General features: G+C 68.5%; 55 protein-coding genes and 1 tRNA gene (1 of these 56 cut by a window edge). 28 read left to right on the forward strand and 28 right to left on the reverse strand.

Going from position 1 to position 53,332, the window contains the following annotated elements; translation table 11 throughout:
- Positions 1-27 precede the first annotated feature (27 nt).
- The 4 genes from dnaA to pyk all read left to right on the forward strand — a co-directional run bounded on the left by dnaA (position 28) and on the right by pyk (position 5,481).
- Positions 28-1,341 (forward strand): chromosomal replication initiator protein DnaA, encoded by a 1,314-nt coding sequence (dnaA, locus tag ACY5J6_RS00005; RefSeq protein ID WP_462846538.1) that lies wholly within the window; start codon positions 28-30, stop codon positions 1,339-1,341.
- A 298-nt stretch (positions 1,342-1,639) separates the two neighbouring features.
- Positions 1,640-2,758, forward strand: a complete 1,119-nt coding sequence (dnaN, locus tag ACY5J6_RS00010) for a DNA polymerase III subunit beta (protein WP_462845409.1) — start codon at positions 1,640-1,642, stop codon at positions 2,756-2,758.
- Positions 2,759-2,801: 43 nt separating this feature from the next.
- Positions 2,802-4,070, forward strand: coding sequence for a phosphopyruvate hydratase (gene eno, locus ACY5J6_RS00015; RefSeq protein ID WP_462845410.1), 1,269 nt, complete (start codon positions 2,802-2,804; stop codon positions 4,068-4,070).
- Complete coding sequence (gene pyk / locus ACY5J6_RS00020; RefSeq protein ID WP_462845411.1) at positions 4,057-5,481, forward strand: pyruvate kinase; 1,425 nt, start codon at positions 4,057-4,059, stop codon at positions 5,479-5,481. Before eno ends, pyk begins: the two co-directional genes overlap by 14 nt.
- A 48-nt stretch (positions 5,482-5,529) precedes the next feature.
- On the opposite strand, the gene ACY5J6_RS00025 is transcribed toward pyk, so the two are convergent.
- Both ACY5J6_RS00025 and ACY5J6_RS00030 read right to left on the reverse strand, forming a co-directional pair.
- Positions 5,530-6,990, reverse strand: a complete 1,461-nt coding sequence (locus ACY5J6_RS00025) for a phosphodiester glycosidase family protein (protein ID WP_462845412.1) — start codon at positions 6,988-6,990, stop codon at positions 5,530-5,532.
- Positions 6,991-7,031: 41 nt separating this feature from the next.
- Positions 7,032-9,908, reverse strand: coding sequence for an RtcB family protein (locus ACY5J6_RS00030; protein WP_462845413.1), 2,877 nt, complete (start codon positions 9,906-9,908; stop codon positions 7,032-7,034).
- Positions 9,909-10,029: 121 nt separating this feature from the next.
- On the opposite strand from ACY5J6_RS00030, the gene ACY5J6_RS00035 reads away from it, so the two are divergent.
- Positions 10,030-10,377 (forward strand): phage holin family protein, encoded by a 348-nt coding sequence (locus tag ACY5J6_RS00035; protein WP_462845414.1) that lies wholly within the window; start codon positions 10,030-10,032, stop codon positions 10,375-10,377.
- Here the strand turns inward: ACY5J6_RS00035 and ACY5J6_RS00040 are convergent.
- The 4 genes from ACY5J6_RS00040 to ACY5J6_RS00055 form a co-directional block, all read right to left on the reverse strand.
- Positions 10,374-10,805 carry a CBS domain-containing protein gene (locus ACY5J6_RS00040; RefSeq protein ID WP_462845415.1) on the reverse strand — a complete coding sequence of 144 codons (432 nt, stop codon included), beginning with the start codon at positions 10,803-10,805 and terminating at the stop codon, positions 10,374-10,376. The genes ACY5J6_RS00035 and ACY5J6_RS00040 overlap by 4 nt on opposite strands.
- Positions 10,806-10,853: 48 nt before the next feature.
- On the reverse strand, positions 10,854-11,660 hold the full coding sequence (locus ACY5J6_RS00045; protein WP_462845416.1) for a universal stress protein: 807 nt from the start codon (positions 11,658-11,660) through the stop codon (positions 10,854-10,856).
- 110 nt (positions 11,661-11,770) lie between these two features.
- Positions 11,771-12,904, reverse strand: a complete 1,134-nt coding sequence (locus ACY5J6_RS00050; RefSeq protein ID WP_462845417.1) for an MFS transporter — start codon at positions 12,902-12,904, stop codon at positions 11,771-11,773.
- A 92-nt stretch (positions 12,905-12,996) separates the two neighbouring features.
- Positions 12,997-13,073, reverse strand: a tRNA-Arg gene (locus ACY5J6_RS00055).
- A gap of 44 nt (positions 13,074-13,117) precedes the next feature.
- On the opposite strand from ACY5J6_RS00055, the gene ACY5J6_RS00060 reads away from it, so the two are divergent.
- The 4 genes from ACY5J6_RS00060 (at position 13,118) to ACY5J6_RS00075 (ending at position 18,766) form a co-directional block, all read left to right on the forward strand.
- Positions 13,118-14,923, forward strand: a complete 1,806-nt coding sequence (locus tag ACY5J6_RS00060) for a peptidylprolyl isomerase (protein WP_462845418.1) — start codon at positions 13,118-13,120, stop codon at positions 14,921-14,923.
- Positions 14,924-14,983: 60 nt separating this feature from the next.
- Positions 14,984-16,567: a phosphohexomutase domain-containing protein gene (locus ACY5J6_RS00065; RefSeq protein WP_462845419.1), complete on the forward strand. Its 1,584-nt coding sequence runs from the start codon at positions 14,984-14,986 to the stop codon at positions 16,565-16,567.
- 169 nt (positions 16,568-16,736) lie between these two features.
- Complete coding sequence (locus ACY5J6_RS00070; protein ID WP_462845420.1) at positions 16,737-17,276, forward strand: TRAP transporter small permease subunit; 540 nt, start codon at positions 16,737-16,739, stop codon at positions 17,274-17,276.
- A complete protein-coding gene (locus ACY5J6_RS00075; protein ID WP_462845421.1) occupies positions 17,273-18,766 on the forward strand; it encodes a TRAP transporter large permease in 1,494 nt (497 codons plus the stop codon). The genes ACY5J6_RS00070 and ACY5J6_RS00075 overlap by 4 nt, the downstream gene beginning before the upstream one ends.
- Before the next feature lie 188 nt (positions 18,767-18,954).
- On the opposite strand, the gene ACY5J6_RS00080 is transcribed toward ACY5J6_RS00075, so the two are convergent.
- The 3 genes from ACY5J6_RS00080 to ACY5J6_RS00090 form a co-directional block, all read right to left on the reverse strand.
- Positions 18,955-20,034: a TRAP transporter substrate-binding protein gene (locus tag ACY5J6_RS00080; RefSeq protein ID WP_462845422.1), complete on the reverse strand. Its 1,080-nt coding sequence runs from the start codon at positions 20,032-20,034 to the stop codon at positions 18,955-18,957.
- Between the two features lie 66 nt (positions 20,035-20,100).
- Positions 20,101-20,571 (reverse strand): DUF4384 domain-containing protein, encoded by a 471-nt coding sequence (locus ACY5J6_RS00085; RefSeq protein ID WP_462845423.1) that lies wholly within the window; start codon positions 20,569-20,571, stop codon positions 20,101-20,103.
- A gap of 14 nt (positions 20,572-20,585) precedes the next feature.
- On the reverse strand, positions 20,586-21,221 hold the full coding sequence (locus ACY5J6_RS00090; protein ID WP_462845424.1) for a ribonuclease HII: 636 nt from the start codon (positions 21,219-21,221) through the stop codon (positions 20,586-20,588).
- Positions 21,222-21,258: 37 nt separating this feature from the next.
- On the opposite strand from ACY5J6_RS00090, the gene ACY5J6_RS00095 reads away from it, so the two are divergent.
- The 5 genes from ACY5J6_RS00095 to ACY5J6_RS00115 are packed head-to-tail and all read left to right on the forward strand — an operon-like array spanning position 21,259 to position 27,801.
- Positions 21,259-22,800 carry a polyhydroxybutyrate depolymerase gene (locus tag ACY5J6_RS00095; RefSeq protein ID WP_462845425.1) on the forward strand — a complete coding sequence of 514 codons (1,542 nt, stop codon included), beginning with the start codon at positions 21,259-21,261 and terminating at the stop codon, positions 22,798-22,800.
- A gap of 4 nt (positions 22,801-22,804) precedes the next feature.
- Entirely contained in the window at positions 22,805-24,817 is a 2,013-nt protein-coding gene (locus ACY5J6_RS00100; protein WP_462845426.1) for a molybdopterin oxidoreductase family protein, read from the forward strand.
- 57 nt (positions 24,818-24,874) lie between these two features.
- Positions 24,875-25,288, forward strand: coding sequence for an NUDIX hydrolase (locus tag ACY5J6_RS00105; RefSeq protein ID WP_462846539.1), 414 nt, complete (start codon positions 24,875-24,877; stop codon positions 25,286-25,288).
- A gap of 1 nt (position 25,289) precedes the next feature.
- Entirely contained in the window at positions 25,290-26,510 is a 1,221-nt protein-coding gene (thiI, locus tag ACY5J6_RS00110) for a tRNA uracil 4-sulfurtransferase ThiI (protein WP_462845427.1), read from the forward strand.
- Positions 26,497-27,801, forward strand: coding sequence for an amidase (locus ACY5J6_RS00115; protein WP_462845428.1), 1,305 nt, complete (start codon positions 26,497-26,499; stop codon positions 27,799-27,801). Before thiI ends, ACY5J6_RS00115 begins: the two co-directional genes overlap by 14 nt.
- Here the strand turns inward: ACY5J6_RS00115 and ACY5J6_RS00120 are convergent.
- Both ACY5J6_RS00120 and ACY5J6_RS00125 read right to left on the reverse strand, forming a co-directional pair.
- Positions 27,794-28,984, reverse strand: a complete 1,191-nt coding sequence (locus ACY5J6_RS00120; RefSeq protein WP_462845429.1) for an SLC13 family permease — start codon at positions 28,982-28,984, stop codon at positions 27,794-27,796. The genes ACY5J6_RS00115 and ACY5J6_RS00120 overlap by 8 nt on opposite strands.
- Positions 28,962-29,552: a GNAT family N-acetyltransferase gene (locus ACY5J6_RS00125; protein ID WP_462845430.1), complete on the reverse strand. Its 591-nt coding sequence runs from the start codon at positions 29,550-29,552 to the stop codon at positions 28,962-28,964. The genes ACY5J6_RS00120 and ACY5J6_RS00125 overlap by 23 nt, the downstream gene beginning before the upstream one ends.
- Before the next feature lie 342 nt (positions 29,553-29,894).
- Between ACY5J6_RS00125 and ACY5J6_RS00130 the strand changes: the two genes are divergently transcribed.
- Complete coding sequence (locus ACY5J6_RS00130; RefSeq protein WP_054638008.1) at positions 29,895-30,389, forward strand: molybdenum cofactor synthesis domain-containing protein; 495 nt, start codon at positions 29,895-29,897, stop codon at positions 30,387-30,389.
- On the forward strand, positions 30,382-31,524 hold the full coding sequence (locus ACY5J6_RS00135; protein WP_462845431.1) for an aminotransferase class I/II-fold pyridoxal phosphate-dependent enzyme: 1,143 nt from the start codon (positions 30,382-30,384) through the stop codon (positions 31,522-31,524). The genes ACY5J6_RS00130 and ACY5J6_RS00135 overlap by 8 nt, the downstream gene beginning before the upstream one ends.
- Here the strand turns inward: ACY5J6_RS00135 and ACY5J6_RS00140 are convergent.
- Both ACY5J6_RS00140 and ACY5J6_RS00145 read right to left on the reverse strand, forming a co-directional pair.
- Positions 31,521-31,841: an FUN14 domain-containing protein gene (locus ACY5J6_RS00140; protein ID WP_462845432.1), complete on the reverse strand. Its 321-nt coding sequence runs from the start codon at positions 31,839-31,841 to the stop codon at positions 31,521-31,523. The two genes, ACY5J6_RS00135 and ACY5J6_RS00140, sit on opposite strands and share 4 nt — an antisense overlap.
- Positions 31,842-31,899: 58 nt before the next feature.
- A complete protein-coding gene (locus ACY5J6_RS00145) occupies positions 31,900-32,457 on the reverse strand; it encodes an HD domain-containing protein (protein ID WP_462845433.1) in 558 nt (185 codons plus the stop codon).
- A 16-nt stretch (positions 32,458-32,473) separates the two neighbouring features.
- On the opposite strand from ACY5J6_RS00145, the gene ispF reads away from it, so the two are divergent.
- Positions 32,474-32,932, forward strand: coding sequence for a 2-C-methyl-D-erythritol 2,4-cyclodiphosphate synthase (ispF, locus tag ACY5J6_RS00150; protein ID WP_462845434.1), 459 nt, complete (start codon positions 32,474-32,476; stop codon positions 32,930-32,932).
- On the forward strand, positions 32,925-33,521 hold the full coding sequence (locus tag ACY5J6_RS00155; RefSeq protein WP_462845435.1) for a trimeric intracellular cation channel family protein: 597 nt from the start codon (positions 32,925-32,927) through the stop codon (positions 33,519-33,521). Before ispF ends, ACY5J6_RS00155 begins: the two co-directional genes overlap by 8 nt.
- Positions 33,522-33,524: 3 nt before the next feature.
- Here the strand turns inward: ACY5J6_RS00155 and ACY5J6_RS00160 are convergent, their stop codons facing one another.
- Positions 33,525-34,223 carry a hypothetical protein gene (locus ACY5J6_RS00160; RefSeq protein ID WP_462846541.1) on the reverse strand — a complete coding sequence of 233 codons (699 nt, stop codon included), beginning with the start codon at positions 34,221-34,223 and terminating at the stop codon, positions 33,525-33,527.
- Between the two features lie 68 nt (positions 34,224-34,291).
- Between ACY5J6_RS00160 and ACY5J6_RS00165 the strand changes: the two genes are divergently transcribed.
- Positions 34,292-35,740 carry a tetratricopeptide repeat protein gene (locus tag ACY5J6_RS00165; protein WP_462845436.1) on the forward strand — a complete coding sequence of 483 codons (1,449 nt, stop codon included), beginning with the start codon at positions 34,292-34,294 and terminating at the stop codon, positions 35,738-35,740.
- Complete coding sequence (locus ACY5J6_RS00170; RefSeq protein ID WP_462845437.1) at positions 35,741-36,517, forward strand: SAM hydrolase/SAM-dependent halogenase family protein; 777 nt, start codon at positions 35,741-35,743, stop codon at positions 36,515-36,517.
- Here the strand turns inward: ACY5J6_RS00170 and surE are convergent.
- Both surE and ACY5J6_RS00180 read right to left on the reverse strand, forming a co-directional pair.
- On the reverse strand, positions 36,514-37,260 hold the full coding sequence (gene surE / locus ACY5J6_RS00175) for a 5'/3'-nucleotidase SurE (RefSeq protein WP_462845438.1): 747 nt from the start codon (positions 37,258-37,260) through the stop codon (positions 36,514-36,516). The two genes, ACY5J6_RS00170 and surE, sit on opposite strands and share 4 nt — an antisense overlap.
- A 56-nt stretch (positions 37,261-37,316) precedes the next feature.
- Positions 37,317-37,523, reverse strand: coding sequence for a cold-shock protein (locus ACY5J6_RS00180; RefSeq protein WP_053768577.1), 207 nt, complete (start codon positions 37,521-37,523; stop codon positions 37,317-37,319).
- A gap of 117 nt (positions 37,524-37,640) precedes the next feature.
- On the opposite strand from ACY5J6_RS00180, the gene ACY5J6_RS00185 reads away from it, so the two are divergent.
- Positions 37,641-38,564 carry a protein phosphatase 2C domain-containing protein gene (locus ACY5J6_RS00185; RefSeq protein WP_054638414.1) on the forward strand — a complete coding sequence of 308 codons (924 nt, stop codon included), beginning with the start codon at positions 37,641-37,643 and terminating at the stop codon, positions 38,562-38,564.
- A 21-nt stretch (positions 38,565-38,585) separates the two neighbouring features.
- Complete coding sequence (gene ndk, locus ACY5J6_RS00190; protein WP_054638415.1) at positions 38,586-38,999, forward strand: nucleoside-diphosphate kinase; 414 nt, start codon at positions 38,586-38,588, stop codon at positions 38,997-38,999.
- 234 nt (positions 39,000-39,233) lie between these two features.
- Here ndk and ACY5J6_RS00195 read toward each other — a convergent pair whose 3' ends face one another.
- The 3 genes from ACY5J6_RS00195 to folP all read right to left on the reverse strand — a co-directional run bounded on the left by ACY5J6_RS00195 (position 39,234) and on the right by folP (position 41,156).
- Positions 39,234-39,776, reverse strand: coding sequence for an NYN domain-containing protein (locus ACY5J6_RS00195; RefSeq protein ID WP_054647335.1), 543 nt, complete (start codon positions 39,774-39,776; stop codon positions 39,234-39,236).
- 177 nt (positions 39,777-39,953) lie between these two features.
- The gene (gene folB, locus ACY5J6_RS00200; RefSeq protein ID WP_462845439.1) at positions 39,954-40,310 is read right to left on the reverse strand and encodes a dihydroneopterin aldolase; all 357 of its coding nucleotides are present in this window, start codon (positions 40,308-40,310) and stop codon (positions 39,954-39,956) included.
- A gap of 9 nt (positions 40,311-40,319) precedes the next feature.
- Complete coding sequence (folP, locus tag ACY5J6_RS00205; protein ID WP_462845440.1) at positions 40,320-41,156, reverse strand: dihydropteroate synthase; 837 nt, start codon at positions 41,154-41,156, stop codon at positions 40,320-40,322.
- Between the two features lie 33 nt (positions 41,157-41,189).
- Here folP and ACY5J6_RS00210 point away from each other — a divergent pair, with 33 nt between their 5' ends.
- The 4 genes from ACY5J6_RS00210 to ACY5J6_RS00225 all read left to right on the forward strand — a co-directional run bounded on the left by ACY5J6_RS00210 (position 41,190) and on the right by ACY5J6_RS00225 (position 44,249).
- A complete protein-coding gene (locus tag ACY5J6_RS00210; protein WP_462845441.1) occupies positions 41,190-42,023 on the forward strand; it encodes a universal stress protein in 834 nt (277 codons plus the stop codon).
- A 10-nt stretch (positions 42,024-42,033) separates the two neighbouring features.
- A complete protein-coding gene (locus ACY5J6_RS00215) occupies positions 42,034-43,242 on the forward strand; it encodes an MFS transporter (protein ID WP_462845442.1) in 1,209 nt (402 codons plus the stop codon).
- A 66-nt stretch (positions 43,243-43,308) separates the two neighbouring features.
- Entirely contained in the window at positions 43,309-43,782 is a 474-nt protein-coding gene (moaC, locus tag ACY5J6_RS00220) for a cyclic pyranopterin monophosphate synthase MoaC (RefSeq protein WP_054638486.1), read from the forward strand.
- A gap of 134 nt (positions 43,783-43,916) precedes the next feature.
- Complete coding sequence (locus ACY5J6_RS00225; RefSeq protein WP_462845443.1) at positions 43,917-44,249, forward strand: NifB/NifX family molybdenum-iron cluster-binding protein; 333 nt, start codon at positions 43,917-43,919, stop codon at positions 44,247-44,249.
- Here the strand turns inward: ACY5J6_RS00225 and ACY5J6_RS00230 are convergent.
- From ACY5J6_RS00230 to ACY5J6_RS00270, 9 genes are all read right to left on the reverse strand, one after another.
- Positions 44,224-45,063 (reverse strand): hypothetical protein, encoded by an 840-nt coding sequence (locus ACY5J6_RS00230; RefSeq protein WP_462845444.1) that lies wholly within the window; start codon positions 45,061-45,063, stop codon positions 44,224-44,226. The genes ACY5J6_RS00225 and ACY5J6_RS00230 overlap by 26 nt on opposite strands.
- 77 nt (positions 45,064-45,140) lie before the next feature.
- Entirely contained in the window at positions 45,141-45,569 is a 429-nt protein-coding gene (locus ACY5J6_RS00235; protein WP_462845445.1) for a c-type cytochrome, read from the reverse strand.
- Positions 45,570-45,596: 27 nt separating this feature from the next.
- Complete coding sequence (locus tag ACY5J6_RS00240) at positions 45,597-46,661, reverse strand: TIGR04053 family radical SAM/SPASM domain-containing protein (RefSeq protein WP_462845446.1); 1,065 nt, start codon at positions 46,659-46,661, stop codon at positions 45,597-45,599.
- Positions 46,662-46,700: 39 nt separating this feature from the next.
- Positions 46,701-47,681, reverse strand: coding sequence for a hypothetical protein (locus ACY5J6_RS00245; protein ID WP_462845447.1), 981 nt, complete (start codon positions 47,679-47,681; stop codon positions 46,701-46,703).
- Positions 47,678-48,292 carry an MBL fold metallo-hydrolase gene (locus tag ACY5J6_RS00250; RefSeq protein ID WP_462845448.1) on the reverse strand — a complete coding sequence of 205 codons (615 nt, stop codon included), beginning with the start codon at positions 48,290-48,292 and terminating at the stop codon, positions 47,678-47,680. Before ACY5J6_RS00250 ends, ACY5J6_RS00245 begins: the two co-directional genes overlap by 4 nt.
- Complete coding sequence (dxs, locus tag ACY5J6_RS00255; protein ID WP_462845449.1) at positions 48,279-50,126, reverse strand: 1-deoxy-D-xylulose-5-phosphate synthase; 1,848 nt, start codon at positions 50,124-50,126, stop codon at positions 48,279-48,281. The genes ACY5J6_RS00250 and dxs overlap by 14 nt, the downstream gene beginning before the upstream one ends.
- 9 nt (positions 50,127-50,135) lie before the next feature.
- Positions 50,136-50,780 carry a hypothetical protein gene (locus tag ACY5J6_RS00260; RefSeq protein ID WP_462845450.1) on the reverse strand — a complete coding sequence of 215 codons (645 nt, stop codon included), beginning with the start codon at positions 50,778-50,780 and terminating at the stop codon, positions 50,136-50,138.
- Between the two features lie 10 nt (positions 50,781-50,790).
- Positions 50,791-51,189: a hypothetical protein gene (locus tag ACY5J6_RS00265; RefSeq protein WP_462845451.1), complete on the reverse strand. Its 399-nt coding sequence runs from the start codon at positions 51,187-51,189 to the stop codon at positions 50,791-50,793.
- Positions 51,190-51,195: 6 nt separating this feature from the next.
- The gene (locus tag ACY5J6_RS00270; RefSeq protein ID WP_462845452.1) at positions 51,196-51,858 is read right to left on the reverse strand and encodes a PspA/IM30 family protein; all 663 of its coding nucleotides are present in this window, start codon (positions 51,856-51,858) and stop codon (positions 51,196-51,198) included.
- A gap of 77 nt (positions 51,859-51,935) precedes the next feature.
- On the opposite strand from ACY5J6_RS00270, the gene ACY5J6_RS00275 reads away from it, so the two are divergent.
- Positions 51,936-52,511, forward strand: coding sequence for a TetR/AcrR family transcriptional regulator (locus ACY5J6_RS00275; RefSeq protein WP_462845453.1), 576 nt, complete (start codon positions 51,936-51,938; stop codon positions 52,509-52,511).
- A protein-coding gene (ccmA, locus tag ACY5J6_RS00280; RefSeq protein ID WP_462845454.1) for a heme ABC exporter ATP-binding protein CcmA crosses the window boundary here: on the forward strand, positions 52,498-53,332 show its 5' portion. It continues 26 nt past the right edge of the window; 835 of the gene's 861 nt are visible here — the first part of the coding sequence; it begins with the start codon at positions 52,498-52,500; the stop codon falls past the right edge of the window. Before ACY5J6_RS00275 ends, ccmA begins: the two co-directional genes overlap by 14 nt.

Here is a 53,332-nt window from a genome sequence, read left to right on the forward strand (position 1 = left end):
ATGTTCCTCCGGACAACGGGGGTGGCCTTGACCCACGAGGCGGTTTGGCAACACGTCCTGGAGCACATCCGGCGCAACATCACCGAGGTGGAGTTCCACACCTGGTTTGAAAGGATCCGTCCCCTAGGCCTTCGGGACGGGGTGTTGGAGCTCGCCGTGCCCACCTCCTTCGCCCTAGACTGGGTGCGGCGGCACTACGCCGAGCTCATCCAGGAGGCCCTGAGCCTCCTCGGGGCCCAGGCCCCCCGCTTCGAGCTCAAGGTGGTCCCCGGGGCCGTGGTCCAAGAGGACATCTTCCACGCCTCCCCCAAGCCCGAGAGCGAAAAGCCCAAGCTCAACCCCAAGTACACCTTTGAGAACTTCGTGGTGGGCCCCAACAACTCCATGGCCCACGCCGCAGCCGTGGCCGTGGCCGAGTCCCCCGGCCGGGCCTACAACCCCCTTTTCATCTACGGGGGGGTGGGCTTGGGGAAGACCCACCTGATGCACGCCGTGGGCCACTCCGTGGCCAAGCGCTTCCCCCACCTGAAGATCGAGTACGTTTCCACGGAGACCTTCACCAACGAGCTCATCAACGCCATTCGGGAAGACCGCATGGCCGAGTTTCGCGAGCGCTACCGCTCCGTGGACCTCCTCCTGGTGGACGACATCCAGTTCATCGCCGGCAAGGAGCGCACCCAGGAGGAGTTTTTCCACACCTTCAACGCCCTTTACGAGGCCCACAAGCAGATCATCCTCTCCTCCGACCGCCCCCCCAAGGACATCCTGACCCTCGAGGCCCGCCTCCGAAGCCGCTTCGAATGGGGGCTTATCACCGACATCCAGCCCCCCGACCTGGAAACCCGCATCGCCATCCTCAAGATGAACGCCGAGCAGCGGGGCCTGCGCATCGGCGAGGAGGTGCTGGAGTACATCGCCCGCCAGGTTACCTCCAACATCCGCGAGCTGGAGGGTGCCCTCATGCGGGCCATCGCCTACGCTTCCCTGAACGGCGTGGAGCTCACCCGCAGCGTGGCCGCCAGAGCCCTCTCCGAAATCTTCGCTCCGCGGGAAGTGGAGGTGGATCCCCAGGAGATCGTGCGCAAGGTGGCCGAGCACTTCTCCCTCCGCCCTGAAGACCTCCTGGGGGGCGGCCGGAGGAAAGAGGTGGTGCTTCCTCGCCAGATCGCCATGTACCTGGTGCGCGAGCTCACCCGGGCCTCCTTGCCCGAGATCGGCCAGCTCTTCGGCGGCCGCGACCACACCACGGTCCTCTACGCCATCCAGAAGATCCAGGAGCTGGCCGAGAGCGACCGGGAGGTCCAGGGGCTTCTGAGGTCCCTTCGGGAGGTGTTGGCGTGACCCCTGTGGATAACCTGTGGATAACCCTGTGGATAAGTGGGCTTTCCCTGTGGATAACCCTGTGGATAACCTGTGGAAAACTTCCCTGGGGCAGGACCCTGTGGATAACCCGCCGGTTATCCACACCTTATCCACAGGCGCAAGCGGGTTTTCCACAGGGATTATCCACAGCCTCTTTGCCGTCCCGAAGGGCGTTTCCACCCCCTTATCCACATATCCACAGCCCCTACTACTACGACTACGGATCTTTTAAATCTTTTAAAAGACTTAGCAGTAACAGTAAGAGGAGGAGCGGAAAATGAAGGTAACCCTTCCTAAAAACCTTTTGGCCGAGCAGATTGCTCTCCTGGAGCGGGTGATCCCTTCCAGGAGTTCCAACCCTCTGCTCACCTACGCGGGTCTGGCCGCCGGTCCGGAAAGCTTGGTCCTCTTCGGCTCCAACGGGGAAGTGGACCTGGAGATCCGCCTTCCCGCCCGGGTCCAGGGGGAGGGCGCCTACCTGGTTCCTTCCCAGCCCTTCTTCCAGCTGGTGCGGAGCCTCCCCGGAGACGAGGCGGTCCTTTCCGTGGAGAAGGAGCTTTTGCTTTCCTCGGGTCGCTTCACCACCCGGCTATCCCTGGCCCCGGTGGAGGGCTACCCCGAGCTCCTCTTCCCCGAACCCGGGGGTCCGAGCGAAGCCTTCCCCTTGCAGGCCAAGGTTTCCGCGGGCGACCTTCTCCGCCTCCTCACCCAGGTGCGCTACGCCGCCAGCAACGAGGAGTACCGGGCCATCTTCCGGGGGGTGCAACTGGAGTTTTCCGAGGGGGGCTTGAGGGCCGTGGCCTCCGACGGCTACCGTCTGGCCCTTTCCCAGCTTCCCAAGCCCCAGCCCTTCGTCAAGAAGGCGGTGGTTCCCGCCCGGAGCGCCGACGAGGTGGTCCGGGCCCTGAAAGCCCTGGGGGAGGGGGAGGTGGCCTTGGCCCTGGGCCCCGGGACCTTGGGTTTGGCCATGCGGGGGGAGAGCGCGGAGGTGCGCATGGCCGTGCGCCTCATGGAGGGGGAGTTCCCCGACTACGAGAAGGTGATCCCCAAGGACTTCCCCTTGAGGGTGCGCCTCGAGGTGGACCCCTTCCGGGAGGCCCTGCGGCGGGTGAGCGTGCTTTCCGACAGGCAGAACCACCGGGTGGACCTCCTCTTTCAGGAGGGCCGGGCGCTCCTCTCCGCCGAAGGGGACTACGGCAAGGGCCAGGAGGAGGTGGCGGTGGCCATGGAGGGCACCCCCATGGGCCTGGCCTACAACGCCCGCTACCTCCTGGAGGCCCTGGCTCCCCTGGAGGGAGAGGCCTTCCTGGAGATGAGCGGCCCCACCAGCCCCACCCTGGTGCGCCCCGCCGGGGAAGGGGGGTACCGGGCGGTGGTGGTGCCCCTGAGGGTGTAGGCTGGGGAAAGAGGGGCGTGAAGCGCTTCCACAGGAGGTACCCATGACCACGATCGTCAGCGTGAAGGCGCGGGAGGTGTTGGATTCCCGAGGTTTCCCCACGGTGGAGGCCGAGGTGGAGCTGGAAGGGGGGGTGCGGGGCTGGGCCCTGGTGCCCTCGGGGGCTTCCACGGGCGCCCACGAGGCCCTGGAGCTGAGGGACGGGGGTAGGCGCTACCTGGGCAAGGGGGTGCGCCGGGCGGTGGAGAACGTCAACGAGCGCATCGCTCCCGAGCTCATCGGCCGGGACGCCCTGGACCAGGAGGGGGTGGACCGGGCCATGCTGGAGCTGGACGGCACCCCCAACAAGGCGAACCTGGGGGCCAACGCCATCCTGGCCGTGTCCCTGGCCACGGCCCGGGCCGCGGCGGAGGCCTTAGGCCTCCCCCTCTACCGCTACCTGGGCGGGGTCCAGGGGGTGGTCCTGCCCGTTCCCCTGATGAACGTCATCAACGGCGGCAAGCACGCCGACAACCGGGTGGACTTCCAGGAGTTCATGCTGGTGCCCGCCGGGGCGGAAAGCTTTGCCGAGGCGGTGCGCATCGGGGCCGAGGTCTTCCACACCCTCAAGGGCGTGCTAAAGGAAAGGGGTTACACCACCAACGTGGGGGACGAGGGTGGCTTCGCCCCCGACCTTAAGAGCAACGAGGAGGCGGTGGAGCTACTTCTCTTGGCCATCGAGCGGGCGGGCTACACCCCAGGTAAGGAGGTTTCCTTGGCCCTGGACCCCGCCGCAAGCGAGCTCTACCGGGACGGGAGGTACCACCTGGAAGGGGAAGGGAAGGTGTTTTCCTCGGAGGAGATGGTGGCCTTTTGGGAGGCTTGGGTGGAGAAGTATCCCATCCGTTCCATAGAGGACGGTCTCGCCGAGGACGACTGGGAGGGGTGGCGGCTCCTCACCGAGCGCCTAGGGGGGAAGGTCCAGCTGGTGGGGGATGACCTCTTCGTCACAAATCCGGAAAGGCTCCGGATGGGGATAGAGCGGGGCGTGGCCAACGCCATTCTGGTCAAGGTGAACCAGATCGGAACCCTCTCGGAGACCCTCGAGGCCATCCGCCTGGCCCAGCGGGCGGGCTACCGGGCGGTGATCAGCCACCGCTCCGGGGAGACCGAGGACAGCTTCATCGCCGACCTGGCGGTGGCGGTGAACGCCGGCCAGATCAAGACCGGCTCCCTCTCCCGCTCCGACCGCTTGGCCAAGTACAACCAGCTCTTGCGCATTGAGGAGGAGCTGGGCCAGGCGGCCCGCTTCCTGGGCTATGGGGCCTTTTAAGCGCACCAAGATCGTGGCCACCCTGGGCCCGGCCACGGACACCAAGGAAACCATCCGGGCCCTGGCCGAGGCGGGGGCGGACGTCTTCCGCTTGAACTTCAGCCACGGCCTCCCCGAGGACCACAAGAGGCGGGCCGCCTGGGTGCGGGAGGTGTCCCAAGAGCTGGGTAAGACCCTGGCCCTTCTTCAGGACCTGCAGGGCCCCAAGATCCGCATCGGCCGCTTCCAGAAGGGCCGGGTGGAGCTCAAGCCGGACCAGCCCTTCGTGCTCACCCGCCTCCCCGTGGAAGGGGACGAGACTCGGGTTTCCCTCACCTACAAGGGCCTCCCCGAGGACGTGCGCCCCGGGCAGGTGCTCCTTTTGGACGACGGCCGGATCCGCCTCCGGGTGGAAAGGGTGGTGGGGGACGAGATCCACACCCTGGTGGAGGTGGGCGGGACCCTCTCGGACAACAAAGGCATCAATGTGCCCGGGGCCGACCTCTCCATCCCCGCCCTTTCGGAAAAGGACATCCAGGACCTGGCCCTGGGGGCGGAGATCGGCGTGGACTGGGTGGCGGTTTCCTTCGTGCGCACCCGGGACGACCTCCTCCTCGCCCGCCACTACCTTTCCCGCTACGGCTCCCGGGCCAGGCTCATGGCCAAGATAGAAAAGCCCTCGGCCGTGGCCCGCTTTGAGGAGATCCTGGAGGAGGCGGACGGCATCATGGTGGCCCGGGGGGACCTGGGGGTGGAGATGCCCTTAGAGGAGGTGCCCATCGTGCAAAAGCGCCTCATCCTCCGGGCCATCGCCGCGGGCAAACCCGTGATCACCGCCACCCAGATGCTGGAGTCCATGGTGCAGAACCCGAGCCCCACCCGGGCCGAGGCCTCGGACGTGGCCAACGCCATCTTCGACGGCACGGACGCGGTGATGCTCTCGGCGGAGACCGCCGCCGGGGCCTACCCCGTGGAGGCGGTGGCCATGATGGCCAGAATCGCCCAGGCGGTGGAGGCCTCCCCGGAGTTTTTGCAGAAGCTTAACGTCCTAAGGCCCGCCCCCACCCCCACCACCCAGGACGCCATCGCCCAGGCCGCCGACGACATCGTGGAGGCCGTGGGGGCCCGGGCCATCGTGGTCTTCACCGCCACCGGGGGCTCGGCCCGCAGGATCGCCCGCACCCGGCCCCAGGTGCCCATCCTGGCCCTCACCCCCAGCCCCGAGGTGGAGCGGCAGCTGGCCCTGGTCTGGGGGGTGGTGCCCCACCTGGCTCCCGACCCCCAGGACACCGACGACATGGTGCGCATCGCCCTCAAAGAGGTGAAGGCCCTGGGCCTGGCCCAGGTGGGGGAGAGGGTGGTCATCGCCGCCGGGGTGCCCTTTGGGGTTCGGGGGACCACCAACCTCCTCCGGGTGGAGCGGGTAGCCTAAGTGCCCCAAAAGGAGGTAGGTAAGAGCCTCCCTGGTGCAGACGAGCACTTAGGGGAAAAGGGCCAGGGCGCTGACCACGGGCCTAGGGGTGCCCTGGTAGGGGCTTCGCAAGACCCCCTTCACCCAAAGTTGGGCCGAGCCGCCCCCGTCCATGCGGAGGGCGTTCCAGGCGCCTAGGGAGAGGAGGGCCCGGGCCAGGGCCCCAGGGGTGGTGGGCTCGGAGACGAGGAGCCAGAGCTTTCCCTTCCTCGTCCAGGCCACCGCCGCCTGGGGGGCCACCGCCTGCAGGGGCCTCGGGTCCTTGAAGTTTTCCTTGGCGGGGTCGTAGGCGTACCGGCCTTCCCGCATGAGGAGGGGCCCCCCTTCCAAGGCGTAGCGGAAGGGCGGGTCCAGCCTGCCGTAGAGGCTTAAGCGATCCCTCACGGCGAGGGGAAAGGGGGGGCTTCCCCGGGGAAAGCTAAGGGCCCAAAGGCCAGGGGAAAGCTCGGCGGGAGCGGTAAGGATGGCCTTCACCTGATCCCCCTCCACCAAGGCCACCTCCTCCCCCTCACGGCCCACCAGGCCCGGCACGGTGTGGGCGGTGTAGCGGGCGCGGGAGGCGTTCACCCCCACCCGGACCCTTTCCCCCCCAGGCCCCACCGCCTCGGCCAGGAACCGGGGTAGGTCTAGGAAGAAGGAGAACCCGTCCCAAAGCAGGGCCACCCGGCCGTAGGGGTAGGAGAGGGTCACCCCGTCCTGGACCCAAAGGCCGATGGGGGCCCCGCTCTTGGGGTCAAAGTAACCCCCGTTCAGGACGGCGAGGGCCCCTGGGGCCAGGTCCCTGGGAAGGGCCCTTTTCCCGGGGGTGCCCACGGGGAGGAGCCTTCCCCGTTCCGCCTCCACCAGGTAAAGCCTCAGGGGCTCGGGGGTGAAGCCGTAGACCTCCCGGTAGCGCACCCCGGGGGCCAGCACCTCCTCTACCTCAGGGGCGAGGAGGTAGAGGTCCAGGACCAGGCGGGGGGGGTCCTCGAGGGGGAAGAGGCGGTAGTAGAGGTGGCCCTGTTCCGCCCTCAGGGCGAGCTCGGTGGCCTCGGGGAGAAGGCGGACCCTGGCCTTTAGGCCCTCCGGCCAGGGAGCCTTGAGGAGGTCCGGGGCGAGGTAGGGCAGGTGGAGGGTGGCCCCGGCCTTACCCCGCTCTTCCCGGGGCTCGGCCGGGTGGGGGGCGGGGAGGTCCAGGACCACCCGTAGCCCCTGGGGCTTCCCCCCGAAGCGGACCCCCGCCTCGGGCACCCGGAAGTAGCCCAGGGCCAAAAGGGCCTCCAGGGGGAAGCGGTCCCCTTCCGGGGGCGGCAGGTCCGTCCCCGAGGGCTCGGCCCAGCCCACCCCGGGGACGTAGACGAAGCGCTTTCCGCTCCCCTGGTACACCCAGGCCCCCCCTTCCTCCCGGAAGGTGAGGCCAAGCTGTTCCACGGGAAGGAGGGTCTGGCCCAGGGCGAGGCCGAAAAAGAGGAGGAGGGCGAACCGCCTCATCCTCCCAGGAAACCAAACCTTTCTGAGAAGCGGATGGACCCCTATCCCTTGACCACGATGAGGGGCCTGAGGCGGGCCACCTTCTTTCCGATCCCTGCCCCCTCCACCGCCTCCACCACGGAGGAGACGTCCTTGTAGGCCTCGGGCATCTCCTCGTCCACCGTGGCCCGGGTGGCGGCCCTCACCAGGATGCCCTTTTCCGCGAGCTCCTTCACCAGGTTCCGCTCCCGGGCCACCTTTTTGGCCTGGTGTCGGCTCATCTTGCGCCCGGCCCCGTGGCAGCTGCTTCCGAAGGAGACCGCCATGGCCTTTTCCGTCCCCGCGAGGACGTAGGAGTAGCGGCCCATGTCCCCGGGCACCAGGACCGGCTGCCCCACCCGGCGGTACGCCTCGGGGACCTCCGGGTGGCCGGGGCCGAAGGCCCGGGTGGCCCCCTTGCGGTGGACCAGGACCCGCCTCCCCCCGTGCTCTTCAAACTTGGCGTTGTTGTGGGCGAGGTCGTAGAGGACCCTGAGCCCGTGGTCCCTGGGTCTAAAGCCCACCTTCTCAAAGGCCTCCCGCACGAAGTGGGCGATGAGCTGGCGGTTGGCGAAGGCGAAGTTGGCGGCGGCGGCCATGGCCTGGAGGTAGTCCTGGCCCTCGAGGCTCCTTATGGGGGCGGCGGCGAGCTGCTTGTCCACGAGCTCAATGCCGTACCGGGGGGCGGCTTTGAGGAAGCGCTCCACGTAGTCCTGGCAGACCTGGTGGCCGAGGCCCCGGCTTCCCGTGTGGATGAGGACGGTGACCTGGCCCTTGAAGAGGCCGAAAGCCAGGGCGGCCTCCTCGTCGTAGACCTCGTCCACGTACTGCACCTCCAGGAAGTGGTTCCCGCTCCCCAGGGTGCCGATCTGGGGGGCTCCCCGCTCAAAGGCCCTCTCCGAGACCTTGTCGGGGTTGGCCCAGGGAAGGCGGCCTTGGGACTCGATGAAGTCCACGTCCTCGGGGTAGCCGTACCCCCGCTTCACGAGCCAGCCCGCCCCCTCTTTGAGGATCTCCTTGAGCTCCTTCTTGCTGAAGCGCACGTCCCGCCTTTCGCTCCCCACCCCCGAGGGGACGAGGCGGTAGAGGGCGTCGGCGAGCTCCCGCTGGCGGGGAAGGAGGTCTTCCCGGGTGAGGTGGGAGGCGAGGAGGCGGACCCCGCAGTTGGAGACCACGAACCCCTCGGCCACGAAGTTGTGGTCCGGGTGGGCCATGGAAAGGTCGTAAACCCTGCCCCCATAGGGCACCCGCTCCACGGCCACCACCCGGTCAAAGAGCATCCCCGGGTTGGCGGCCACGAACTCGGGGAAGGTGGGAAAGCCCTGGGGCCGGAAAGCGCCTCGCTTCTCGTAAAGCGTCCGCTCCGCGAAGCGGCGGGAGACCCCAAGCCGGTGGGCGATGGCCGCCACCTTCTCGCCGGCCTCCCGCAGGGCCAAAACCTCCGCGGCCATAGCCTCCCTCCGAGCCAGGTGGGCCTGCTTCAGGCGGAGGTAAAGGGCAGCGAGAAGGGCGAGGCGCGCCTTCTTAGGAGCGTAGGCGTAGCCCACCTCCTCGTACAGCCGGGCGAGGTTCTCCAGGGTGGAGCGGAGGATGAGCTTGAAGCGGTGAGAAGGGTCCTCGGGTTCCTCCCAGTCGGCTTCCTCGCGAAGGTCCTGGACCTCGAGGCCCAAGGAGGCCACCAGGCGGGCCAGGTCCTCCATGAAGGCCCGCCCTTCCTCCAGGAAACTTCGGCGCTTGGACTGGGAAAGCACCGGAGGGACCAGGTTGTACCCGTGGCCGCTTACGGCCTTGGGCGCGGAAAGCTCTGCCCCGAAAAGGCCTGCGAGGAAGTTCGCCTTAAGCCAGGGGGGAAGGGCAAAGAGCCAAGCGGGCAGCCTGAAGCCCTGTTTGGCCTTGGCCCCCTCGGGGAGGCCGAGGGCGCGGAAGAGGAGGAAGAGGGCACGAGAAGACACCTTCAGACCCGCCTCCACCGCGTCAAAGGTTCGCCCCCGGAAGGCGTGGTTGCGGCGGCGCAAGTAGGGTCCCCCTGCCCGGAACCCCAGACGCTCCAGGTCGGCTTTGGCCTCCCGCAACCCCTCCTCCTCCCCGTAGAGGACCAGGTAGGCCCGCCCCCCGGAGCGGTAGAGGGTGCCGTCCCCCAGGGCGTAGCCCAGGAGGCGGAGGATGGCCGGAAGGTGGGGATGGTCTGCCCGAAGGGGGAGAAGGCCCCGCGCCCGGAGCTCCCGGGGCGCCTGGGGAAAGCCGAGGGTTCGGGCCCAGGCCTCCGCTTCCTCCTCCTCGAGGAGGGATAGGGGTGGAGGGGGCTCGTAGGGAAGGCCCCGGAAGGGGTGGACCGCCACCCGGTCCCCCGGCCGCAGGGTGCCCGCAGGCCGCATCCCCTCAGGGGTGTAAAGGGGGTGGTCCGGGGTCGCCTCCAGGACAAACCCGCCCTCGGTGCGGAGCTTAAGGAGTTCCTCCGCCTCCCGTGAAAGGAGAAGCGCCGCCTGGGCCGCTTCCGGGCGCTCCCCAAGCCGCCACACCACCAGGTTGGGGGCTCTTTCCTCCGCTAGCTCTTCTATAGGTCGGGTGTACCTGTCGCAGAAGAGAACCCGGGTTCCCGGAGGCAGGCAGTTGATGTCAAACCCCACGCCTCCCGGGCTCACCACCCCGCCCTCCTCCGGGTCAAAGGCCGCCACCCCCCCGATGGGGAAGCCGTAGCCCCAGTGGATGTCGGGCATGGCTAGGGCGGGCTCCACGATGCCGGGGAGGGTGGCCACGTTCATGAGCTGCTGCAAGGAGGCGTAGTTTTCCGCCTCGAGGTCCTTTAGGATCTCCTCCGAGGCGAAGAACACGGCGTCCACCCGCATCTTCCCCTGCCGGGGGATGCGGTAGGTGAAGGGGGCGATCTTTTCCCAGCGCATGGCGCCCTCCAAAACAAAACCGCCGGGCTTTATAGGCCCGGGCTTACCTTTAAGCTACCCCGTTATGCGGTATGCGTCAAGGATATACGCCCCAAGGGCCTCTGGGGTGTAGGCTTAAGCCATGCGCGGCCTTCTGGCGAGGCTTCTTCTTAACACCCTGGCCCTTTGGCTGGTGAGCCTCCTCTACCCCGGGGTAGCCTTCGCTCCCGGGGCGGGGCTTTTGGACTACCTGGTGGCCGGGGCCATCTGGGGCCTGGCCAACGCCCTTCTCCGCCCCCTTTTCCTCTTCCTCACCCTCCCCCTCAACCTCCTCACCCTGGGGCTTTTCACCTGGGTGGTGAACGGCGCCCTCCTTTACCTGGTGGCCCAGGCCACGGCCCTGGAGGTCAAGGGCTTCCTCGAGGCCCTCCTGGGGGCCTTCCTCCTTTCCCTGGTGAGCCTCTTCCTCAACTGGCTCTTCCGGGACTAGCGGTTTTCCATCACGTAGCGGGAAAGCTCCTCTATCAGCACCTCCTGTTCGCCGATGATGGCCTTCACCGCATCCCCGATGGAGACCACCCCCACCACCCTGCCCCCCTCCACCACGGGCAGGTGCCGCACCCGGTGCTCGGTCATGAGGCGCATGGCCTCCGAGAGCTCCGTCTCGGGGGCCACGGTGATCACTTCCCGGCTCATGACCTCCTCCACCCGGGTGTCCTTGGAGAAGCGGCCCAGGAGCACCAGCTTGCGGGCGTAGTCCCGCTCGGAAAAGACGCCGAGAAGCCTCTCCCCCTCCATGACCAAAAGGGCACCGATATCGTGCCGGGCCAGGACCTCCAGGGCTTCCAGCACCGTGGCCTGGGGATGGATGGCGTAGACCGCACCCCCCTTGCGGAGCAAAACCTGGCGGACCGTCATGAACCCCCCTTTCCTTTAGGGGACCATTATACCAAACCCCAGGGGTCCTTATCGGGCGGTGAGGACCGGTCCCACGGCGTGGCGGACCACGTGTTCCGCCGTGCTTCCCAGGAGGAACCTCCGCACCGGGGCCCCCAGGGCCAGGAGGTCCGTGGGGTTCTGCAGGGCCAGAAGGTGCTCGGCGGGGTCCCCGGAAAGGGCCAGGGCCTCCACCTCAAGGCCCTGGTCCCTCAGGTAATCCTCCGCCTCTAAGGCCCAGGAGCCCGCTTGCACGGGATCCTCGTGGACGCTCACCACCCGCACCCTAAGCCCCAGGGGTTTGGCCAGGGCCGCCAGGACGTGCATGGCCCGCACGGCGCTCTCCGAGGCGTTGTACCCTAGCAGGGCCCCTTCCAAGGCCACGTGGTCCATGGGGGCCACCACCACGGGGATGGGGGAGGTCCGGAGCACCCGGTCCACGGTGCTCCCCAGGCCCAAGAACCTCCCCCCATGGGCTTCTCCGCTCCGGCCCAGGACCAGGAGGTCCGCCCCCCGGGCATAGCGCAGGATGACCTCGTGGGGGAGGCCGGTTTCCAAGGCGGCCTCGGCCTCTATACCCGCTTCCTGGGCGCTCTTCCGCAACCGTTCCAGTATGCTCTCCCCCTTGAGGGTTAGAACCTTTTCCAGCTCTTGGCGGTAGACGGGGACGGGGATGGTGAGGGCCCCCAGGTCCAAAGGCTCGAGGCCCCGCAAAAGGCGGACGTCCCGCACGTATAGGAGAAGGAGCTTGGCCGAGAGCTTATAGGCCAGCCACTCCGCCAGCACCTCCGCCCCCTTGGCCTGGGGCGAGCCGTCCGTGGCGAGGAGGATCCGCATGCCCCCATCTTAACCGTACCCTCCGCTGCCCTTGCCTTACTGGCCTAGGGAGGCCCACAGGGACCTTTTGCCGGGGCCCCCATGATGGCCCAAGCCAGCATGGGGTGGCCTTACGCCGCCCTGGGCTCGGGCTCCCTCACCCCCCTGGCCAGGGCCCAGGCGGGCAGGATCAGGCTTCCCAGGGCCAGAAGGACGGGCATCACCCCCAGGGTTTCTATGAAATGGCCTATAGGGGCGTAGAAAAGCCCGGCGAATCCCCAGGTGAAGCCCATGAGGAGCCCGGACACCGTGGCCGTCTGGCCCGGCTCCAGCTCCTGGGCCAGGGCCACGGCCACGGGGATCCCGGCGTTCATCAAGGCCCCCGTGGCGGCGAGGAGGAGGAGGTACAGGGGGTTTTCCGGGGGGAGGAAGAGGAGGCCCAAGTAAAGGGGAAGGCCAAAGGATAGGGTGCCCGAAAGCACCGCCTTCCGCCCCAGGCGGTCCGAGAGGGTGCCTCCGAGGAAGGTGCCCAAGGTGGCGGAAAAGCTGTAGACGGAAAGGCTTAAGGCGGTGTAGGCGTCGGAGAGGCCCCTTTGGGTGAACCAGTAGGGCAAGGTGGTGGAAAAGCTCATGAAGACCAGGCTCCTTAAGGTGGCCATCCCCCAAAGCCGGGCCACGTCCCCCCGGAAGACCCGGAGGAAGTCCTTCACCCCGGCGGGTTTTCCCTGGCGCCGTACCGGGGGAAGGCGAAGGAGGGCCAGGGCGGGGAGAAGGGCCAGGGGGGTGAGCCAAAGGAGCCCCTTAAGCCCAAAAGCCCCCACGGCGAAAAGGGCCACCAGGGGGCCCAGGGAGAGCCCCAGGTAGCCTGCGGAGCCAAAGAAGGAAAGCCAAAACCCCTTGCGCTCCCTCGGGGCGAACTCCCCTACCAGGCTCGCCCCCGAGGCGTGAAAGAGGGCCGAGCCCAGGCCCGCCAGGCCCAGGGCCAAAAGGAGGAGCTCAAAGCGAGGCCAAAAGCCCACAGACCCCATCCCCAGGGCCACCAGGACCGGCCCCAAGGCTGCCAGGAGCCTCCGGTCCATCCGGTCGGCCACGAGGCCAGCCAAGGGCTGGAGGAGGCTTCCCGTGAGGGAATACACCGAGACCAAGAGCCCCACCGTTCCCAGGCCCACGCCGAAGTGGGCCATGAGCTTGGGGAGGAGGGGGGTGAGGAAGTTCCCGAAGAGGTCGTTGACCGTGTGAAGCCAGGCGAGGAGAAGGGGCAGCACCCCTCCATGCTAAACCCGCTTCTCAGGAAGGGTGTGTTAGAATCCCCACGTGCTTGGGGCTTTCCGGAAATCCAGGAAGGGCCAAAAGAAAATGGCGCGCCCGAGAGGACTCGAACCTCTGACCTTCGGCTCCGGAGGCCGACGCTCTGTCCAGCTGAGCTACGGGCGCACTCAAGCGGGAGTACTATAGCACGGGAAGAAGGAGGCGGTCAAGTGTTTGGCATCAACAAGAGGCTCGTCACCATCCTGTTCGGGTTGCTGGCCCTGGCCTTCGCCGTGGGGGCCATCCTGCTCTTCACCCCCAAGGCGGGGCAGACGGCCAGGGGCAAGCCCGTCCTTTGGGTCAACGGCAAGGCGGTCTACGAGCTGGACCTCCTCAGGCTCCAGGGCAATGACCCCCTATACGCCGCCAACCCCCAGGGGCTTCTCAAGACCCTGGTGGACACCCACTTCCTGGAGCAGGTGATCCTCACCGAGGCCCTAAGGCAGGACGCCGCCCGCATCCGGGTGGGGAGCGCCGAGGTGCGCAAGGAGGTGGACCGCATCCGGGAGCAGTACGGCCTGAAGGAGAAAAAGGCCTACGAGCAGTTCCTCAACCAGGTGGGCTACACCGACGCAGAGCTCCGCCAGGAGATCAAGGCCCAGCTCCAGATTCAGAAGCGGCTGGAGCAGATCCGCTCCGCCGCCAAACCCACCCCGGAGGAGGTGCGCTTTTACTTTGAGGTCCACCAGGAGGCCTACAAGACCGAGCCTCGAGTCCAAGCCCGGCAGATCGTGGTGGACGACAAGAAGCTGGCGGAGGAGCTCTTGGCCAAGCTGAAGGCGGGGGAGGACTTCGCCCTCCTGGCCAAGCAGCACTCCAAGGTGGGGGCCGAGCAAGGGGGAGCCTTGGGGGCGGGACCTGGGGAGACGGAGCCCAAGCCCGTGACCCAGGTGGTCTTCCCGGAGGCGGTGGCCCAGGAGGTCTTCGCCCTCAAGGGCCCCGGCCTGGTGGGGCCCATAGAGGCCTCGGGGCGGTACTACCTGGTGAAGGTGGAGGCCTACCTCTCCCCCAAGGTGCCCACCTTTGAGGAGGTGAAGGACCGGGTGGAGAAGGACGCCCAGGCGGCCAAGGGGGACGGGGCCCTGGAGGCCTACCTGGAGGACCTGCGCGGGAAGGCCCAGGTGCGCTTCGCCGAGGGTAGCCCCTACGCCTACAAGAACCCAGTGGTGGCCAAGGTGGACGGGACGGAGATCCTCCTCGCCCAGGTGCTCCAGCCCGTTTTCTCCAACCAGCAGACCCAGGCCCTCATCCAGCAGGGCTTAGGGGAGCTCGCCGTGCAGTTCTTCCTTCCCCAGACCCTGGAGAGCCTCATGGACCGGGAGGTGCTGGTGGAGGCGGCCAAGAAGAGCGGCAAACCCTTTATCGGCTCCAAGGACGCCATCGCCCAGGCCTACCTCCTTTACGAGACCCGGGACGTCACCGCCACGGAGGCCGAGGCCCGGAAGTTCTACGCCGAAAACCCCGCCCTCTTCACCGTTCCCGCCAGCGCCCGGGTGGTGGGGGTGGCCTTCAAAGAGGAGGCCAAGGCCAAGGCCTTCCGCGAGGCTGCCCTAAGGGCCCAGGACCTCGAGGCCCTGGCCAAGGCCCACGGGGGTAGCGTCACCGACCACGGCGCCGTCCAGCCCAACCAGCTCCCCGCGGTGCTGGACCGCCTGGTCTTCAAGGTCAAGGAGGCCTTCCCCAAGGGCCCCTTGGGGGAGGTGAGCGAGGTGGTGAAGCTGGAAGACGGGACCTTCACCGTCCTTCTCATCAAGGACCGTAAGCCCGAGGTCCTGAAGCCCTACGAGGCGGTCAAGGAGGAGGCCTTGGATAGGGTGGTGGCCAAGAAGCGCCAGGAAAAGGCCCAGGCCCTCCTCCAGGCCCTGCGCAAGGAGGCCAAGATAGAAAACCGCCTGAGCCAGGTGCTGGCCGAGCTCACCCCCAAGACGGAGGAGAAGCCCCAAGAGGCTCCCAAGGAAGCCCCGGCCAAACCTTAATCGAGAAGGGCCGGGACCCCGGGGAGGCCTTCGGGCCTCCCCCTTGGTTAGGATGGGGTCATGGAATCCCGGGAACTCCTGCGCCTCCTCACCCTCTACTACGAGGCCAAGCCGGACCCGGAAAACCCCTGGGAACGGGTGGCCTTCGGCACCAGCGGCCACCGGGGCACGAGCCTCAAGGCCACCTTCACCGAGGCCCATGTGCTGGCCATAGCCCAGGCCATCGCCGACCTAAGGGCGGGCTTCGGGGCCACCGGGCCCCTCTTCTTGGCCAAAGACACCCATGCCCTCTCCGAGCCCGCCTGGGCCACGGCCCTCTCTGTCTTCGCCGCCAACGGGATAGAGGTGCGCATAGAGGCGGAAGGGGGCTACACCCCCACCCCCTTGGTCTCCTTGGCCATCCTGGAGCACAACGCCCACCACGGGGCCAAGGCCGACGGGGTCCTCCTCACCCCCAGCCACAACCCCCCGGAGGACGGGGGCATCAAGTACAACCCCCCCACGGGAGGGCCGGCGGACACCCGCACCACCCGGGCCATAGAGGAAAGGGCCAACGCCCTCCTTCGGGAGGGCCTCAAGGGGGTGAAGCGGCTTCCCCTGAAGGAGGCCCTTTCCCGGGCCAAGGCCTTTGACTACGCCGGGCTTTACGTGGCGCGCATAGGGGAGGCGGTGGACCTGGAGGCCATCCGGGCCTCGAGCCTCCGCCTTGGGGTGGACCCCTTGGGCGGGGCGAGCCAGAGGGTCTGGGAGCGCCTGGCCGAGGCCTTCCGGCTCCGCCTGGAGGTGGTGAACCCCACCCTGGACCCCACCTTCCGCTTCATGCCCAAGGACCACGACGGCAAGATCCGCATGGACTGCTCCAGCCCCCACGCCATGGCGGGCCTCCTCGCCCTCAGGGAGCGCTTTGACCTCGCCATCGGCAACGACCCCGACGCCGACCGCCACGGCATCGTAACCCCGCGGGGCCTGATGAACCCCAACCATTATCTGGCGGCAGCCCTTCACCACCTCTTCACCACCCGGGCCTGGCCCGGGGCTAAGGCGGGCAAGACGGCGGTGACCAGCGCCCTCCTGGACCGGGTGGCCCGGGCCCTGGGCCGGGAGGTTTACGAAACCCCCGTGGGGTTCAAGTACTTCGTGGAGGGCCTTCTTGGGGGCTGGCTGGGCTTTGGGGGGGAGGAGAGCGCCGGGGCGAGCTTTCTCCGCTTTGACGGCAGGCCCTTCTCCACCGACAAGGACGGGATTCTCATGGGGCTTCTCGCCGCCGAGCTCATGGCCAAGCGGGGGAAGGCCCCGGACGAGCTCTACGAGGACCTGGCCGAGGCCCTGGGCCGCCCTTACTACCTGCGCAAGGACCTTCCCCTGGCCCCTGAGGCCAAGGCCAAGCTCTCCCGCCTCACCCCGGAGGCGGTGCGGGAGAAGGAGCTCGCCGGGGAGCCCATTCTGGCGGTTCTCACCCGCGCTCCCGGCAACGGGGAGCCCTTAGGGGGTCTGAAGGTGGTCACGGAAAACGCCTGGTTCGCCGCCCGGCCCAGCGGCACCGAGGACGTGGCCAAGGTCTACGCCGAAAGCTTCAAGGGGGAGGCCCACCTCCAGGAGGTCCTGGAGGCGGCCTTAGCCCTGGTGGCCCGTGCCCTCGCCTGAGTACCCCACCCCGCCACCCGGTCATACTTAAGTGCCTCCCAAAAGCCCTCTCCTAGCCCCCTTTCGAGCATCCCATGTCGCGAAACCAACTTGGGGGGCGGAGCGGGCGCATTGACAGCCCCGTGCCCCCTGGGTAGGATGGGGCCGGTTTTCGCCGGGGGGTATAAGAATGCGCCTTCTTTTAGCCTTGTCCCGAGCCATAGACGCCCTGAGCGAGGCGGTGGGGCGGCTGGTGGTGTGGCTGGTGCTCCTCGTGGCCCTGCTCTCCGCCGGCAACGCCGTGATGCGCTACGCCTTCAACTACAGCTCCAACGCCTACCTCGAGGCCCAGTGGTACATGTTCAGCCTCATCTTCCTCCTGGGCGGGGCCTACGCCCTCAAGCACAACGCCCACGTGCGCATAGACCTCATTTATGGGCGTTTTTCCAAGCGGACCCAGGCCTGGATAGACGTGGTGGGCACCCTTCTCTTCCTCATCCCCCTGAGCCTGGGGGTTATCTACCTGGCCTGGCCCTGGTTCCTGAACTCCTTCGCCGCGAGGGAGGTCTCCCCCGACGTGGGGGGGCTTCCCCGCTGGCCTATCAAGCTGATGGTCCCCGTGGGCTTCGCCCTTCTCCTCCTCCAAGGGCTTTCCGAGCTCATCAAGCGCATCGCCTTCCTCACCGGCCACCTGGAACTCCCGGGGGAGGAAAAGGAGGTGGTGGAGTGAACCTGGAAAGCCTCATGCCTCCCCTGATGTTCGCTGCCCTGGTGGTCTTTCTCCTCTCCGGCTACCCCGTGGCCTTTTCCTTAGGGGCGGTGGGCATCGTCTTCGGATTTTTGGGGATCGCTCTGGATATCTTCCCGGCCGGGCTTCTCAAGGCCATGCCTGACCGCATCTTCGGTATCATGTCCAACCAGCTCCTCCTGGCCATCCCCTTCTTTACCTTCATGGGCATCATCCTGGAGAAGAGCGGCCTGGCCGAGGACCTCCTGGACACCATGGGCCGCCTTTTCGGGCCCCTCCGGGGTGGCCTCGCCCTGAGCGTGGTCTTCGTGGGGGCTATCCTGGCGGCCACCACCGGGGTGGTGGCCGCCAGCGTCATGGCCATGGGCCTCATCTCCTTGCCCATCATGCTGAGGTACGGCTACAACCCCCGCCTGGCCAGCGGGGTGATCCTGGGCTCGGCCACCCTGGCCCAGATCATTCCCCCCAGCGTGGTCCTCATCGTCCTGGCGGACCAGCTGGGGGTGAGCGTGGGGGACATGTACCAGGCGGCCCTGATCCCGGCGGGGCTCACCGTGGCCTTGTACTTCCTCTACGTGATCTACGTGGCCCTCTTCCGGCCCCGGTGGGCCCCCGCCCTACCCGAGGAAGCCCGGCCCGAGGCGGGCAAGGAGCCCGGGGCCGCCTTCGCCCTCCTCTCCTACCTCCTGGTGGGGATGGGGTCGTGGAAGCTCGGGGAGTTCCTCCACCTGCCCTCCTGGCTGGAGGGCCTCGAGGTCCTCTTGGGCCTCTTCCTCTGGACCCTCCTCCTCCTCCCCCAGATCCGCCGAAACCCCCTCCTCCGGCGGGCTCTCCTCTCCATGGTGCCCCCCTTGGTCCTGATCTTTCTGGTCCTGGGCACCGTGCTCATTGGCCTCGCCACCCCCACGGAGGCCGGGGCCATGGGAGTGGTGGGGGCGCTTCTCCTCGCTCTCTTGAACCGCCGGCTTTCCTTCCAGGTTCTCTACGCGGCCATGGAGGGCACGGCCAAGCTCACCGCCTTCGTCATCTTTATCCTCATCGGCTCCACCCTCTTCAGCCTGGTCTTCCGGGGCGTGGACGGAGACCTCTGGGTGGAGGGCTTCCTCACGGGGCTTCCCGGGGGGGAGGTGGGCTTCATTCTCTTCGTCATGGTCCTGGTCTTCCTCCTGGGCTTCTTCATCGATTTCTTTGAAATCGCCTTCATCGCCCTGCCCCTTTTGGCCATCGGCGCCGAGGCCTTGGGCATCAACAAGCTCTGGTTTGGCCTCCTGGTGGGGGTGAACCTGCAGACCTCCTTCCTCACCCCTCCCTTCGGCTTCGCCCTCTTTTACCTGAGGAACGTGGCCCCCAAGGAAGTCAGGACCGAGGATATCTACCTGGGGGGGATTCCCTTCATTGGCCTCCAGCTTCTGGTCCTCCTCCTCACCTACTTCCTGCGGGAGCCTATCCTGCGCTTCGTGGGGGGTGGTTAAGTGCCCCACTGTGGCTTTCGCCGCGGTGGGGGGGCCCAAAGGGCTTTCTCCCAACCCTAGTTCGGCCGCGAAACCAGGGTGCGGGCACTTAGCCGACGGGCGTAAGGAACCGCGAAAAGGCGTGCCGGCGGGCTGCCTTGGCAGAAAAAACTCCCCGGGGAAACCCCCGGGGATAGGGCCCTTACCGCTTAGAGGGCAGGGAAGGCGAACTGCTCGTAGCCCAGCTCCGCCACCCCGAACCAGCGGTAGGACTCTTCCCGGAAAGCCTTCCAGGCGGTGTAGACCTTGCGGTAGGTGGCGTCCTTGGCCGCCTCCTCCTCGTACCAGTCAAAGGCCGCCTTCTGAGCCGCCTTCATCACCTCTGCGGGCCACTTGCGGAGCCTCACCCCGTTCTTGATGAGGCGCTGGAGGGCGGGAGCGTTCACCCGGTCATACTTGGCGAGCATCCACAGGTTGGCCTCGGCGGCGGCCACCTCAAAGGCCTGCTGGTACTCCTTGGGAAGCTTCTGCCACTCCTTGAGGTTCACGTAGAAGGAGAGCATGGGCCCGGGCTCGTGCCAGCCGGGGTAGTAGTAGAACTTGGCCACCTTGTAGAAGCCAAGCTTCTCGTCGTCGTAGGGGCCCACCCACTCGGCGGCGTCCACCACGCCCCTTTCCAGGGCGGGGTAGATGTCCCCGCCCGCCAGCACCTGGGGGACCACGCCGAGGCGGCTCATCACCTGGCCCCCGGGCCCGGGGATGCGCATCTTCAGGCCCTTGAGGTCAGCCAAGCCTTTGATCTCCTTGCGGAACCAACCCCCCATCTGCACCCCGGTGTTGCCCCCCGGGAACTGGAGGATGCCAAAGTCGGCGAAGATGGGGCGGAAAAGCTCGATCCCGCCCCCGTGGTACATCCAGGCGTTCTGCTGGCGCGCGGTGAGGCCGAAGGGCACCGCGGTGTCAAAGGCGAGGACCGCTGCCTTGCCCACGAAGTAGTAGCTGGCGGTGTGGCCCACCTCCACCGTGCCCTGCTGGACGGCGTCCATCACCTGTAGCCCAGGTACGATCTCCCCCGCCTGGTAGGGGCGGATCTGGAACCGTCCCCCGGTGAGGGCGGAAACCCTCTCGGCCAGGACCTCCGCCGCCCCGTAGATGGTGTCCAGGCTCTTGGGGAAGCTAGAGGCCAGGCGCCAGCGCACCGTGGGAGCCGCCTGGGCGAAAGCCGGGCCGAAGGCCGCGCTCGCCGCTACGCCGATACCCGCCTTCTTCAGAAAGTCGCGCCGCTTCATTTTGACCTCCTTAGCGGTCCTCGGGGATTATACCCCGCCCCCCCGTGGGAAGCGCAAGCCCCCTTTTTAGCGCACATAAAAATACGTTTCCGCCACGTGGTAGGCGCGGGCCCCGGAGGCCTCGAGGTACACCCTCAGCCGGGCGTCCCAGTCGGTGTAGACCCCCTGGAGCCTCACCCCGCCGGGCTCCCGGTCGGTGTACACCGCCCGCACCCGGTGGAGGCCACGGGGCGGGGTAAGGGTGTAGCGGTAAGGCCCGGGGGGCAGGACGTGGGTTCCTCGGGGGAGGTAGAAGCGGTCCAGCTCGTAGGTGTGGCCGTCCGGGTCTTCCACCACCAGGGCCACCCAGCCCGGCCGGTTCAGGGTGAGGAAGAAGCGGACCTCCTCCCCCAGGTAGTAGGTGGCCCCCGCGCCCCGGTCGGGCTCAAAGCGCAGGATGGCCGGGCTATAGTCAAAGCGGTAGGTGAGGGTGAGGCCCTCGAGGGTCACGGTGCAGGCGGAAAGGAGCCCCGCCAGAAGGACCAAGAGGAAGCGCATACCGACCTCCTCCCTTAGGGTACGCCTCCTCGGTCCTCCGGGTCTTCAGGAAACCTTAAGGGGGCCTGGGCCACGGGGGCGAAGCGCCTCCGGTGGACGGGGGAGGGTCCCAGGGCGAGGAGGGCCTCCTGGTGCTCCGGGGTGCCGTAGCCCTTGTGCCGGGCGAAGCCGTAGCCCGGGTAGAGCCGGTCCAGCTCGGCCATGAGCCGGTCCCGGTGGACCTTGGCCAGGATGCTGGCCGCGGCCACGCTGGGGCTTCCCCGGTCCGCCCTGGGAGGGGAGAGGAGGGGGAGGGGGGTGGAGAGGCGGAGGTAGTCGGTGACCAGGGCCTCTGGGGGCGGCTCCAGCCCGGCGAGGGCCCGCTTTGCCGCCAGGAGGGTGGCCTTGAGAACCCCCAGCCGGTCCACCTCCGCCGCCTCCGCCACCCCCAGGGCGAAGGCCAGGGCCACCTCCTTCACCTTCTCCGCCAGGCGTTCCCTCTCCTTGGGGGAGAGGAGCTTGGAGTCCTTGAAGGGGTATCTCCCAGGGGGCAGGACCACCGCCCCCACCACGATGGGCCCCGCCCAGGCCCCCCGGCCCGCCTCGTCCACCCCCGCCACCCTCAGGCCCTGGGCCCAAAAGCCCTCCTCCAAGGGGGCTAAGCCGTCCACGGGGGGATTATACGCCCAAATCCTCTAGAATAAATCCATGCCAATCCTCCTCTGGCTTCTTCTCGGCAGCCTGGCCCTGGCCCAGGGTTTCCTGGCCGCCACCCCCTTGGGGAGGGCGGAAGGGGTGTGGGAGGGCGGGGCCATCGCCTTTTACGGGCTTCCCTACGCCGAGGCCGGGCGCTTCCAGGCCCCGAGGCCCGTGAGGCTCTGGCCCGGGGGCGTGGGGCGGGAAAGGGTAGCCTGCCCCCAGGGCCCGGGGCTCACCGCCCGCCTCGGAAGCCCCATCCCGCCCCAGAGGGAGGACTGCCTGGTCCTGAACCTTTACCTTCCTTCCCAGGTGCCTCCCCCCGAGGGCTTTCCCGTCATGGTCTACCTCCACGGCGGGGGCTTCACCTCGGGGGCAGGGGCCGAGCCCATCTACCGGGGGCACCGGCTGGCGGAGGAAGGGGTCATCGTGGTGGCCCCCAACTACCGCCTGGGGCCCTTGGGCTTCCTCGCCCTTCCCGCCCTCGCCGAGGAGGACCCGAGGGCGGTGGGGAACTACGGGCTTCTGGACCTCCTGGAGGCCCTCCGCTTCGTCAAGCGGCATATCCGTTACTTCGGAGGAAACCCCGAGAACGTCACCCTCTTCGGGGAGTCCGCCGGGGGGATGCTGGTCTGCGCCCTCCTCGCCACCCCGGAGGCCCGGGGCCTCTTCCACCGGGCCATCCTCCAATCGGGGGGTTGCGGGTACGTGAGGCCCCTTCGGGAGGACTTTCCCTTCGGCGAGGCCTGGGCCAGGGAGAGGGGGTGCGATCCTAAAGACCTCGCCTGCCTCCGCGCCCTCCCCCTGGAGAGGCTCTTGCCCAAGGAGCCCGGCCTCGAGGCCACGGGCCGCTTCCTCGCCAACCCCTCCCTCTTCCGGGCAGGCCCCTTCAAGCCCCACCTCTCCCCCCTCCTCCTCCCCCAGGACCCTCGGGAGGCCCTAAAGGAGGGGAAGGCGGCGGGCCTTTCCCTCATCGCCGGGGCCAACGCTGAAGAGGTGAGCTTTCCCGCCCTCCAGGCCTTCCTTGGGCCAAGGGACTGGGAGGAGGCGGAAAGGAGGCTTTTGGAATCGGGGCTTTCCCAGGAGAAGGCCCAAGCCCTCCTCGCCCACTACCGCAAGCGGGAGCCCGACCCCAAGAGGGCCTGGGGAGCCCTCCAGACCGACCTCACCCTCCTTTGCCCCTCCCTCCAGGCGGCGAGGCTCCAGGCCCCCCACGCCCCCACCTACGCCTACCTCTTCCCCTTCCGGGTGCCGGGGTTTGAGGGCCTCGGGGCCTTCCACGGCCTGGAGCTCGCCCCCCTCTTCGGGAACCTCGAGGCCATGCCCTTCCTGCCCCTCTTCCTGGGGGAGGAGGCCCGAAGGCAGGCGGAGTACCTGGGCCGGAAGATGCGCCGCTACTGGACGGGCTTCGCCAGGGAAGGGGAGCCCAAGGGGTGGCCCCGCTGGCCCCTTTACCGGGAGGGCTACCTCTTGCGGTTGGACGTCCCCGTGGGGCTTCTGCCGGACCCTTACGAAGAACGGTGCGGCCCCCTCGAGGGCCTTGGGCTACTCTAAGGGCATGAAGGGAAGGGCCACCTGCCCCCTGGACTGCCCCGACGCCTGCAGCCTCCTCCTCACCCTGGAGGAAGGGCGTCTCGCGAAGGTGGAGGGCGACCCCCGCCACCCCATCACCCAAGGCTTCGCCTGCGCCAAGACCTACCGCTACCCGGAAAGGGCCCGGGAGAGGCTCCTCTACCCTCTGCGCCGGGTGGGGCGGAAGGGGGAGGGGAGGTTCGTGCGGGTCTCCTGGGAGGAGGCCCTGGACGCCATTGCCCAGAGGCTCATGGAGGTCCTGGACCGGGAAGGGGGCGAGGCCGTCCTCCCCTACCACTACGCCGGCACCATGGGCCTCGTAGAGAACCAGCACCCCTTGGCCTTCTTCCGGGCCATCGGGGCCTCGGAGCTTCTGGAGACCATCTGCGCCACTGCGGGGAGCGCCGCTTGGGAGATGACCTACGGCCCCCGCCTCAGCCCCGATCCCGAGGACATCCCCGAAAACGCCCGCTATATCCTCCTTTGGGGGATCAATAGCCTCTCCACCAATAGCCACCTCACCCCCTTCCTCAAGGAGGCGAGGAGGCGGGGAGCCAAGGTGGTCCACATAGACCCCTACCAAAACCTCACCTCCCGCTTCGCCGACCTCCACCTCAAGCTCCGCCCCGGCACGGACGCCGCCTTGGCCTACGCCCTGGCCCACGTCCTCTTCCGGGAGGGCCTGGTGGACCGGGAGTACCTGGGGAGGGCGGCAGTGGGCCTGGAGAAGTTCCAGAAAGAGGCGGAAAAGTGGACCCCAGGGAGGGCCAGCGCCCTCACCGGCGTGCCCGAAGAGGCCATCCTCCGCCTCGCCCGGGAGATGGGGGAGGCGAAGCGGGTTTTCTTGCGGGTGGGCTACGGCATGACCCGCCACCCGGGAGGGGGGAACGCCCTAAGGGCCGCGATCCTCCTCCCCGCCCTCCTCGGGGCCTGGCGCTACCCGGGGTGCGGGGCCATGCTCTCCACCAGCGGGGCCTTCCCCTTGAACAAGCGCTTCCTCGGGGGGCGGCACCTCCTGGAGGGGGACCACCCCCACGAGGGCTACTTCCGGCCGAACCCCAAGGCGCGGGCCATCAACATGAACGCGCTCGGCACCGCCCTCACGGAGCTAGACCCCCCCATCCGGGTCCTCTTCGTCTTCAACACCAACCCCCTGGTGGTGGCCCCCAATACGGGGAAGGTGAGGGCGGGGCTGGAACGGGAAGACCTCTTCACCGTGGTCCTGGAGCAGGTGATGACCGAGACCGCCCGCTTCGCCGACTACCTCCTCCCCGCCACCTTCTTCTACGAGCACCCGGACCTCTACACCAGCTACGGCCACTACTACCTCTCCTGGAACGAGCCCTTAAGCCCTCCCGCGGGGGAGGCCCGGCCCAACACCTGGGTCTTCCGGGAGCTCGCAAGGAGGCTTGGCCTGAAGGAGCCCACCCTCTACTGGACGGCCGAGGAGGTGGCGGAAAGCCTCCTCGCCTCGGACCACCCCTACCTAGAGGGGATCACCCTGGAGAGGCTCAAGCGGGAAGGCTTCGTCAAGCTCAACCTCCCCAGGCCCTTCCTCCCCTTCGCCCAAGGCCCCGTGCGCTTCAGCCCCCCGCCCGAGGTGATCCCCACCGAGCCCCTGCCGGACTACCCCCTGATCCTCCTCACCCCCCCGGCCCACCGCTTTCTCAACACCACCTACGGGGACGTGAAGGCCCTGGTGGAAGCGGAAGGCGGGGAGCCGAGGCTTCTCCTCCACCCCGAGGACGCCGAGGCCAGGGGGATCCGAAGCGGGATGCTCGTCCACATCCGTTCCCCTTGGGGAAGGATCACGAGGAAGGCCTACGTCACCGAGGCCCCCATCCCGGGGACGGTGGTCCTCGAGGGCACCTGGTGGGAGAAGTGGGCCCCGGACGGCAAAGGCGTGAACCACCTCACCTCGGAAAGGCTCACCGATCTGGGCGGCGGGAGCACCTTCCACTCCACCCCCGTGGAGGTGGAGCCCCTCAGGCTGGCCTAGGGCGCGAGATTTGCGCCTAGGCTACACTCCTGCTACCCTGAGTGGGTGCGCGAGGCCCTGCCCAAGAAGCGCTCCCTGGCCCTGGCCGCCTGGGGGGAGGAGGGGCTTCTTTTGGTCCTCCGCCCCCAGGACGACCTCGAGTTCGCCGGGGCCTGGGGGCTTCCTGCGGTGAGCCTTCAGGGGGAGGAGACCCTGGAGGAGGCCGCCCAAAGGGTCGCCCGGGAGAAGCTTGGGGCGCGGGTGGTCCTCCGCTTCCCCGTGGCCTTCGGCCGGGAGGAGCGCCCCGCCTACACCCTGGAGCTTTGGGTGTACGAGGCCCACCTCCTTTCCCCGGTCCGCTTTCCCGAGCCCCGGCCAGGCAAGACCTACTACACCGCCTTCCGCTTCGGACGCCCCGAGGACCTAAGGGAGGCCGCCCGGCAGGGCTCTTTGTGCAGCCGGCTTTACCTGGCGGTGAAGGTGGGGTGCTGAGGTGGAGACCTTCCTCCTGGTGAACCTCTTCCACGAGCTCGCCCTCAAGGGGAAAAACCGCCCCTTCTTCCTCCAGCGGGCCAAGGCCCACGTGCGGCGGGCCCTGAAGGGCCTAGGGGCGGCCCTCGAGGGGGAGTGGCCCATGGCCCTCCTCTTCCGCCTCCCCGAGGAGGCCTGGCCCGAGGCCAAAGCCCGCCTCCAGGACACCCTGGGGGTGGAAAGCTTCGCCCGGGTCCATAGGACCCCGGCGGACCTCGAGGCCCTGAAGACCGCCTTAGAGAAGGCCCTGGAGGGCGAGGCCTTCGGGAGCTTCCGCATCACCGCCAAGCGCACCGACAAGACCTTTCCCCTCACCTCCCCGGAGATAGAGCGGGCCCTCGGGGCCTTCGTGAAGGGAAAAACCGGCGCCCAGGTGCGGCTTAAGGGGGCGGAGCGGGAGTTCGTGGTGCGGATCCTGCCGGGAGCGGCCCTCTTGGAGGTGGAGCGCCGTCCGGGGCTAGGAGGCCTCCCCCCGGGGGTTTCCGGCAAGGTGGTGGCCCTCCTCTCCGGGGGGATTGACTCCCCGGTGGCCGCCTACCGCCTCATGCGCCGGGGGGCGGAGGTGGTCCTCGTCCACTTCCACCCCTTTCCCCTCCTCTCGGGGGCGAGCCGGGAGAAGGCCAAGGCCCTCGCCGAGCGCTTGGCGCGCTTCCAGCACCGCCTGAGGCTCCACCTCGTCCCCTTCAGCGAGGTCCAGCAGCACATCCTCGTGGAGGCCCCCACGGCCTACCGGGTGGTCCTCTACCGCCGCTACATGCTCCGCATCGCCGAGGCCATCGCCAGGGAAGAAGGCGCCCTCGCCCTTTGCACCGGGGACAGCCTAGGCCAGGTGGCCTCCCAGACCCTGGGGAACCTCTACGCCGTGAACCAGGCGGCCACCCTCCCTGTCCTAAGGCCCCTCATCGGGTGGGACAAGCAGGAGATCGTGGCCGAGGCCCAGAGGATCGGCACCTACGCCACTTCCATCCTCCCCGACGAGGAGTGCTGCACCCTCTTCGCCCCCAAGCACCCCGTGACCCGGGCAAGGCTGGAGGTGGTCCTAGAGACGGAGGCCCGCCTGCCCACGGAGGACCTCGTGGCCCTGGCCCTAAAGGAGCGGGAGGTCCTCACCTACGCCTGGCCCGGAAAGTCCCTACCCAAGGAGCCGGAAGGCGCTTTTATAATGGAGCATGGACCTGCTTGAAGCGAAGCGGCTTCTGGAGACCGGGGCCACCACCCCCATCGCCCTTTTGGAGGAGGCCCTGGAGCGGGCCAAGGCCTTCCAGGACCGAAACGCCCTCGCCTACCTGGACGAGGAGGCCGCCCGCAAGGAGGCCCTCCTCCTCACGGAGGAGCTCAAGCGGGGCCAGGTGCGGGGGCCGCTCCACGGCCTTCCTCTCACGGTGAAGGACCTCTTCCCCGTGAAAGGGATGCCCACCCGAGCGGGGACGAAGGCCCCCCTCCCTCCCCTTCCCGAGGAGGCCAGGGCGGTGCGCCGCCTGAGGGAGGCCGGGGCCCTCCTCTTCGCCAAGACCAACATGCACGAGATCGCCCTGGGCATCACCGGGGAAAACCCCTGGACGGGGCCGGTGCGGAACGCCATAGACCCCAGCCGCCAGGCCGGGGGGTCTAGCGGCGGGAGCGCCGTGGCCGTGGCCTTAGGGATCGGCCTCGCCTCCTTGGGCTCGGACACCGGGGGGTCCATCCGCATCCCCGCGGGCTTCAACGGGGTGGTGGGCTTCAAGCCCTCCTACGGCCGGGTGAGCCTCGAGGGGGCCCTTCCCCTCTCTCGCTCCACGGACCACGCGGGCCCCCTCGCCAAGACGGTGCGGGACGCCCACTTCCTCACGGAGATCCTGGCCGGGGAAACCCTCCCCCTGGAGGGCCCCCAGAACCCCACCTTCGGGGTGCCCCTGGACTTTTTGCAGGGGAGGCTGGGGGTGGAGGTGCGGAAGACCTTCACCCGGCTCCTGGAGGACCTCCCCGCCCTAAGGGCCGAGGTGCGGGAGGTCTCCTTACCCCTTAGGGGGGTCTACGAGGTCTACACCCGCCTGGTGCGCTACGAGGCGGCCCGCATCCACGAGAAGGCCCTGAAGGAGCATCCCGAAGGCTTCTCCCCCCAGGTGCGGGAAGCCCTCCTCGCGGGGCTTGCCCTCACGGAGAAGGACTACCGGGACGCCGTGGCGGAGCGGGAGGCCCTCAGGCTGGAGCTGGTGAAGGCCCTGAGGGGGGTGGACGCCCTTCTCCTCCCCGTCCAGCCCCTCCCCGCGCCCCCCCTGGGCACGGAGGAGGTGGAGCTGGAGTCGGGGAGGAAAAGCCACCGGGAGGCCTTCATCACCCTCACCCTGCCCTTCAGCCTCCTCGGGGTGCCCACCCTGGCCCTCCCCTTCGCCAAGGTGGAGGGGATGCCCGTGGGCCTGCAGGTGGTGGGGCCCTACGCCGAGGACGGGAGGGTGCTGGCCATCGGGGGCTGGCTCGAGGCCCGGCTCAAGTGAGCCAGAGGTAGAGGGCGGCCAAGGAGAAGAGGGTGAGGGGAAGCCCGAAGCGGAGGTGCTCCAGGAGGCCCACCCGCACCCCCTCCCGCCCCGCCCCCTCGGCCACGATGAGGTTGGCCACGCTGGCCAGCAGGGTGAGGTTCCCCGCCAGGGTGCTTCCCCCGGCGAGGAGGAGCCAGTCCTCGGGGGTCCTGGCCAAGGGGGCCAGGAGGAGGACCGCGGGCACGTTGGAGATGAGGAGGGAGAGGAGGGTGGCGGCGAGGAGGAGCCCGAGGGGACTGGAGGCGAGGGGCAAAAGGGCCTCCGCCACCCCCAGGCGGCGCACCCCTTCCGTGAGGACGAAAAGCCCGCCGAACATCACCAGGAGCTCCCAGTCCACCCGCGCGAAGTACCGCTCCGAGCGGAGCCTCCGGGTGAAGAGGAGAAGTCCCGCCGCCACCCAGGCCCCCTGGGCCATGGGGTAGCCCAGGAGGAAGGCCAGAAGAAGCCCCAAGGCCACCAGAAGCCCTTTGCGCAGGAGCCCGGGGTGGAGCCGGTAGCGCAAAGGGGGAGGGGGCGGAAGGGGCCTTAGGGAGCGGGTTTCGGGGTAAAGGAGAGCGAGGAGCCCCACCTGCAGGGCGAGCCCCAGGAAGGCCACGGGGAAAAGGGACCGGAGAAAGTCCAGGTAAGCCATCCCCGAGAGGCTCGCGATCAGGATGTTCTGGGGGTTTCCCGTGGGGGTCATGAGGCTTCCCGTGTTCACCCCCGCCATGAGGGCCAGGAGGTAGGGCACGGGGTTCAGGCCCAGGCCCCGGGCGAGGCGGAGGACAAGGGGGGTGAGGAGGAGGGCCATGGTGTCGTTGAGGAAGAGGGCGGAAAGAAGCCCGGATCCCACGCTGAGGAGGACGAGGAGGGCGAGAGGGGTCCTGGCCCTCTGCCAAAGCCTCTCCATCACCCAGCCGAAGAAGCCCGCGTAGCCCAGGTGGGCGTTGAGGACCATGACCCCGAAGAGGAAGACCAGGGTGGGGGCGTCCAGGGCCTGCCAGGCTTCTTTGAGGTCCAGCTCCCCGAGGAGGACGAGGAGGCTTGCCCCCACCACGGCCACCCCCGCCCGGTTCATGCGGTAGCCGGGAAGCCCCCCCAGGGCGAGACCCAGGTAGGCCAGGAGGAGGACGAGGAGGCTAAGGGTTTCCCGAAGCGCCATAGAGCCTTTCCTCAAGCCCTTTCTTGACCCCGGGCCACTCCTCCCGGAGGACGCTGTAGACCACATCGTCGCGGAAGGTGCCGTCTTGGAGCCTCCGGTTTCTTCGCAGCACCCCTTCCCGCACCGCCCCCAGGGCCTCCAGGGCCTTCTGGCTCCTTTCGTTCCTCAGGTCCACCTTGAACTGGACCCTTTCCGCCCGGAGGACCTCAAAGGCGTGGCGGAGGAGGAGGTACTTGGCCTCCTTGTTGGCCGGGCTTCCCCAGAAGGGCTTGAAGAGCATGGTGCCGATCTCAAGCCTTCCGTGCTCGGGCTCGGGGGCGATCACGGAAATCCGCCCGGCCACCTCCTCCTCGAGGCGAATGGCCCAGTTCACCCGCCCGGGCTCCCCAAGAAGCCCCTCCAGGTGGGCCTGTAGGGCCTCCTCCAAGGGCGCTCCGGCCCTTGGGGCGCGGCTTAGGAAGCGGTAGACCTCGGGGTCAAAGTGGCGCAGGAAGGCGGGAAGGTGGGCGAGACCTAAGGGCTCCAGGCGCACGTACCGCCCGGTGAGGACCTCGGGAAAGGTCCACATGGGGCCATTATGCTGGAAGGGCGAACCCCCTGGAAGAGGCTCAAGCTACCCCACCGGGTAGCGCCCTCTCCGCTGCCCCTGGCGCAAAAGGGCTTTCCCACCCTCGTCCGCCTCGAGGGGGCATCCTCCCGGACGGGCGCTAAGTACCCCGCCGCGGCGAAAGCCGCGGCGGGGGCCCCAAAGGAGCCTTCTCCTGACCCCCTTTCGGGTGTCCCATGTTGCGAAACCAAAGTGCGGGCACTTAGCCCACGGGAGATCTTCCCCCGTCGGAACCCTCGGGCCCTCGAGGCAACCCTGGGCTACGGCCGGGCCCCGCCCTCCCCTTGTGGTACCTTGAGGGCAATGTTCCGCGTGGGCATCCTCACGGTTTCCGACAAGGGCTTCCGCGGCGAGCGGGAGGACACCACCCACCTGGCCATCCGGGAGGCCCTGGAAGGAGGGCCTTACGAGGTGGCGGCCTACGAGCTCGTGCCCGACGAGCCCCCCATGATCAAGAAGGTCCTCAGGCTTTGGGCAGACCGGGAGGGCCTGGACCTCATCCTCACCAACGGGGGGACGGGGCTTGCCCCTCGGGACCGGACCCCCGAGGCCACCCGGGAGCTTCTGGACCGGGAGGTCCCGGGCCTCGCCGAGCTCATGCGCTTGGTGGGCCTCCGGAAGACCCCCATGGCCGCCCTCTCCCGGGGGGTGGCGGGGGTGCGGGGGAAGACCCTGATCCTGAACCTCCCCGGAAGCCCCAAGGGGGCCCGGGAGTCCCTGGAGGCGGTCCTTCCCGTCCTGCCCCACGCCCTCTCCCTGGTGACGGGCAAGCCTTGGAGGGAGGGGCACCATGAGTAGGGTGCCCGAGCCCTCGGTCTTCCTGGTGGTGGACGAGGCCAAGCGGAAGGCCCGGGAAAGGGGCGTGAGGCTTTTGGACCTCTCCATCGGCTCCACCGACCTCCTTCCCCCTAGGGCGCCCTTGGAGGCCCTCCGGCAGGCCCTGGAGGACCCCTCCACCTACGGCTACTGCCTGAGAAGCTGCACCCTTCCCTTCCTGGAGGAGGCGGCCCGCTGGTACGAGGGCCGCTACGGGGTGGGCCTGGACCCCAGGCGGGAGGCCCTGGCCCTCATCGGAAGCCAAGAGGGCTTAGCCCACCTCCTCCTCGCCCTCACGGAGCCCCATGACCTCCTCCTCCTCCCCGAGGTGGCCTACCCCAGCTACTTCGGGGCGGCCCGGGTGGCCTCCTTGAGGACCTTCCTCATCCCCCTAAGGGAGGACGGCCTCGCCGACCTGAAGGCGGTCCCGGAAGGCGTGTGGCGGGAGGCCAAGGTCCTCCTCCTCAACTACCCCAACAACCCCACGGGGGCCGTGGCCGACTGGGGCTACTTTGAGGAGGCCCTGGGCCTGGCCCGGAAGCACGGCCTCTGGCTCGTCCACGATAACCCTTACGTGGACCAGGTTTACGAGGGGGAGGCCCCTTCCCCCCTGGCCCTCCCCGGGGCCAAGGAGCGGGTGGTGGAGCTCTTCTCCCTCTCCAAGAGCTACAACCTGGCGGGCTTCCGCCTGGGCTTCGCCCTGGGGAGCGAGGAGGTCCTTGCCCGCCTGGAGCGGGTGAAAGGGGTCGTTGACTTCAACCAGTACGCCGGGATCCTGCGCATGGGGGTGGAGGCCCTGAAGACCCCTAGGGAGACCACCCGGGCCTACGCCCGGGTCTACCGGGAAAGGGCCTTGGGGATGGCCGAGGCCCTAAAGGGGGCCCTAAGCCTCCTCCCCCCCAAGGCCACCATGTACCTCTGGGGGCGGCTTCCCGAGGGGGTGGACGACCTGGAGTTCGCCCTGGGCCTCGTGGAGCGGGGGGTGGCCCTCGCTCCGGGCCGGGGGTTTGGGCCCGGGGGCGTGGGATGGGTGCGCATCGCCTTGGTAAGGCCTCTAGAAGAGCTTTTGCGGGCGGCGGAAACCCTTCGGGAGGCGCTGAAGCTCGGGTGGCCTTAGCCCGCCCGCAGGCCCAGGAGGAGCCCCCCCACGAAGCTCGCCCCGAAGGGAAGGTTGTAGGTCAGGGTGGAAAGGAGCCTCTCCCAGAGGCTTTGCAGACCGGGCTGCCGAAGGAGGGGCTCCACGTCTTTCTGGATGCGGGTCCAGTCCACCTGAACGTAGCCTCCCTGGGCCAGAAGCTGGAGGGCCACGAAGAGGAGGCCGAGGAACAGGGCCAAAAGGCGGCCCACCTTTTTGAGGGCGTAGCCCACGGCGTAACCGGCGAGGCCGCCGAAGGTCATCTGCCCGAGGTAGGGGGTGAGGTCGGGCAACTCCACGGCTTCCACCCTAGCGCGGAGGAGGCGGGGGGGCAAGCGGCCCGGGGCGCCTCGGAGGTTAGGCGCCCTTAAGCCCCAGGAGGCCGGCCTCCCGCTTCATGGCCTCGAGGACGAAGGCCATGTGCTCCTCCAAGGGCACCCCGAGCTCCTCGGCTCCAAGCCGGATCTCCTCCCGGTTCACCCCCTTGGCGAAGGCCTTGTCCTTGAACTTCTTCTTGAGGCTGGGGAGCTCCAGGCCCAGGATGGACCGGTCCGGCCGCACGTACACCGCGGCGGTGATGAGGCCCGTGAGCTCGTCCACGGCGAAGAGGGCCTTGGCCATGAGGGTCCTGCGCGGGGTGCCGGTGTAGCTGGCGTGGCCCAGAATGGCCTCCAGGACCTCCTCGGGGTAGCCCAGGCGCCTAAGCTCCTCCACGCCCCGGTAGGGGTGTGCCTCGGGGTGCTTCTCGTAGTCCATGTCGTGGAGGACGCCGGCCATGGCCCAAAGCTCCTCCTCCTCCCCGAAGCGCCTTGCGTAGGCCCGCATGGCCACCTCCACCGCTCGCATGTGCCGCCTCAGGGACTCGCTTTCCGTCCAGGCCTCCATGAGGGCCAGGGCCTCCTCAAAGCTCGGCATGTCCTAAAGTATAGCCATGCGCCTCGGCTACGGCGAGGACAGCCACCGCCTAGAGGAGGGAAGGCCGCTTTACCTCTGCGGCCTCCCCATCCCAAGCCCCGTGGGGGCCTTGGCCCACTCCGACGGGGACGCCGCTTTGCACGCCCTCACCGACGCCCTCCTTGCCGCCTACGGCCTTGGGGACATCGGCCTCCTCTTCCCCGACACCGACCCCCGCTGGCGGGGCGAACGGAGCGAGGTGTTCCTCCGGGAGGCCCTCCGCCTGGTGGCCGAGCGGGGTGGGCGGCTTTTGCAGGCGAGCCTGGTCATCACCCTGGACCGGCCCAGGCTCTCCCCCTACCGGGAGGCCTTGGTGGGGAACCTGGCCCGGCTTCTGGGCCTCCCGGAGGAGCGCGTGGGCCTAGGCTTCAAGACCTCGGAGGGCCTGGCGCCTTCCCACGTCCAGGCCCGGGCGGTGGTGCTTTTGGATGGTTGAAGGCCTGGTTTGGCTCGGCACCTTGGTCTTCGCCGCCACCGGGGCCCTCAAGGGGGTGGAGAAGGGGTTTGACCTCTTGGGGGTTCTGGTCCTGGCCACGGTGACCGCCGTGGGGGGCGGGTCCATCCGCGACGTCCTGGTGGGCACCCTGCCCCCCACGGCCCTCAGGAACGAACCCCTTTTGTGGAGCGTGGTCCTCACCGGGGTTCTGGTCTTCCGCTTCCACCCCCGGGTGCAGGCCCTGGGGCCTTTCATCTACTACCTGGACACCCTGGGCCTAGGCCTCTTCGCCGCCTTGGGGGCGGAAAGGGGCCTTCAGGCGGGCCTTGGCCCCTTTGGCGTGGCCCTGGCGGGCACCCTTTCCGGGGTGGGGGGTGGGGTGTTGCGGGACGTCCTTTCCGGGGAGGTGCCGGGGATCCTCTACCGGGCGGGGGACCTTTACGCCTCGGCGGCCTTGGTGGGGGCCTTGGTGGCCTACGCCCTCCACGGAAGCCACCCGGAAGGGGCCCTGTTCCTGGGAGCCCTGACCACGGTCTTCCTCCGGGTCTTCGGGCGGAGGCTCGGCCTCCGCCTCCCCACCCCCAGGTGAGGCCTACTTCAGCTTGGCCAGCTCCTGGCGGGCCCTTTCTTGGTCGTAGCGGTCGGCGGCGGTCTTGGCGGGAAGGGAGAGGGCCACTTCCAGCTGCTTCCTGGCCTCCTCCTTCTTCCCCCAAGCGGCCAGAACCCGGGCGTACTCCACCCGGTGGATGATGCCCTCGGGCTCCAGCTCAATGGCCCGCCGCATGAGGGGCTCCACCTTGCCCCCATCGGCCCCTTGGGTGGCGGCCACCAGCCAGCCTTTCTGCACCAGCTCAAAGTGCCAGAGGGCCAGGGCCACCATGGCCCCGGCGTGGTCCGGCTTGAGCTTCAGGGTCCTTTCCAGGTCGCTCCGGATCCTGGGGGCCAGGCCCTCCGCCAGGGCCTCGAGGATCCCCTTGTACTGGGATAGCCTTCCCAGGGCCCGAGCCCGTTCAAAGTAGCCCTCCGGGTAGTCGGGGTCCTTGGCGATGGCCTGGGAGGCGGCCTTTTCCGCCCGCTCAAACCAGGGGCGCTTCTCGGCGTCCTTGGCCTGGTACATGGCGTAGAAGCTGGCGCCCTTGGCCGCCAGGGCCAGGGCCTCGGGGGTAGAGAGCTTGAGGCCCATCTCGTAGGCTTCCTGGAAACGCCCGGCGTCCACCAGGGCCTCCACCTGGGGGGCCTGGGCCAGGGCCAAGGAAAGAAGGCTCGTCAGGAGGATAAAGGGGCGCTTCATGGGCTTCACCCGGGGGGATTATACCCGGTCCAAAGCCCGGGACAAGGGGTGGGCGTAAACTGGAGAACATGAGGCTTATCCTGGGGTTGGCGTGGGTGTTGGGCCTTCTGGGCCTGGCCCAGGGGGCGGAGGAGTATTACGCCCGTTGCGAGCGCCTCTACCAGCAGGGCGCCCTGGAAAGCGCCCAGGCCACCTGTGAGCTGGCCCTGGTGGGGGACCCCGAGTACCGGCCCGCCCTGCGCCTTCTTATCCGCATCCACTTGGAGAAGAGGGACGTGGCCCAGGCCGGGGCCTACCTGGAACGCCTGGGGGAGGATCCAGAGGCCCTTCCCCTTCGGGGAAGGCTTCTCCTCTTGCAGGGGAAGCCGGGGGAGGTCCTCAGGCTTTCCCTGCCCGAAACCCCGGAGGGGAGGCTCCTTCGGGCCTTGGCCCTCGAGGCCCAGAACCGCTTCGAGGAAGCCCTCCAGGAGGCCCGGGGCCTTCCCCCCACCCCGGAGGTACGCCTTCTTCTGGCCCGGCTCCACCTGGCCTTGGGGAACCCCGAGGCGGGGCTGGCCGCCTTGGGGTCCACCCTGGAGGAGCGCCTAGAGCGGGGCCGCCTCCTCTTCCTCTCGGGGAGGCCGAAGGAGGCGGTGGCCCTTTTGGAGGGGGTCCTGCCGAACCTTTCCGGCCGCCCCGACCTCCAGCGGGAAGCCCTTTCCACCCTGGCCCTGGCCTACTTCGGCCAGGGGGACTGGGCCCGGGGGCGGGCGGCCTTAGGGCAGCTTTCGGGGCTTGTGAACCTTCCCGGGCTTCTCCTCGCCTGGGTGTGGCCCTGGCTTTTGGCCTTCGTGGCCTTTTTGGTCCTGGTGGTCCTGGGGGAAAGCCGCATTGAGCCCCTGCGCACGGTGGAGGTGGTGGAAAACCCCCTACCGGGGCCAGGGGGCCTCTACCTTCTGGTCCTCTTGGCCCTGGCCTTGGCCCTGGGGGTGGCCCTTTTCCTGGGCAAGGCCCTCTTCGCCAACCTCCTGGCCCTCTTCACCCCGTACCAGAAGGCCCAGCTTCTCCCGAGCTTCTTTTTTGTGTACGGGCTCTTCCTTTTTGGGGGGCTTCTCCTCTGGCAGAGGCGGCGCCTTCCCCAGGTGCTGGGGCCCCTCGAGGGCTGGGTGGAGGGCTTCTGGGTGGGGCCGGCCCTGGTCCTGGCCCTCTTCGCCTACGGGCTGGTGCGGCCCTTCCTGGGGTTTCCCACCTTGCCCCTACACCTCCTGGTCTTTCTGGGCCTGGCCCTTATGGAGCCCTTCTTCCGGGGCCTCGCCCCTTGGGTCTTTGGGGAGCGCTACCGGGACCTGGCCACCTACCTCTCCGCCCTTTTCTTCGCCCTGGCGGTGCCCGGCCCCACCTTCCTCCTCCTCCTCTTGGGAGCCGGGCTCCTTTGGGCCAAGGAGCGGGCGGGAAGCGTGGTGGGGGTGGCCTTGGGTTGGGTGGTGGCGGGGGTGGTCCTGGCCCTCTTTCCCCCCACCTGGTTGCGAAGGTTCTAGATGAGGCCGGTCTTCTTCCTCTCCGACTTCGGCCTGCAAGACCCCTACGTGGGGGTGGTCAAGGCGGTGCTCCGGGAGAGGGCCCCGGGGGTGGAGGTGGTGGACCTGGCCCACGACCTTCCTCCTCAGGACCTCCGGCGGGCCGCCTACGCCCTCTTCGAGGCGCTCCCCTACCTGCCGGAAGGGGCCGTCCTCCTGGCGGTGGTGGACCCCGGGGTGGGAACCTCCCGGCGGGCGGTGGCCGCCTGGGGAAGGCGGTGGTACGTGGGCCCGGACAACGGCCTGTTCACCCTGGCCTGGCTCCTGGACCCCCCTAGGAAGGCCTTTCTCCTGGAAGGCCTCCCCCCGCCTTCCCCCAAAGGGGTCCTGCCCCCTCCCGGCTGGCGCCCGGGAGAGGCCACCTTCCACGGCCGCGACCGCTTTGCCCCGGCGGCGGCCCACCTGGCCTTGGGCCTTTCCCCTGAGGGCCTGGGGAGGGAGGTGTCCCCGGAAAGCCTCCTCCGCCTGCCCCTGGCCTTGAGCCAGGGTCCCCGGGGGGAGGTCCTCACCTTTGACCGCTTCGGCAACGCCATCACCACCCTGCTCCGGGCCCCCTTGGGCGGCTGGGTGGAGGTGGCGGGAAGGCGGCTTCCCATCCGGCGCACCTTCGGCGAGGTGGCCCCGGGGGAGGCCTTGGCCTACCTGGGGAGCGCCGGGCTCTTGGAGATCGCCCTTAACGGGGGCAGCGCCCGGGAGGCCCTGGGCCTAAAGGAGGGGATGCCCGTGGAGCTCCTCTAGAGGTCCTGGGCCAGGCGGGCCAGCTCGGCGAGGAACTCGCTGGCGGTGAAGTCCAGGCTCACCGGGGTGAGGGAGATGTACCCCTGGCGCACCGCCCAGAGGTCCGTTCCCTCCTCCTCTTCCCCCACGGGGGTGCCGGCGATCCAGTAGTAGGGGCGGCCCTCGGGGTCCAGGCGCTCCACCACCCGGTCCTCAAAGCGGTGGGTGGAAAGCCGGGTCACCCGGACTCCCCTGGGGGCCCCGGCGGGAAAGTTCACGTTGAGGAGGACCCCTTTGGGAAGGCCCCGCTCCACCACCTTCCTGGCGATGCGCACCGCCCACTCCGCCGCATGGGCGAAGTTCGGCTCTTCCGCGGTGTCCAGGCTGAAGGCGATGGAGGGGATGCCCAAGGAGGTGCCCTCGAGGGCCGCCGCCACCGTGCCCGAGTGGGTGAGGTCCAGGCCCAGGTTCACCCCGATGTTGATGCCGGAGACCAAGAGGTCCGGCCGCCCGAGGAGGTGGACCCCCAGGACCACGCAGTCCGCCGGGGTGCCGTCCACCCGGTAGGCGGGGATCTCCCCGAAGCCGGCGCTTTGCGTGTGCTTGAAGCGCAAGGGGCGGCGGACGGTGATGCCGTGGCCCACCGCCGACTGCTCCACGTCGGGGGCCACCACGTACACCTCTCCCAGGGCCCGCATGGCTAGGCCCAAGGCCTTGATGCCGGGGGAAAAGATGCCGTCGTCGTTGGAAACGAGGATGCGCATGCCTTAAGCCTAAAAGAAAGGACCCCCTTTAGGGGGTCCTTTCCGGGCCACCGGCTTTAGATGCGGCGGACCTTCTTGGCCTGGGGGCCCTTGCCGCCCCGGCCGGGCTCCACCTCAAACTCCACCTGCTCCCCTTCGTTCAGGGTGCGGAAGCCATCGGCCTCAATGGCCGTGAAGTGCACGAACACGTCGGGACCCTCTTCCTGTTGGATGAACCCGTAGCCTTTTTCCGCGTTGAACCACTTGACGGTACCCTTCTTCATGTTTCTCCTTCATCCCGAAAACCCGCATGGCTTTCCAGGGACTCCTTACTATCCCACGCCTTCAGGGGAAAGTCAAGCCCCCCCTTGAAGGCGGCCTCCATGGGATAGAATTCCCTCGTGCCCGGCCTCGCCTTCGCCGAAAGGACCCACCCCGGCCTCAAGCGCTCCAAAAACGAGGACGCCGTGGGCCACCTCCTCACCCCTTGGGGCGGGGTCTTCGTGGTGGCCGACGGGATGGGGGGGCACCGCACCGGGGAGGTGGCGGCCAGGCTGGCCGTGGAAAGCATCCTCGGCCACTTCCAGGAGGCTGAGCCCTCCCCCAAGGCCCTCCTGGAGGCCTTTGAGCGGGCCAACGCCCGCATCCACCAGGAGGCCCAGCGGCCGGAAAACCGGGGCATGGGCACCACGGCCACCTGCCTTCTCCTGGACCTGCCCTACGCCCTGGTGGCCCACGTGGGGGACTCGAGGGCCTACCTCCTCCGGGGGGAGGAGTTCGCCCTCCTCACCGAGGACCATTCCTGGGTGGCGGAAAGGGTGCGCCAAGGCCTCCTCACCGTGGAGGAGGCCCGGACCCACCGCTGGCGCAACGTGATCACCAACGCCTTGGGCTCCTTTCCCCAGGCCCGGGTGGACCTGCTGGGGCTTAAGCTCGCCCCGGGGGACACCTTCCTCCTCTGCAGCGACGGGCTTTCTGGGGTCCTGGAGGACCGGACCCTCAAGGAGGTGCTGAAACACTTCCCTCCCGAGGAGGCCGCCCGGCGCCTGGTGGAGCTGGCCAACGAGTGGGGGGGGCCCGACAACATCAGCGCCATCGTGGTGAGGGTGCCGGAGGAGCTCCCCCAGTCCACCCGCCCCTACGCCCTACCCCTGGAGGCCGCCCGGGGAGCCCCGGTGCGCCTCAAGCTCGGGGAGGAGCCCGAGGAGCTCCCCACCCAGGTCCTGGAGCCCAGGAGGCCCGGGCTGGGTTGGCGGGACTTCCTTCTCATCCTGCTCTGGATCGTGGTGGTGGCCTACATCCTCCTGGGCTACTTCCGCCCCTGAGCCTGCTAGACTTCTAGGGGTATGGAGCGGACCTTCGTGATGGTCAAACCCGACGGCTTCCGGCGCGGCCTGGTGGGGGAGATCCTCGCCCGCTTTGAGCGCAAGGGTTTCCGGCTGGTGGGGCTCAAGCTCTTGAAGATCTCCCGGGAGCTTGCCGAGCGGCACTACGCCGAGCACCGGGAGAAGCCCTTTTTCCCCGGCCTGGTGAGCTTCATCACCTCGGGGCCGGTGGTGGCCATGGTCCTGGAGGGCCCGGGAGTGGTGGCCGAGGTGCGGAAGATGATGGGGGCCACCCACCCCAAAGACGCCCTCCCCGGCACCATCCGGGGGGACTACGCCACCACCATTGACGAGAACGTCGTCCACGGCTCGGCCACCCTCGAGGACGCCGAGAGGGAGATCGCCCTCTTCTTCCGCCCCGAGGAGCTGCTTTGAGGACCCCGGTGCGGGGGGGCCTTTCCGACTGCTAAGTGCCCGCACGTTGGTTTCGCGAGATGGGATGCCCGAAAAGGGCTTTTTTGGGGCCCCTACCGCGGCGAAAGCCGCGGTGGGGTACTTATACCCCTTTGGCGCGAATCCTTCGCCCAAGCCCGAGTACGGAAGCCCTGCGGGCCTTTTTGGCCGGGGCCCCCATGCTGGCTTGGGCCAGCATGGGGTGGTATTAGGCCCCTACCCTTCCTCCGGCCCCTGGGGGAGGGTTTGGGCCCGTAGGCGTTCCCAAGGGAAGTCGTCCAGGGGGTAGAAGCGGTCCGCCTGCTGGGCCAGGCGGTGGGAGGAGAGGGCGTGGAAGGTGGTGTTCTCCACCTGCTTGCCCATGTCCTGCACCACCCGCACCACCTCGGCGAAGTCCCCGTCCCCGGAGACCAAAACCGCCACGTCGTAGGCGTCGGCGTAGGCCAGGCGCAGGATGTCGATGGCGATCTGGATGTCCACCCCCTTCTCCACGAAGCCGTCTGCCCGCCGTTCCAGCCTTCCCAGGCGCACGGCCACGTAGGGCACCCGCTTCAGGTAGTTGAGGAAGCTCTGGTGGGCCTTGGCGGCGGGGTCTTCGGGGGGGAGGGGGGCGTTATAGTAGTAGGCCCGAAGCAGCTTCCTCCCGGCGGTGAGGAGGGTGATGAACTCCACGAAGTTCAGCCGGTAATCCGAACCCAGGTGCTGCACCAGCCCCTTGTAGAGGTTGGAGCCGTCGATAAATATGGCTACCCTTTCCATACGGGCCCGCCCCTTCCCGGGCACCCTCAGTTTATCCCCTAAGGGTGAGAAGGTTTATAGCCCACCGCTCCTTTGAGCGGTGGGGGAGGGTATACCGCTTTCGGCTTAGCCCTTTTCGGGCAGGCAAATCCTACCACGCCTTTCCCATGAGCGCAAGATGAGGGAAGAAAATGCGCTCTAAGAGCGCTTTTTTTGCGTTTCCGCGTACACGTCGCGGAAGACGCCGGGGATGGGGGCGTGGGGCTTGTGGACCCGCACCCGCACGGCTTGGAGGCGGGGAAAGGCCTCCATGAGGGCTTCCGCCAGGTGGTCTGCCAGGGCCTCTATCAGGTAGAAGCGGCGGTGGCGCACCGCCTCTTCCACCAGGGCGTAGACGGCGGCGTAGTCCACGGTCTCCTCGAGGCGGTCCCCCCTGCCCTCAAAGGGCACGGTGAGCCAGAGGTCCACCACGAAGCGGGCCCCAAGCCGCCCCTCCTCGGGCATGACCCCGTGGCGCCCGTAAAACTCCAGGCCCAAAAGGGCGATCTCCCCCATCCTCACCTCCTAGGCCGGGCCGGGGTGGGGGGCGGCGAGGGCCTTCCAGACCGCCAGGGCCTCCCGGTGGGCCCCCACGTCGTGCACCCTAAGAAGCCTCGCCCCCTTCTGCACCGCGTAGAGGTGGGCGGCCACCGTGCCCAAAACCCGGTCCTTGGGCGCTTCCACCCCGGTGAGCTCCCCGATGGTGCGCTTGCGGGAAAGCCCCACCAAGACGGGGTGGCCCAGGGCCACGATCTCCTCCAGGCGCTTAAGGAGGGCCAGGTTGTGCTCCAGAAGCTTGCCGAAGCCAAACCCAGGGTCCAGCACCACCTGGGGCACCCCCGCCTTGAGGGCCTTCTCCGCCTGGGCCTGGAGGAAGGCTTTCACCTCGGCCACCACGTCCCGGTAGCGGGCGTGGGCCATCATGGTGGCGGGGTCGGGCACCGGCATGTGCATGACCACCGCCGCCACCCCGAAGCGGGCCGCCAGAGCCACCATCCGCTCGTCCCTAAGCCCGGTGACGTCGTTTAAAAGATGGGCCCCGAGCTTTAGGGCCTCCTCGGCCACCTCGGGCTTGCGGGTGTCCACGCTCACCGGCACCCCGAGCTCCAGCACCGCTTCCAGGACGGGAAGAAGCCGCTTCTTCTCCTCCTCCACGGGCACCGGCCTCGCCCCGGGCCGGGTGGACTCCGCTCCCAGGTCCAAAAGGTCCGCCCCCTCCTCCACCAGGGCCTTGGCCCGGGCCAGGGCCTTTTCCGGTTCCAGGTAGAGGCCCCCGTCGGAGAAGGAGTCGGGGGTGAGGTTGAGGATCCCCATGAGCCGGGGCTCGGAGAGGTCCAGGGTGCGGTCCCTAAGCCAAAGCACGCCCGGATTATAGTGGAGGCGAGGAGGTGAAGAATGCGCCTTCTGGCGGCGGTGGATCTGGGAGGGACCCTCGAGGCCGTGGTGGAAAGCGCCCGCTTCCTGGAAAGGGGCCTCGGGATGCCCGCCTTGCTGCTCCACGTGGTCCCCTCGTCCTACTGGGAGGCCTTGGTCCGGCGCTTCCCCCACCTGGCGCCCCAGGTGGAGGAGGCCTTGCGCCTGGCCGAGGCCGAGGTGGAAAAGGCCCTTGCCGACACGGGCCTCCCCGTCCAGGTCCTTCGGGGTTTTCCCGCCCAGGCGGTGGCGGCGGAGGCCCTTAGGAGCAAGCTGGTGCTCCTGGGCCGGGGGGGCGAGGCGCCCCTCGAGGCCTTGGCCAGGGGAGGGCTCGCCCGCTACCTCCTCCACCGCGGGGAGGCACCCCTCCTCCTCTTGCCCAAGGCCCTTACCCATGTGCGCCGCATCGCCGTGGGCCTGGACGATAGCCCCGCAAGCCTGGCCGCCTTCCGGATGGCCGAGGCCTGGGGCAAGGCCCTGGGGGCGGAGGTTTTGGGCCTCCACCTGGTGAGCGGGGAGGGGGGGTGCTGCTTCCCCACCTACTTGGACCCGGCGAGGCTTTCCGCCCAGGAGGTCCTGGAAAGGGCCAGGACCCACCTAGAAGGCCTTCTTCGGGCCAGCGGGGCGGTGGAGGTCTTTTGGGGAGAAGAAGAGCTGGACCTCCTGCGGCTCGCCGAGGCCCGGGGAGCGGACCTTCTGGTGCTGGGTTCCAAGGCCAAAAGCTCCTTGCGCCACCGTTTGGGGCGGATGGTGGAGGCCCTCGCCCCGCGAAGCCCCCTGCCCCTTTTGGTGGTCCCGGAGGCCGCGGTCTGGTAAGGTGGGGCCCATGCGCCACGGGCCCGGCTGGTTCCTCGCCCTTTCCGCCTACTGGTTCGCCACCAGCTTCAAGTGGTTCCTGGTCCTTCTGGTCCTCCTTCCGGCCAAGGTGGCCGAGCTTTCCCCGCCGGAGGAGAAGGCCACCCGCCTGGGCTTCCTCTTCGGCCTGGGGGCGGTGATGGCCATCCTGGGCCCGCCCCTCATGGGCTACCTTTCGGACCGCTTAGGGCGGCGGAGGCCCTTCCTCCTTTGGGGGAGCCTCCTCACCGCCTTAGCCCTTTGGCTTTTGGTCCACGCCCCGAGCTACGGGGCGCTCCTTGGGGCTTACCTCCTCCTGCAACTCGCCGACGACCTGGCCACCGGCCCCTACTCCGCCCTCATCCCCGACCTGGTGCCCAGGGGGGAAAGGGGCCAAGCCTCGGGGTACATGGGGGTTTTGCAGGTCCTGGGGCAGGTGCTGGGGGGAGCGGTGGGCTTTGGGCTACCCCTGGCGCCGCAGGCCTACCTGGCGGCTCTGGTGAACCTCCTGGGGGCCGCCTTTAGCCTCCCCTTGGTCCCCGACCGCCTGCCCCAGGCCAATCCCCGCCCCTTCCTGGCCACCGTGGCCGCCCCTTGGCGCGACCGGGACTTTCTTCTCGTCTACCTCACCCGCTTTCTGGTCATGCTGGGCTTCTACCTGGCCCAGACCTACCTCCAGTACTTCCTGGCCGACGTGGTGGGGGTCTTCGCCGCCTTGGGGCGGGTGCTCACGGAGGAGCCCTTCCAGGCGGTGGCCCTTTTGGGCCTCCTCATCTCTTTAGGGGCGGCTTTGGCCAGCGTGCCCGCGGGGAAGGCCTCGGACCGCTTGGGCCGCAAGCCCCTCATCTACCTCTCCGGGGCCGGGCTTGGGCTTTTGATGCCCTTTATTCTCCTCTTCCCCCACTATGAGGCGCTCCTTTTTCTCTCCCTCTTTTTCGGCCTCTTCTACGGGGTGTACCTGGCGGTGGACTGGGCCTTGGTGGCCGATGTCCTCAAGGACCCCGAGGCCCACGCCACGGACATGGGCCTCTGGCAGACCTCCATCGTGGTGCCCCAGGTGCTGGCCGGGGCCTTTGGCCGCCCTTTGGACCTCCTGAACGCCCGGGAGCCCGGGCTGGGTTACGGGGTGCTCTTCCTCCTGGGGGGGATCTGCTTCCTCCTGGGGGCCTTTTTGGTGGCGGGCATCCGTCGGGCCCGTTGAGTCCCGGCTTCCCCAAGGGTTTCCGCCCCTACCTGGCTTTGGGCATTTGCCCGCTACACTAAGGCCATGGACCTCACCCACTTCAAGGAGGGCAAGCCCCACATGGTGGACGTCACGGAAAAGCCCGCCACCTTGCGCACCGCCACCGCCGAGGCCTTCGTGGAGCTCACGGAGGAGGCCTTGGCCGCTTTGGAAGGGGGTGGGGTGGGCAAGGGCGATCCCTTGGCGGTGGCCCAGCTGGCGGGGATCATGGCCGCCAAAAAGACCGCAGACCTCATTCCCCTCTGCCACCCCTTGCCCCTCACCGGGGTGGAGGTGAGGGTAGCCCTAGAGCGGGAAAAGGGGCGGGTGCGCATAGAGGCCACGGTGAGGACCAAGGCGGAGACCGGGGTGGAGATGGAGGCCCTCACCGCTTGCGCCGTGGCCGCCCTGACCGTGTACGACATGCTCAAGGCGGCCTCCAAGGGGCTTGTGATCTCCCAGGTCCGCCTCCTCCACAAAGCGGGCGGCAAGAGCGGGGAGTGGCGGCGGGGGGAGTAATACCACCCCATGCTGGCTTGGGCCAGCATGGGGGGGCCCCGGTCAAAAAGGCCCGCAGGGCTTCCGTACTCGGGCTTAAGCGAAGGACTCACGCCAAGGGGTATAAGAGTACCCCCAGGGTGTATCCTAAGGGCATGCGCCTGGCCATAGCCCTCGCCAAGCAGGACGAGACCAAGGTGTATCCCGGCCCCTTCGGCCACGCTCCTCGCTTCGCCATTTACGAGGTGGCCGAGGACGGGGAGCCTCGTCTGGTGGAGGTGCGGGAAAACCCCTACGCCGCCATGGAAGGGGGGGACAAGCACCAAAGGATGCGGGAGCTCCTTAAGGACGTGGACCTTCGGGTGGGGGCCCGCTTCGGCCACGGGGGGTCCATGGGGGCTTTCCCCTTGGCGGACCGCCTCGAGGTGGGCTCGGTGAGCGTGGCCGAGGCCCTTAAGCGGGTCAAGGAACGCCGAAATAGCGCCTAAGGAGTTCCCGGTCCTCCGGGGAAAGGGGGGTGCGCTCCAAGTAGACCTCCACCCCCCGCCGCACCTTCTCCGGCGGCTGGCCCTGAGGCCAGGGGGTGGGAAGGGGAGACGCCCCTCCTTGGCCTTCCGGCGGAAGAAGACCCTCCTCCGGCCCCGAAGGGGGTGGGGGAGGCCTAAGGGGAGGGCCCTCGGACCCCCTTTCCCCTAGCCCTGGGAGCTGGCCTGAGGGGGCTTCTCCTGACCCGGGTTTCCCCTTCTCCTGGGCCCCTGGCCTGGGGGTTGTCTGCGGGAGCGGTTCTGAGGGGGTTTCCCCGGCCGCCCTTTCCTCCCTCCCGCCCGGGCCCTCTTCCCGGGCCTTTTCCCCCTCGGAAGAAAGGGGTTCCCCCGGGGAGGGGGTCTTCCGGGGCGAGCCGGGCGCCTTTGGGGGCTCCACGGTGTGCCCCACCCCGGGCGGAGGCCAGGCCCCACCTTCCCCCTTCTTCCAGAGGGCGGGGGCCAGGGCTAGGACCAGGGCCAGGAGATAGGCCAGGAGGAGCCAGGTGGGAAAAGGGGGCAGGTCCACCCGCACCCGCCTGGCCTCCTGCCAAAGCCTTTCTTCCCCGTAGGCCAGGGCCGTGGGGTAGGCGAGGCTCTTTCGGGCGATGGCCTTTAGGGCTTGGCCTTCAAAGCGCCGGGCGGGAAGCAGGAGGGCAAGAGGGGAGGCCAAGGCCCAAAGGGGGTGGAAAAGGCCCACCAGGGCTAAACCCAAGGCCAGGCCCAGGCGGTAGCGCCAGGCCAGGCGGGCCGCGTAAAGGCGGTGGAACCCTGGGCCCATAAGGCCATTATCCCTCCGGGGCGGCCCGAAAAGGTGGCCCGGGGCCTAAAAGGCCCCGGGGGGAGGGAGTACCCGGCCTACTTGACCGGGGGACGGGACCTGAGGACTTCCTGCGGGGAGAAGGCCCTGGCCCTTTGCGCCTTCACCTCGGCGGCAGCGATGGGCTTGGCCTTGGACTTGGCGAAGGCGGTGAAGACGTGGTTGAGGAGGTCGGCCACCTCCTGATCCTTGAGCTGGCGGAAGGGGGGCATGACGCCGTTGTAGGTTTTGCCCTCCGCGGTCAGGGGCCCCTGGAGGCCGTAAAGCACCACCCGGATCAGGTACTCCCGGCCCCCTTTGGCCTGGACCAGCTTATCCAGGTGGGTGAGGGGCGGAAAGGCCCCGGGGAGGCCCTGGCCTTGAGCCTGGTGGCAGCTTTGGCAGTAGGCGGAGAAGAGCTTGGCTCCCGGGCTTTGCGCCAGGGCCAAGAGCCCTAAGAAAACCACAAGGGAAACCAGGCGCCGCATGTCCCCAGCATAGGGAGGCCCTGGGCCTTAGGCTAGGGGCATTTGTCCTCGAGGGGTATAGGCGCACCGGGGGTCGGCGGCCAAGGGGTCCCCGGTCTCGGCCCAGGCCCTGGCCCGGCTTCCCCCGCAGATCTCCCGGTACTCGCAGGCGCCGCACTTCCCTTTCAGGAGGTCTTTGTTTCGGAGCGCCCGGAAGAGGGGGCTATCCCGGTAGATTTCCAGGAGGGGTTTCTCGCGAACGTTCCCCGCCGAGAGGGGAAGGAACCCGGAAGGGTAGACCTCTCCCGTGGAGGAGACGAAGACGAAGCCGAACCCATCGGAGAGGTGGACGCCCCGCCCCTCCCCCACCAAAGCCCCGTCCTCTCCCCCTTCCCTAAGGCGGCGCTCCAGGGCCACCCGGCGGAACATGGGGCCCTCGGTGGTGCGAACCTTGAAGGGGTAGCGGCGGGAGAGAGCGTAGAGGAGGTGCATGACCTCCTCGTACTCTTTCGGGGAGAGCTGCTCCAAAAGGGCCCCCCGGCCCACGGGTACCAGGAAGAAGACCTCCCAGGTGGCCACGCCCTTCTCCGCCAGGATCGCGGCGATACCGGGAAGTTCCTTCCAGGTGCGGCGGGACACGGTGGTGTTCACCTGGGTCATGAGGCCCACTTCCCGGGCCCAGTCCAAGGCCTTAAGGGCCCGGGCGAAGGTGCCCGGCACGCCCCGGAAGCCGTCGTGGGCCTCGGGGCTTGCCCCGTCCAGGGAGATGGCCATCTGGTGAACGCCGAGCTTTCGGAAGCGGGCCACCGCTTCTCGGGTAAGCCTGGGGGTAACCGCAGGGGTGAGGCCCACCTTGAGGCCGAGGCGCCTGGCCTCTTCCAAGAGGAGGAAGAGGTCGGGGCGGGCCAAGGGATCGCCTCCCGTGGGCAGGAGGATGGGCTTGGGGGTGTAGGTGGCCAGCTCCCGCAAAAGCCTTAGGCCTTCCTCCGTGGAAAGCTCCCCGGGGAGAGGGTCGGGCTCGGCGGAGGCCCGGCAGTGGAGGCAGGCCAGAAGGCAGGCCCGGGTCATCTCCCAGGCCACCAGGAGGGGGAAGCGGTGGAGGTCGGGCTTCATGCCCTAAGGATGGGGGAAGGTCCTAAGGACAGATGTCCCCTAGCGAGGCAGCGTGAGGCGGTAGGCGAAAAGGCGGACTTCCTTGGGCAGGAGGGTCGCCTCGAGGCGGTACCCCTCCGGCAGGAGGATCGCGCCGGGGAAGTCCAGCCGGAAGCCCCGGGGAAAGGTTTCGGCGAGGAGCAGGCGGACGGGGTAGGGGTAAGGGTTTTCCAGGCGGGTCTCCACGCGGTAGGTGGCCTCCTTCTCGGTCTGGGAGAGGAGGGCCACCTCGCGGACGAGGCGCGCCCTGAGGTCCTGGCCCAGCCACGCCTCCGCCGTCCCGCCCTCGGGCGTGGCGGGGAGGAGGGCCTGGCCTAGGAAGCGCCCTTCCTCCACCACTTCCAGGGGCCCAGGGGCCAGGGGAAAGGGGGCCAGGAAGCGGAGGCCCCGCTCTAAGGGGAGCACTCCCTGGGTGCGGAAGGGGCCTTGGTAGCGGAGAAGCCTTTCTGGCTCCACCGACTGCCGCAGGAAGGGAAGCTCGGTGGTGCCGGGGAAAAGGGTCCTTGGGGGAAGCTCATAGCGGAGAAGGCCGAAGGGGCTTCCCGGGTCCTCCTCCAGGGCGCGGAGGGCGGCCTGGGGGAGGACCTTGGCCCGAACCTCCCCGGCGAAGAGGGTGAGCCTTTCCGCCCTCAGGGCCTCCCCCTCCAGCTTGAGGCGGGCCCAGGCGGTGAGGGTTCCCTCGTCCAAGGTGTAGAACACTTCCCCGGAAAGCCCCGTGTAGAGGTAGCGGAGCGTCGCCTTCCCCTCCCCCCGGTAGCGGAAGAGCACGGCGCTTCCCTGGAAGACCCTTTCCGTCTCCTCCACCCCTAGAAGGCGCAGGGAGCCGGGGAGGATGCGGGAAAGCTTCTCCCCGGCCAGGTAGATCCAGGCCGCGGGGGGGAGGTCCACGGGCTCCTTGACCTCGGCGAAGCCGGGGTAGACCACCACCTCCTGGGCCAGGGCGGAAAGGCCCAGGGCAAGGAGGGCGAGGCGTTTTCTCATACCCCCAGTCTACGGGCGATCGCGGCCACCTCCTCCCCGCTCAAAGGCCCCCCGTGGCCCAGGTAGACCCGCTTTGCCCCAAGCTCCAGGATCTTGCGCACCGTCCTTCGCGCCAGGGCGTGGTCCTCGTTGGTGAACCTAGGGGGAAGGCCCCTTCCCCTTAGGGCGTCCCCCGCCAGGAGCACCCCTTCCCGGAAAAGCCCCACCTGGCCCAGGGTGTGCCCCGGGAGGTGGACCACCCGAAAGCCGAAGACCTCCATCCCCTCCTCCACGGGGGTGAGGGCCTCTTCCGGCACCGCGGGGCCCAGGTTGGCGAGCGCCCTCCCCAAGAGGGGGACGGGAAGGGGCGGGCGGGGCTTCCTTTTGGTGAGGTAAGGCCACTCCTGGGGGTGGGCGAGGACCAATACCCGAAACCTTTCCCAAAGGGCCCGGGCCCCCCCGGCGTGGTCCAGGTGGTGGTGGGTGAGGAAGAGGAGCTTGGGGGGCTCTTGGAGGAGGGAAAGGAGCCTTCTTGCCTCCCAGGGAAGCCCGGCGTCCAGCAGGAAGTACCCCCCTTCCACGGGGACGCGGTAGAGGTTGGCGGCGAAGCGCAGGACCTCAGGCCCGTTCATGCACCAAGGCCACCCCCATCGCCGCCAGGGCCTTCCGGATCCCCTCGGCGTCAATGCCCGCCTGGCGGTGGAGGCTCGGGATGGCCCCGTGCTCAAAGAAGCGGTCGGGAAGGCCGAGGATTTGGACCTCGGGCTTCAGGCCCATCTCGTTCAGGGCCTCCAGCACGGCGCTCCCGAAGCCTCCCATCCTCTGGTGGTCCTCCACGGTGAGGAGCTTGTAGCGGGAAAGCGCCCTGAGCGTCTCCCGGTCCAGGGGCTTGAGGAAGCGGGCGTTCACCACCCCCACCCTGGGGTCGTCCCCGGCGGCCTCGAGGGCGTAGCGGAGCGTCTTTCCGAAGGCCAGGATGTAGGCCTCCGTCCCCTCCTTCAGCACCTCCCACCTACCCCAGGGGATCTCCGGCCAGACGCCCTCGGGGGCCCGCTCCACGTTGTCCCGGGGGTAGCGGATGGCCACGGGGCCGCCCACCTCCAGGGCCTTCTTCAGCATGGCCCTTAGCTCCAGGGCGTCCTTGGGGGCGGCGATCTGCAGGTTGGGGACGGTGCGGAGGTAGGCGATGTCAAAGACCCCGTGGTGGGTGGCCCCGTCGGCCCCCACGATCCCCGCCCGGTCAATGGCGAAGACCACGGGGAGGTTCTCAATGGCCACGTCGTGGATCACCTGGTCGTAGGCCCGCTGCAGGAAGGTGGAGTAGATGGCCACGATGGGCTTCATCCCCCGAAGGGCAAGCCCCGCCGCCGTGGTCACCGCCACGTCCTCGCAGATCCCCACGTCCAGGTAGCGCTCCGGGTGCTCCAAGGAGTAGCGCACAAGCCCCGAGCCCTCCCGCATGGCGGGGGTGAGGACGAAAAGCCTGGGCTCCACGTGGGCGAGCTCGGTGACGGCGTCCCCAAAGGCCTGGCTCCAGGAGTAGCCCTTGGACACCTTCTCCGGCTTCTTGGGGTCAAAGCCCGGGGGGCCGTGCCAGTAGATGGGGTCGGCCTCGGCCACCTTGTACCCCTTGCCCTTCTTCGTGACCACGTGGAGAAGGGTGGGGCCATCCAGGGCCTTGAGGTGCTCCAGGATGTGGACCAAGCCCTTGAGGTCGTGGCCGTCCACCGGGCCCACGTAACGGATCCCCCAGGCGTAGAAGGGGTTTTCCTGGTGCAAAAGGAGCTTCGCCGCCTCCTTGGCCCGGTCCACGAGGCCGAAGAGCTGGGGAGAGATGCGCTCAAGGATGTGCTTGCCCAGCTTCTCGGCGTCCTGGACCCACTTCCTGATCTGAAGCTCCTTGAAGTACTTGTTGAGGGCCCCCACGTTCTCGGAGATGCTCATCTCGTTGTCGTTGAGGACGATGAGCATCCTCTTCTGGAGCTCCCCGATCTTGTTGAGGGCGGCGAGGGCCATCCCCCCCGTCAAGGCCCCGTCCCCGATCACCGCCACCACGTGGTAGTCCTCCCCCATAAGGTCCCGGGCGAGGACCATCCCCAAGGCGTTGGCGAGGGAGGTGGAGGCGTGGCCGGCGGTGATGGCGTCGTGGGGGGACTCAGAAACCTTGGTGAACCCGGAGAGCCCCCCCTCCTGCCTCAGGGTGTGGAAGCGGTCCTTGCGCCCCGTGACCAGCTTGTGGGCGTAGGCCTGGTGGCCCACGTCAAAGACCAGGCGGTCCCAGGGGGATTGGAAGACCCGGTGTAGGGCAAGGACCAGCTCCACTGCCCCCAGGGAGCTCGCCAGGTGGCCGCCGTTTTGCGCCGTGACCCGGATGATCTCGCTCCGGATCTCCTCCGCCAGAAGCTGGAGTTCCTCCAAGCTCAGGTTCTTGAGGTCCTCGGGACCGTTGATGCGTTCCAAAACCATAGCGCCACCTCAGCGAAAGTTCCGCTCCACCAGGATGCGCCCCTCCCGGGTGCGCACCTCCCCCACCCGGGGGGCGAACCAGACCTCGCGCACGTCCTGGCTGCGGGCGTCCTGGTAGGACTGGCGGATGCGGAAGACCCGGAAGGTGCCCGAGGGCACCTGTACCTCCCGCTCTTCCAGGACCTCCATCTGGTAGCTCAGCCTGCCCTGGGCCAAAGGCTCGCGGCCCGAGGGGGTAAGGAGCTCCACCCGCACCTCCGTGGCTCCTCCCCAGCGGTAGCCCACGGCGAGGAGGGCCTCCGGGGGGTACTCCAGAAGGGGCGGGGTGAAGGCCACCCGGGCGGAGGGGTCCTGGAACCCCAAAAGCCTTACCCCAAAGGGCCCCACCTGACGGTAGTACACCCGATCCTCCCCCCGGCCCTGGGAGCGGAAGCGCAGGGCTTCCTGGCCCTCGTAAAGGGCAGGGCCTTCCACCCTCAGCCGGTAGGGGGGGGAGGAGAGGGCCTCCCCCTCGGGCACGTAGACCCACTCCAGGCCGGGCAGGGCGGGGTAGAAGCCCTTTTCCTCCAGGAGGGGGCGGGCCTCCGGGGCCTGGATCACCTGGGGGGCGCAGGCGGAAAGGGCGAGGGCGAGGGCCATAAGGTACCGCCTCATGGTACGGAGTTTACCCCCGTCCCTCCCGTAGGCTGGCCAACACTTCCCGCAAGGCGGCCAGGCGCTCCTCCAGGCCCTGGGCGGCCTTCAGGTCCTTTCCGGCCAAGGTCCTCTCCGCCGCCAAGCTGGAGAGGAGGGCGTGGAGTTTGGCCCTCTGCGCCCGAACCTCGCCCAAGGCTCTTTCCAGGCTTTCCCGGGTTTCCGGAAGGAGGTGGGGGGCCTTTAGGGCTTCCCCCAGCTCCCTTTCCTGCAGGTCCAGGCTTCTTAGGGCCCTTTCCACCTCCTTCCAGTCCACCAGGTCCCCAAGGCGCCCCTTGGCCCATTCCAAGCCCTGGGGCTTGGGCCGGAGGAATAGGGCCAACAGGGCCAAGGCGGCGAGGAGAAGGAGGAGTTCCAGGATGGGGGGCATGCCCGGCTAGGACTGGCCCAGCTCCCGCTTCAGGCGGGCGAGTTCCTCCTCCACTTCCTTTTCGGCGGAGAGGGCGGCGAGCTCCTTGTCCAAGTCCTCTGCCTCCAGGGCCTTTAAGGCCTCGTGGCGGTCTTCCATGGCCAGGATTCGGGCCTCCATCTCCTCAAAGGCCTCCAGGGCGGGGTGCTGGTCCAGGCGGGACTCCATGCGCCGCACGGCCTCGGCGGCCTCCACCCCCTTCTTACGGGCGAGGAGGAGCCTCTTTCGGGCCTCGGCCTCGTCTATTTTGGCCTCGAGGGCCTTGAGCTGGGTCATGAGGCGGTCTATGAGGGCCTGGTGCTCCTCGGCCTGCTGCCTGAAGCCCTCCGCCAGGTCCAAGGCCCGCTTTCTCCGCTTCAGGGCCTCCTTGGCCAGGTCCTCCCGCCCCGCCTTGAGGGCCTCCTTGGCCTTCTCCTCCCAGAGGTCGGCCTCCTTCAGGTGGCTTTCCACCTCCCGCTCCAGGCGCTTTCCCTCGGCCATGGCGGCGGCCACCTGTTCCCTGGCCTCCTTGAGGGCCTCCTTCATGTCCCAAAGGGCCTGCTCGAGGATCTTCTCCGGGTCCTCGGCCCGGCGCAGGAGGTCGTTGAGGTTGGCCCGGATGAGGCGGCTTAGGCGGTCCAGTAGGTTCATGGCTTTCCCCCAAAGATGAGTATGCCACAAGGGCCCCTTGCCCCGGCGAGGGGGCGGGGTAGAATGGGCCTGTAAGTATGCGCTTGCTTCCTCCCCCGGACCCGGTGCGCGCCCGCCTCCTCCAGGCGGCCCTGGAGCTTTTGGCCGAGCGGGGCTACCGGGGGGCCACCACCCGGGAGATCGCCCGAAGGGCCCGTGTGAGCGAGGTCACCCTTTTCCGCCGCTTCGGCCGCAAGGAGGCCCTGGTGCGGGAGGCTTTGGCCCTCCTTCCGGCCCCGGAGTTCCTGGCAGGCCTACCGGGGCCGGAAAGCCCCTTGGAGGAGGGGCTTAGGGCCCTTTTGTCCACCTATTTGGGGCTTTTGGAGGAAAAGCGGGCCCTTTTGCCCAAGCTCCTCGCCGAGCTTTTGCGCCACCCGGACCTAGGGGCGCCCCCGGGGCTTCTTGCGGCCAAGGGGCGCGTGGTGGCCTTTTTCCGGGCCAAGCAGGAGGAGGGGCTTCTGCGCCCGGACGAGTCCCCGGAGGAGCTGGCCCTGGCCTTTTTGGGACCGCTTTTCGCCCGCTTCCTCCTGGGGGAGGCCCTGGGGCTCGCCCTGCCCTTGGACCCGGAGGCCTATGTGCGGGGGTACCTGGAGGGTCGGTATGGTCCACGCTGAGGAGCTCACGCGCAGCTTCGGCACCCTAAGGGCTTTGGACCGGGTAAGCCTCTCGGTGCGCCCAGGGGAGGTTTTCGGCCTTCTCGGGCCCAACGGGGCGGGGAAGACCACACTGGTGCGCATCCTCACCGGGGTCCTTAGGCCCGATGGGGGGAAGGCTCGGGTGGCCGGCCTGGACGTGGCGCGGGTCCCCCACCGGGTGAAGGAGCGCATCGGCTACGCCACCCAGGAGCAGAGCGTCTACCGCGACCTCACGGTGGAGGAAAACCTCCTTTTCCGGGCCAGGCTTTACCGCCCCGGGGAGGCCCAGGCCCTGGCGGAGGAGGCCCTCCTTCGCTTCGGCCTTCGGCCCTACGCCAAGACCCTGGCGGGGCATCTTTCCGGCGGGTGGAGGCAGAGGTTGGCCCTGGCCCAGGCGGTGGTCCACCGACCGGAGGTCCTCTTCCTGGACGAGCCCACCACGGGCCTGGACCCCCTTTCCCGCCGGAGCATCTGGGACCTCATCCACGAGGAGGCGCGCAGGGGGGCTTCGGTCCTGGTTACCACCCACTACATGGACGAGGCCGAGCGCTGCCACCGCCTGGCCCTTCTCTTCGGAGGGCGGGTCCTGGCCCAGGGCACCCCCCAGGAGCTCAAGGCCTTGGCCCGGGAGCGGGCCCGCTTCCTCTTCGCCGAGGGCTTTCCCTTGGAGGCCCTTCGGGAGCTCCCAGGGGTCCTCGAGGCCTGGCCCAGCGGCGAGGGGGTCAGGCTGATCGCCCGGCCCGGGTTCTCCCCTGGGCCTGGGTTTCGGGAGGTGGAGCCCAGCCTGGAGGACGTCTTCG

It is taken from the genome of Thermus sp. H19.2 (assembly GCF_054979525.1).

Bases quoted from the DNA above. Each gene is read 5' to 3' on its own strand.
- dnaN (WP_462845409.1), top strand. From the start codon at position 1,640: ATGAAGGTAACCCTTCCTAAAAACCTTTTGGCCGAGCAGATTGCTCTC.
- eno (WP_462845410.1), top strand. From the start codon at position 2,802: ATGACCACGATCGTCAGCGTGAAGGCGCGGGAGGTGTTGGATTCCCGA.
- pyk (WP_462845411.1), top strand. From the start codon at position 4,057: ATGGGGCCTTTTAAGCGCACCAAGATCGTGGCCACCCTGGGCCCGGCC.
- ACY5J6_RS00025 (WP_462845412.1), bottom strand. From the start codon at position 6,990: ATGAGGCGGTTCGCCCTCCTCCTCTTTTTCGGCCTCGCCCTGGGCCAG.
- ACY5J6_RS00030 (WP_462845413.1), bottom strand. From the start codon at position 9,908: ATGCGCTGGGAAAAGATCGCCCCCTTCACCTACCGCATCCCCCGGCAG.
- ACY5J6_RS00035 (WP_462845414.1), top strand. From the start codon at position 10,030: ATGCGCGGCCTTCTGGCGAGGCTTCTTCTTAACACCCTGGCCCTTTGG.
- ACY5J6_RS00040 (WP_462845415.1), bottom strand. From the start codon at position 10,805: ATGACGGTCCGCCAGGTTTTGCTCCGCAAGGGGGGTGCGGTCTACGCC.
- ACY5J6_RS00045 (WP_462845416.1), bottom strand. From the start codon at position 11,660: ATGCGGATCCTCCTCGCCACGGACGGCTCGCCCCAGGCCAAGGGGGCG.
- ACY5J6_RS00065 (WP_462845419.1), top strand. From the start codon at position 14,984: ATGGAATCCCGGGAACTCCTGCGCCTCCTCACCCTCTACTACGAGGCC.
- ACY5J6_RS00070 (WP_462845420.1), top strand. From the start codon at position 16,737: ATGCGCCTTCTTTTAGCCTTGTCCCGAGCCATAGACGCCCTGAGCGAG.
- ACY5J6_RS00080 (WP_462845422.1), bottom strand. From the start codon at position 20,034: ATGAAGCGGCGCGACTTTCTGAAGAAGGCGGGTATCGGCGTAGCGGCG.
- ACY5J6_RS00085 (WP_462845423.1), bottom strand. From the start codon at position 20,571: ATGCGCTTCCTCTTGGTCCTTCTGGCGGGGCTCCTTTCCGCCTGCACC.
- ACY5J6_RS00095 (WP_462845425.1), top strand. From the start codon at position 21,259: ATGCCAATCCTCCTCTGGCTTCTTCTCGGCAGCCTGGCCCTGGCCCAG.
- ACY5J6_RS00100 (WP_462845426.1), top strand. From the start codon at position 22,805: ATGAAGGGAAGGGCCACCTGCCCCCTGGACTGCCCCGACGCCTGCAGC.
- ACY5J6_RS00115 (WP_462845428.1), top strand. From the start codon at position 26,497: ATGGACCTGCTTGAAGCGAAGCGGCTTCTGGAGACCGGGGCCACCACC.
- ACY5J6_RS00120 (WP_462845429.1), bottom strand. From the start codon at position 28,984: ATGGCGCTTCGGGAAACCCTTAGCCTCCTCGTCCTCCTCCTGGCCTAC.
- ACY5J6_RS00125 (WP_462845430.1), bottom strand. From the start codon at position 29,552: ATGTGGACCTTTCCCGAGGTCCTCACCGGGCGGTACGTGCGCCTGGAG.
- ACY5J6_RS00130 (WP_054638008.1), top strand. From the start codon at position 29,895: ATGTTCCGCGTGGGCATCCTCACGGTTTCCGACAAGGGCTTCCGCGGC.
- ACY5J6_RS00135 (WP_462845431.1), top strand. From the start codon at position 30,382: ATGAGTAGGGTGCCCGAGCCCTCGGTCTTCCTGGTGGTGGACGAGGCC.
- ACY5J6_RS00145 (WP_462845433.1), bottom strand. From the start codon at position 32,457: ATGCCGAGCTTTGAGGAGGCCCTGGCCCTCATGGAGGCCTGGACGGAA.
- ispF (WP_462845434.1), top strand. From the start codon at position 32,474: ATGCGCCTCGGCTACGGCGAGGACAGCCACCGCCTAGAGGAGGGAAGG.
- ACY5J6_RS00155 (WP_462845435.1), top strand. From the start codon at position 32,925: ATGGTTGAAGGCCTGGTTTGGCTCGGCACCTTGGTCTTCGCCGCCACC.
- ACY5J6_RS00160 (WP_462846541.1), bottom strand. From the start codon at position 34,223: ATGAAGCGCCCCTTTATCCTCCTGACGAGCCTTCTTTCCTTGGCCCTG.
- ACY5J6_RS00165 (WP_462845436.1), top strand. From the start codon at position 34,292: ATGAGGCTTATCCTGGGGTTGGCGTGGGTGTTGGGCCTTCTGGGCCTG.
- ACY5J6_RS00170 (WP_462845437.1), top strand. From the start codon at position 35,741: ATGAGGCCGGTCTTCTTCCTCTCCGACTTCGGCCTGCAAGACCCCTAC.
- surE (WP_462845438.1), bottom strand. From the start codon at position 37,260: ATGCGCATCCTCGTTTCCAACGACGACGGCATCTTTTCCCCCGGCATC.
- ACY5J6_RS00180 (WP_053768577.1), bottom strand. From the start codon at position 37,523: ATGAAGAAGGGTACCGTCAAGTGGTTCAACGCGGAAAAAGGCTACGGG.
- ndk (WP_054638415.1), top strand. From the start codon at position 38,586: ATGGAGCGGACCTTCGTGATGGTCAAACCCGACGGCTTCCGGCGCGGC.
- ACY5J6_RS00195 (WP_054647335.1), bottom strand. From the start codon at position 39,776: ATGGAAAGGGTAGCCATATTTATCGACGGCTCCAACCTCTACAAGGGG.
- folB (WP_462845439.1), bottom strand. From the start codon at position 40,310: ATGGGGGAGATCGCCCTTTTGGGCCTGGAGTTTTACGGGCGCCACGGG.
- ACY5J6_RS00210 (WP_462845441.1), top strand. From the start codon at position 41,190: ATGCGCCTTCTGGCGGCGGTGGATCTGGGAGGGACCCTCGAGGCCGTG.
- ACY5J6_RS00215 (WP_462845442.1), top strand. From the start codon at position 42,034: ATGCGCCACGGGCCCGGCTGGTTCCTCGCCCTTTCCGCCTACTGGTTC.
- moaC (WP_054638486.1), top strand. From the start codon at position 43,309: ATGGACCTCACCCACTTCAAGGAGGGCAAGCCCCACATGGTGGACGTC.
- ACY5J6_RS00225 (WP_462845443.1), top strand. From the start codon at position 43,917: ATGCGCCTGGCCATAGCCCTCGCCAAGCAGGACGAGACCAAGGTGTAT.
- ACY5J6_RS00230 (WP_462845444.1), bottom strand. From the start codon at position 45,063: ATGGGCCCAGGGTTCCACCGCCTTTACGCGGCCCGCCTGGCCTGGCGC.
- ACY5J6_RS00235 (WP_462845445.1), bottom strand. From the start codon at position 45,569: ATGCGGCGCCTGGTTTCCCTTGTGGTTTTCTTAGGGCTCTTGGCCCTG.
- ACY5J6_RS00240 (WP_462845446.1), bottom strand. From the start codon at position 46,661: ATGAAGCCCGACCTCCACCGCTTCCCCCTCCTGGTGGCCTGGGAGATG.
- ACY5J6_RS00245 (WP_462845447.1), bottom strand. From the start codon at position 47,681: ATGAGAAAACGCCTCGCCCTCCTTGCCCTGGGCCTTTCCGCCCTGGCC.
- ACY5J6_RS00250 (WP_462845448.1), bottom strand. From the start codon at position 48,292: ATGAACGGGCCTGAGGTCCTGCGCTTCGCCGCCAACCTCTACCGCGTC.
- dxs (WP_462845449.1), bottom strand. From the start codon at position 50,126: ATGGTTTTGGAACGCATCAACGGTCCCGAGGACCTCAAGAACCTGAGC.
- ACY5J6_RS00260 (WP_462845450.1), bottom strand. From the start codon at position 50,780: ATGAGGCGGTACCTTATGGCCCTCGCCCTCGCCCTTTCCGCCTGCGCC.
- ACY5J6_RS00265 (WP_462845451.1), bottom strand. From the start codon at position 51,189: ATGCCCCCCATCCTGGAACTCCTCCTTCTCCTCGCCGCCTTGGCCCTG.
- ACY5J6_RS00270 (WP_462845452.1), bottom strand. From the start codon at position 51,858: ATGAACCTACTGGACCGCCTAAGCCGCCTCATCCGGGCCAACCTCAAC.
- ACY5J6_RS00275 (WP_462845453.1), top strand. From the start codon at position 51,936: ATGCGCTTGCTTCCTCCCCCGGACCCGGTGCGCGCCCGCCTCCTCCAG.